This is a genomic window from uncultured Alteromonas sp. (genome assembly GCF_963976965.1).
GTDB lineage: Bacteria > Pseudomonadota > Gammaproteobacteria > Enterobacterales > Alteromonadaceae > Alteromonas > Alteromonas naphthalenivorans.
Window position 1 is genome coordinate 1 of sequence record NZ_CAXBMP010000011.1, and the last position, 57,671, is coordinate 57,671.

General features: G+C 44.4%; 51 protein-coding genes (1 of these 51 running past the window's edge). 26 read left to right on the forward strand and 25 right to left on the reverse strand.

The window, feature by feature from the left end; all coding sequences use genetic code 11:
* Positions 1 to 95: 95 nt before the first annotated feature.
* The 10 genes from AAC006_RS10230 to AAC006_RS10275 form a co-directional block, all read right to left on the reverse strand.
* Positions 96 to 407, reverse strand: coding sequence for a hypothetical protein (locus tag AAC006_RS10230; protein ID WP_339891254.1), 312 nt, complete (start codon positions 405 to 407; stop codon positions 96 to 98).
* Between the two features lie 72 nt (positions 408 to 479).
* Positions 480 to 977, reverse strand: a complete 498-nt coding sequence (locus AAC006_RS10235) for a hypothetical protein (protein ID WP_339891256.1) — start codon at positions 975 to 977, stop codon at positions 480 to 482.
* Positions 977 to 3,226: a hypothetical protein gene (locus AAC006_RS10240; protein ID WP_339891258.1), complete on the reverse strand. Its 2,250-nt coding sequence runs from the start codon at positions 3,224 to 3,226 to the stop codon at positions 977 to 979. Before AAC006_RS10240 ends, AAC006_RS10235 begins: the two co-directional genes overlap by 1 nt.
* Positions 3,219 to 4,826: a site-specific integrase gene (locus AAC006_RS10245; protein WP_339891260.1), complete on the reverse strand. Its 1,608-nt coding sequence runs from the start codon at positions 4,824 to 4,826 to the stop codon at positions 3,219 to 3,221. The genes AAC006_RS10240 and AAC006_RS10245 overlap by 8 nt, the downstream gene beginning before the upstream one ends.
* Positions 4,816 to 6,159, reverse strand: a complete 1,344-nt coding sequence (locus AAC006_RS10250) for a tyrosine-type recombinase/integrase (protein WP_339891262.1) — start codon at positions 6,157 to 6,159, stop codon at positions 4,816 to 4,818. The genes AAC006_RS10245 and AAC006_RS10250 overlap by 11 nt, the downstream gene beginning before the upstream one ends.
* 149 nt (positions 6,160 to 6,308) lie before the next feature.
* Entirely contained in the window at positions 6,309 to 6,896 is a 588-nt protein-coding gene (locus tag AAC006_RS10255) for a single-stranded DNA-binding protein (RefSeq protein ID WP_013785892.1), read from the reverse strand.
* A gap of 282 nt (positions 6,897 to 7,178) precedes the next feature.
* Entirely contained in the window at positions 7,179 to 8,741 is a 1,563-nt protein-coding gene (locus AAC006_RS10260) for a sodium/sugar symporter (RefSeq protein ID WP_126872640.1), read from the reverse strand.
* Positions 8,742 to 9,018: 277 nt separating this feature from the next.
* Positions 9,019 to 10,158: a galactokinase gene (gene galK, locus AAC006_RS10265; RefSeq protein WP_013785895.1), complete on the reverse strand. Its 1,140-nt coding sequence runs from the start codon at positions 10,156 to 10,158 to the stop codon at positions 9,019 to 9,021.
* Positions 10,151 to 11,206 carry a UDP-glucose--hexose-1-phosphate uridylyltransferase gene (locus AAC006_RS10270; protein ID WP_013785896.1) on the reverse strand — a complete coding sequence of 352 codons (1,056 nt, stop codon included), beginning with the start codon at positions 11,204 to 11,206 and terminating at the stop codon, positions 10,151 to 10,153. The genes galK and AAC006_RS10270 overlap by 8 nt, the downstream gene beginning before the upstream one ends.
* Positions 11,207 to 11,407: 201 nt before the next feature.
* The gene (locus AAC006_RS10275; RefSeq protein ID WP_013785897.1) at positions 11,408 to 12,424 is read right to left on the reverse strand and encodes an aldose epimerase family protein; all 1,017 of its coding nucleotides are present in this window, start codon (positions 12,422 to 12,424) and stop codon (positions 11,408 to 11,410) included.
* 284 nt (positions 12,425 to 12,708) lie between these two features.
* Here AAC006_RS10275 and AAC006_RS10280 point away from each other — a divergent pair, with 284 nt between their 5' ends.
* Entirely contained in the window at positions 12,709 to 13,710 is a 1,002-nt protein-coding gene (locus AAC006_RS10280; RefSeq protein WP_013785898.1) for a LacI family DNA-binding transcriptional regulator, read from the forward strand.
* Positions 13,711 to 14,081: 371 nt separating this feature from the next.
* On the opposite strand, the gene AAC006_RS10285 is transcribed toward AAC006_RS10280, so the two are convergent.
* Genes AAC006_RS10285 through AAC006_RS10295 form a run of 3 tightly spaced genes read right to left on the reverse strand, consistent with a single transcriptional unit; the run spans position 14,082 to position 16,960 of the window.
* Entirely contained in the window at positions 14,082 to 14,942 is an 861-nt protein-coding gene (locus tag AAC006_RS10285; protein ID WP_013785899.1) for an alpha/beta hydrolase, read from the reverse strand.
* A gap of 29 nt (positions 14,943 to 14,971) precedes the next feature.
* A complete protein-coding gene (locus AAC006_RS10290; RefSeq protein ID WP_013785900.1) occupies positions 14,972 to 15,565 on the reverse strand; it encodes a beta-phosphoglucomutase family hydrolase in 594 nt (197 codons plus the stop codon).
* Positions 15,566 to 15,619: 54 nt separating this feature from the next.
* On the reverse strand, positions 15,620 to 16,960 hold the full coding sequence (locus AAC006_RS10295) for an MFS transporter (RefSeq protein WP_338454657.1): 1,341 nt from the start codon (positions 16,958 to 16,960) through the stop codon (positions 15,620 to 15,622).
* Positions 16,961 to 17,171: 211 nt separating this feature from the next.
* Here AAC006_RS10295 and uvrA point away from each other — a divergent pair, with 211 nt between their 5' ends.
* Positions 17,172 to 20,006 (forward strand): excinuclease ABC subunit UvrA, encoded by a 2,835-nt coding sequence (gene uvrA / locus AAC006_RS10300; RefSeq protein ID WP_013785902.1) that lies wholly within the window; start codon positions 17,172 to 17,174, stop codon positions 20,004 to 20,006.
* A 115-nt stretch (positions 20,007 to 20,121) separates the two neighbouring features.
* Here uvrA and AAC006_RS10305 read toward each other — a convergent pair whose 3' ends face one another.
* Positions 20,122 to 21,621, reverse strand: a complete 1,500-nt coding sequence (locus tag AAC006_RS10305) for an Hsp70 family protein (protein WP_013785903.1) — start codon at positions 21,619 to 21,621, stop codon at positions 20,122 to 20,124.
* A gap of 169 nt (positions 21,622 to 21,790) precedes the next feature.
* Between AAC006_RS10305 and AAC006_RS10310 the strand changes: the two genes are divergently transcribed.
* Both AAC006_RS10310 and AAC006_RS10315 read left to right on the forward strand, forming a co-directional pair.
* The gene (locus tag AAC006_RS10310; protein ID WP_013785904.1) at positions 21,791 to 22,225 is read left to right on the forward strand and encodes a thioesterase family protein; all 435 of its coding nucleotides are present in this window, start codon (positions 21,791 to 21,793) and stop codon (positions 22,223 to 22,225) included.
* Positions 22,218 to 22,919: a 2OG-Fe(II) oxygenase gene (locus AAC006_RS10315; RefSeq protein WP_013785905.1), complete on the forward strand. Its 702-nt coding sequence runs from the start codon at positions 22,218 to 22,220 to the stop codon at positions 22,917 to 22,919. The genes AAC006_RS10310 and AAC006_RS10315 overlap by 8 nt, the downstream gene beginning before the upstream one ends.
* A gap of 93 nt (positions 22,920 to 23,012) precedes the next feature.
* Here the strand turns inward: AAC006_RS10315 and AAC006_RS10320 are convergent, their stop codons facing one another.
* The 3 genes from AAC006_RS10320 to AAC006_RS10330 all read right to left on the reverse strand — a co-directional run bounded on the left by AAC006_RS10320 (position 23,013) and on the right by AAC006_RS10330 (position 25,217).
* The gene (locus AAC006_RS10320) at positions 23,013 to 23,495 is read right to left on the reverse strand and encodes a DUF3299 domain-containing protein (protein ID WP_339891266.1); all 483 of its coding nucleotides are present in this window, start codon (positions 23,493 to 23,495) and stop codon (positions 23,013 to 23,015) included.
* Positions 23,496 to 23,590: 95 nt separating this feature from the next.
* Complete coding sequence (ppa, locus tag AAC006_RS10325) at positions 23,591 to 24,121, reverse strand: inorganic diphosphatase (protein ID WP_013785907.1); 531 nt, start codon at positions 24,119 to 24,121, stop codon at positions 23,591 to 23,593.
* Positions 24,122 to 24,239: 118 nt separating this feature from the next.
* A complete protein-coding gene (locus AAC006_RS10330) occupies positions 24,240 to 25,217 on the reverse strand; it encodes a class 1 fructose-bisphosphatase (protein WP_013785908.1) in 978 nt (325 codons plus the stop codon).
* Between the two features lie 274 nt (positions 25,218 to 25,491).
* Here AAC006_RS10330 and mpl point away from each other — a divergent pair, with 274 nt between their 5' ends.
* The 3 genes from mpl to AAC006_RS10345 all read left to right on the forward strand — a co-directional run bounded on the left by mpl (position 25,492) and on the right by AAC006_RS10345 (position 28,385).
* Positions 25,492 to 26,874, forward strand: a complete 1,383-nt coding sequence (gene mpl / locus AAC006_RS10335) for a UDP-N-acetylmuramate:L-alanyl-gamma-D-glutamyl-meso-diaminopimelate ligase (protein ID WP_013785909.1) — start codon at positions 25,492 to 25,494, stop codon at positions 26,872 to 26,874.
* On the forward strand, positions 26,871 to 27,506 hold the full coding sequence (locus tag AAC006_RS10340; protein WP_013785910.1) for a flavin prenyltransferase UbiX: 636 nt from the start codon (positions 26,871 to 26,873) through the stop codon (positions 27,504 to 27,506). The genes mpl and AAC006_RS10340 overlap by 4 nt, the downstream gene beginning before the upstream one ends.
* A gap of 78 nt (positions 27,507 to 27,584) precedes the next feature.
* Complete coding sequence (locus tag AAC006_RS10345; RefSeq protein ID WP_126872648.1) at positions 27,585 to 28,385, forward strand: S1/P1 nuclease; 801 nt, start codon at positions 27,585 to 27,587, stop codon at positions 28,383 to 28,385.
* A gap of 168 nt (positions 28,386 to 28,553) precedes the next feature.
* On the opposite strand, the gene rraA is transcribed toward AAC006_RS10345, so the two are convergent.
* Complete coding sequence (gene rraA / locus AAC006_RS10350) at positions 28,554 to 29,039, reverse strand: ribonuclease E activity regulator RraA (RefSeq protein ID WP_013785912.1); 486 nt, start codon at positions 29,037 to 29,039, stop codon at positions 28,554 to 28,556.
* A 358-nt stretch (positions 29,040 to 29,397) separates the two neighbouring features.
* Here rraA and AAC006_RS10355 point away from each other — a divergent pair, with 358 nt between their 5' ends.
* From AAC006_RS10355 to AAC006_RS10390, 8 genes are read left to right on the forward strand one after another with little or no spacing between them, the layout of a single operon-like run.
* Positions 29,398 to 29,916, forward strand: a complete 519-nt coding sequence (locus AAC006_RS10355) for a phosphatase PAP2 family protein (RefSeq protein WP_013785913.1) — start codon at positions 29,398 to 29,400, stop codon at positions 29,914 to 29,916.
* Position 29,917: 1 nt separating this feature from the next.
* Entirely contained in the window at positions 29,918 to 30,985 is a 1,068-nt protein-coding gene (locus AAC006_RS10360) for an MJ1255/VC2487 family glycosyltransferase (protein WP_013785914.1), read from the forward strand.
* Between the two features lie 51 nt (positions 30,986 to 31,036).
* Positions 31,037 to 31,219: a lipoprotein gene (locus AAC006_RS10365; RefSeq protein WP_256770312.1), complete on the forward strand. Its 183-nt coding sequence runs from the start codon at positions 31,037 to 31,039 to the stop codon at positions 31,217 to 31,219.
* Positions 31,219 to 32,469: a diaminopimelate decarboxylase gene (lysA, locus tag AAC006_RS10370; RefSeq protein WP_013785916.1), complete on the forward strand. Its 1,251-nt coding sequence runs from the start codon at positions 31,219 to 31,221 to the stop codon at positions 32,467 to 32,469. The genes AAC006_RS10365 and lysA overlap by 1 nt, the downstream gene beginning before the upstream one ends.
* A 35-nt stretch (positions 32,470 to 32,504) precedes the next feature.
* Positions 32,505 to 33,335, forward strand: coding sequence for a diaminopimelate epimerase (dapF, locus tag AAC006_RS10375; protein ID WP_013785917.1), 831 nt, complete (start codon positions 32,505 to 32,507; stop codon positions 33,333 to 33,335).
* Positions 33,332 to 34,027: a DUF484 family protein gene (locus AAC006_RS10380; protein ID WP_126872649.1), complete on the forward strand. Its 696-nt coding sequence runs from the start codon at positions 33,332 to 33,334 to the stop codon at positions 34,025 to 34,027. The genes dapF and AAC006_RS10380 overlap by 4 nt, the downstream gene beginning before the upstream one ends.
* Positions 34,028 to 34,032: 5 nt before the next feature.
* Complete coding sequence (locus AAC006_RS10385; protein ID WP_013785919.1) at positions 34,033 to 34,956, forward strand: tyrosine recombinase XerC; 924 nt, start codon at positions 34,033 to 34,035, stop codon at positions 34,954 to 34,956.
* A 30-nt stretch (positions 34,957 to 34,986) separates the two neighbouring features.
* Positions 34,987 to 35,709: an HAD-IA family hydrolase gene (locus tag AAC006_RS10390; protein WP_339891268.1), complete on the forward strand. Its 723-nt coding sequence runs from the start codon at positions 34,987 to 34,989 to the stop codon at positions 35,707 to 35,709.
* A 42-nt stretch (positions 35,710 to 35,751) separates the two neighbouring features.
* On the opposite strand, the gene cysE is transcribed toward AAC006_RS10390, so the two are convergent.
* Entirely contained in the window at positions 35,752 to 36,570 is an 819-nt protein-coding gene (cysE, locus tag AAC006_RS10395; RefSeq protein ID WP_013785921.1) for a serine O-acetyltransferase, read from the reverse strand.
* Positions 36,571 to 36,891: 321 nt separating this feature from the next.
* Here cysE and uvrD point away from each other — a divergent pair, with 321 nt between their 5' ends.
* Positions 36,892 to 39,063 carry a DNA helicase II gene (gene uvrD / locus AAC006_RS10400; RefSeq protein ID WP_339891269.1) on the forward strand — a complete coding sequence of 724 codons (2,172 nt, stop codon included), beginning with the start codon at positions 36,892 to 36,894 and terminating at the stop codon, positions 39,061 to 39,063.
* A gap of 36 nt (positions 39,064 to 39,099) precedes the next feature.
* Positions 39,100 to 40,356: a diguanylate cyclase gene (locus tag AAC006_RS10405; RefSeq protein ID WP_339891270.1), complete on the forward strand. Its 1,257-nt coding sequence runs from the start codon at positions 39,100 to 39,102 to the stop codon at positions 40,354 to 40,356.
* Here AAC006_RS10405 and rarD read toward each other — a convergent pair.
* From rarD to AAC006_RS10420, 3 genes are all read right to left on the reverse strand, one after another.
* The gene (gene rarD / locus AAC006_RS10410) at positions 40,344 to 41,294 is read right to left on the reverse strand and encodes an EamA family transporter RarD (protein ID WP_339891272.1); all 951 of its coding nucleotides are present in this window, start codon (positions 41,292 to 41,294) and stop codon (positions 40,344 to 40,346) included. The two genes, AAC006_RS10405 and rarD, sit on opposite strands and share 13 nt — an antisense overlap.
* A 139-nt stretch (positions 41,295 to 41,433) precedes the next feature.
* Positions 41,434 to 42,771 (reverse strand): magnesium transporter, encoded by a 1,338-nt coding sequence (locus AAC006_RS10415; protein ID WP_339891273.1) that lies wholly within the window; start codon positions 42,769 to 42,771, stop codon positions 41,434 to 41,436.
* 30 nt (positions 42,772 to 42,801) lie between these two features.
* Complete coding sequence (locus AAC006_RS10420) at positions 42,802 to 43,296, reverse strand: thioesterase family protein (RefSeq protein ID WP_339891275.1); 495 nt, start codon at positions 43,294 to 43,296, stop codon at positions 42,802 to 42,804.
* Between the two features lie 162 nt (positions 43,297 to 43,458).
* Between AAC006_RS10420 and recQ the strand changes: the two genes are divergently transcribed.
* Positions 43,459 to 45,297: a DNA helicase RecQ gene (recQ, locus tag AAC006_RS10425; protein ID WP_013785927.1), complete on the forward strand. Its 1,839-nt coding sequence runs from the start codon at positions 43,459 to 43,461 to the stop codon at positions 45,295 to 45,297.
* A 137-nt stretch (positions 45,298 to 45,434) separates the two neighbouring features.
* On the opposite strand, the gene AAC006_RS10430 is transcribed toward recQ, so the two are convergent.
* Complete coding sequence (locus tag AAC006_RS10430) at positions 45,435 to 46,103, reverse strand: glutathione S-transferase (protein WP_126872653.1); 669 nt, start codon at positions 46,101 to 46,103, stop codon at positions 45,435 to 45,437.
* A 206-nt stretch (positions 46,104 to 46,309) separates the two neighbouring features.
* Here AAC006_RS10430 and AAC006_RS10435 point away from each other — a divergent pair, with 206 nt between their 5' ends.
* The 8 genes from AAC006_RS10435 to AAC006_RS10470 all read left to right on the forward strand — a co-directional run bounded on the left by AAC006_RS10435 (position 46,310) and on the right by AAC006_RS10470 (position 56,641).
* Positions 46,310 to 47,773 (forward strand): YdiU family protein, encoded by a 1,464-nt coding sequence (locus tag AAC006_RS10435; protein WP_126872654.1) that lies wholly within the window; start codon positions 46,310 to 46,312, stop codon positions 47,771 to 47,773.
* Positions 47,761 to 48,069 (forward strand): DUF3630 family protein, encoded by a 309-nt coding sequence (locus tag AAC006_RS10440; protein ID WP_013786032.1) that lies wholly within the window; start codon positions 47,761 to 47,763, stop codon positions 48,067 to 48,069. Before AAC006_RS10435 ends, AAC006_RS10440 begins: the two co-directional genes overlap by 13 nt.
* Before the next feature lie 123 nt (positions 48,070 to 48,192).
* Positions 48,193 to 51,033: an EAL domain-containing protein gene (locus AAC006_RS10445; protein WP_126872655.1), complete on the forward strand. Its 2,841-nt coding sequence runs from the start codon at positions 48,193 to 48,195 to the stop codon at positions 51,031 to 51,033.
* 154 nt (positions 51,034 to 51,187) lie between these two features.
* Positions 51,188 to 51,802 carry a GTP cyclohydrolase II gene (gene ribA / locus AAC006_RS10450; RefSeq protein WP_013786034.1) on the forward strand — a complete coding sequence of 205 codons (615 nt, stop codon included), beginning with the start codon at positions 51,188 to 51,190 and terminating at the stop codon, positions 51,800 to 51,802.
* Between the two features lie 163 nt (positions 51,803 to 51,965).
* The gene (locus tag AAC006_RS10455; RefSeq protein ID WP_126872656.1) at positions 51,966 to 53,324 is read left to right on the forward strand and encodes a DUF3300 domain-containing protein; all 1,359 of its coding nucleotides are present in this window, start codon (positions 51,966 to 51,968) and stop codon (positions 53,322 to 53,324) included.
* A gap of 145 nt (positions 53,325 to 53,469) precedes the next feature.
* Positions 53,470 to 54,459 carry a zinc transporter ZntB gene (locus tag AAC006_RS10460; RefSeq protein ID WP_082605070.1) on the forward strand — a complete coding sequence of 330 codons (990 nt, stop codon included), beginning with the start codon at positions 53,470 to 53,472 and terminating at the stop codon, positions 54,457 to 54,459.
* A gap of 167 nt (positions 54,460 to 54,626) precedes the next feature.
* Positions 54,627 to 56,108 (forward strand): methyl-accepting chemotaxis protein, encoded by a 1,482-nt coding sequence (locus AAC006_RS10465; RefSeq protein ID WP_208805195.1) that lies wholly within the window; start codon positions 54,627 to 54,629, stop codon positions 56,106 to 56,108.
* Entirely contained in the window at positions 56,108 to 56,641 is a 534-nt protein-coding gene (locus AAC006_RS10470) for a DUF6436 domain-containing protein (RefSeq protein ID WP_208805194.1), read from the forward strand. The genes AAC006_RS10465 and AAC006_RS10470 overlap by 1 nt, the downstream gene beginning before the upstream one ends.
* Here AAC006_RS10470 and AAC006_RS10475 read toward each other — a convergent pair.
* Together AAC006_RS10475 and AAC006_RS10480 are read right to left on the reverse strand one after the other, a co-directional pair.
* Positions 56,638 to 57,606 (reverse strand): histone deacetylase family protein, encoded by a 969-nt coding sequence (locus AAC006_RS10475; RefSeq protein WP_208805193.1) that lies wholly within the window; start codon positions 57,604 to 57,606, stop codon positions 56,638 to 56,640. The genes AAC006_RS10470 and AAC006_RS10475 overlap by 4 nt on opposite strands.
* On the reverse strand, positions 57,603 to 57,671 hold the end of the coding sequence (locus AAC006_RS10480) for a bifunctional acetyl-CoA hydrolase/transferase family protein/GNAT family N-acetyltransferase (protein WP_013786040.1). Its footprint extends 1,773 nt past the window's final position; only the last 69 of its 1,842 coding nucleotides appear in the window; the start codon falls outside the window, past its right edge — the gene reads right to left on this strand; it ends in the stop codon at positions 57,603 to 57,605. The genes AAC006_RS10475 and AAC006_RS10480 overlap by 4 nt, the downstream gene beginning before the upstream one ends.

The window sequence follows — 57,671 nt, forward strand, 5'->3', positions numbered from 1 at the left end:
GTTTTATCTGTACTAGTTCAGACTTGATTTGACAGTTACCCGTTGTTTCAGGCGCCGCTGTCAGATTAGATTTAGATGCATATCGTGGTACATTTTTACCTGCAGCCCAACAAATCTAAAGCTTTCAATGGTGGCGTGCCCATTCTAATGTTGGTAATTGCAGTTGATGGTATGTCTATAAAATCGACACCGTCTACGAGGTAGGTACTGTTCAGTGTGGTAATTTTATATTTATCATCTATTTTTTCGATTGTCTCGATTAAACTCGTTGAAAACCAATCACCAGCAGCATATTGATTACTTGTGTGATGAACTACGTATCCAAAACAAAAAAGGTACGAATCGTCTTTATCCACTCGGCAAATCACTGTGTCTCTCAGCTCACCAGTTACATAAAAACCAACCATAGAATCTTTTACCTTTATTGACCTTTTGCTAACCTAATAGCTTAAGGCAAAACAGTCAATAACAGCTACCGATTAATCCCTATTTTTTGCTGGCAACCCACTATCAATAGTTACTGCAAGCTGATTCAAATCAACACCATCCATTTTCTGAAGGTTATGCTGCCATCTAGCAAACCTTTCAAGTATCAGGTCATTGTTCTTATTTAACCTATTATTCTCAGAAGCGAGCCTTTCATTCTCATTTTCAAGCTTTTCAACTCGCTTTATAAGCTCAGCTATGGTTGCATCATCATTTTCTAAATTTTCCAAAAGTTGGCTTAGTTTGCCTGAACTATCAAATAGCGATTTAGCTTCTTCTATAGCAGCAGACTTTTTAGATCTCAGCTCTTCTTTCTTTAGGTCAAAGGCATGTTTTATTTCATCATGCTTGGTGTAAGTATGGCGAGAGGGAGGACGTTTTAAGCCTAATTCTGTCTGTAGCTTTTCGGAAAGAAGCTCATATGTGAGTTTACCGCTCCAACCGTCAATAATCGATAAAATTGTTTCTTTGTTATCTGTTATAAAAGCCATTATGACTCCGTCATATCAGATATTGCTAAAGCAGTAAGATCGAAAATTGGTATGGCATTGTGCTCTTCAATATTCAGTGACCGTTTGACTGGTGAAGGGTCTAATTCATCAGGGATTTTGATAGGTATACCATCAGGTCTGTTTGGGTCTTCCATCATGGTAACAATAGTTTTGATCTTCGATAATCTGAAACCTAGAGCTGTCACCCAGCGATCTGCACCGAAAACTCTATCTCCAGCTTTAACGACTGCATCCTTTAGCTGCTCCTCATAGAGCTTTTCAAGGTTTTTAAGCTCTTCTAGGGTGTTAGGTTGACCTTTTAAGCATGTATGGTCACTACAGACCTCGCAATCGCCATTTTTAACGCATGGACTTTCCGCATAGTTGTGAACGCAATAGCCTAATCCTGTGAACTGCCCGACACCTGATCTTTTAATTCCAAGTGACTTAAGAGAAACTGGTAAACCTAAATCATGCAATACGATCGCAGGGGGAGGAGACTCTGATGTGTACGGCGATAGAAACTTATTGGCTTGAGTAGCCGTCATTACACCATCACTATTTGCAACATGGCCTATGCGCTTAGTTAATCGTGATTTTTGCTCTTGAGTTCTACCATCGTATGCTTTGTTTTGTTTTACATCCGCTCTACCCGACCATTTGGCAATTAGCCAGTCTTCTTCACCAGCCAGTTTTAACTTAGTATTCAGCCAATGTCGGGGTTGGTGGGTATTCAATTTTAATCGAGTGTCATCTTCATCTGTGATTGACAATTCATCAAAGATTGATTCGATTTCCTCCTTTCCCGAAGGGCGTTCTGAACCTATAGCATCACTTAACGCGCCGTGCCCAGTCACTACCCACGAAAATGGTTTAACATTAAAGTCTTTATGAAACTCATTTTCTCGAACTAAGGTAATGCAGTCCCAAAGTTTCACATCACCATAGACGGGAAAGTCTTTTGTCGTATATTTCTGTTCAACTACAATTCGTAAGTCACTGTAACTCGGAAATTTAATAGAGTGCCCTATTGGCTCTTTTGTATGCTTATCCACAACATCATTGTCGGGTAAAATTGTAGCTCCACTACATAACTCTTTCTTCCAATCTGATACGCCATTTAATTTACTAATTAGATCACTGAGCCACTTAATGTTACTTCCATATGTAGACCAATTAATCTCCGCACCTCTTGCAGACTTACCAGTTTTGAACCCCATTGCGTTTGCAAATTGATCATATGTTAATGGTTTATCTTGCGAGAAATCAGAAGGTGTAATGCACTTTTCATGCATCATAAAGATATTGGGATTTTCAAAAGCAAATTTCGCGGCAACTCTAGCGGGAGCTGAAATATCAATGAGTCTGTCAAATGCCTGTTGTACGACATCCTCTAGTAGTTTGGGTACCCACTTTTTAACGGGATCGCCTCCTTTTGCAGGATGCCACATTAGATATAAACGCCCCTTTTCACTTCTTTGCAATGAGTTTATTGTTAAACCATTAAGTTCCGTATTTCTACTCGGCTGGCACATCAACATTACACATAGGCTGGAGAAGTATCTTTGACGCGATGTTTTAGCTTTGTGAAAGGCATCCGCCACTTGAAGCATTTGATAGTCAGAAGGACATTTGTCCGCATCTTCTTTACGGCTGTCTTTATCAAGTTTAATACTAGGATCGGATTTACGAGGGAAAGGATTTGACCACTCTTGTAGATCCAACTTGAATCGCTTGTCCTTGATGAACTGCAATACTTGTTCAAATGACAGGCTAATATTGCGTTTTGTTCCAACACCTTGTTCGCCGTTCCTAATCTGCTCCTCCACACGATTAATATCTGTGTTATTGAGGTCCATAATATCAACATCCACTCGATCATTCTGAGTCGCTCTTTCTTCTAGAGCATTGTGGATCCAAACTAGAGATGAAGCCCAAGCTGTCGAATCTTTATGATCGATTGACTGTTGATAACGCACATATGCTTTGGCAAAATCAGCAAATGGCTGTTTGAATGGTATATATTCAGAATGGTTTACACTGTTTCCAAATACGATGGTTAATTTCCTTTCTCTTGCTGTGATCCAAGACCATTTATCGCACCCCCATCCTTTCTGAGTGCCTTTCTGAGTTTTAAACTCATGATCAGCAAAAAGCGTTAAATTGTTTTTCGCGAATGCTATGAAGTCAGCATAGTTTTTCTGGAAATCTAGTTTATGCTTTGGTGTAAATATCAGTACATCAGACATTTAACGCTCCGTCTTTTTCCAGCTCTTGCTTTCTAACATGACATTTTTGTATGACAACTTCGATAGCATCAATACTGCGATTATGGCCTTGTAACACAAACTCACTTGCTCCCATCTTACGCTTACGATCACGTTCTGAAACGATACTATTCAGAACTTCTGTATGGCGTGCATTTAACCAAGGTTGAAATTTATTGCAGGTGTAACAATGAATTGTACCGTTGGCACAAAAACCAAACTTGCCGCAATTTCCGATAGGGTTCCCATCATTGCTGTTAATTCGACTACGAGGATCATTTGCTCGCATTGCGTCTTTTTCACTATCAATCAAAGTGCCGGAAAATGCCTGTGCCAATGGAGTTAAGTCTGACGCAAGCGCTTCATCAATGCTGTCAGCCATTTCTTCGTTGAACTCTGTATATACTTTCACTTGTTGGGTATCTGAATGGCCTAATTCTTCAGCTATTACATAATCGCTCGCACCTAGCATTGCCATATTGGTTGCATGAGTGTAGCGGAATCGTCTAGGGTTGATATGCAAATCACCAAACCCATCATCTAACTTAATCCGTGTTGTTTTCAGCGGACAAAGGCGAGCCAAGCGCCTTATCATTTCAGCAACTGATGGGGTTGCTCCCCTTGTCCGTAAACATAGTAAGTCAGGCGTTCTCTGTTGTAGCTCTTCAAATTCCTCAAAGCTAGCAATTTTAGCCATTTCTCGTGTATTGAGGAAGATAGGAATTTGCTTCTTCTGGCTGGATGCCAATTTAATATCAAATTGCGTTTCAACAGCCTTAATGGATTGATTTGCCTGTGTTGTTAGCACCAGCATTAAATCTTCACCAGTGTCCCTCTTAAGTTGAAAAGAGTCTCTAAAAAGTTCATCACGTTGTTTTGCGTTTGGGAGATGCAAATCAAAATGCTCGACACCTTCTTCAACCCTTGTTATTAAATCACCATAATAGAGATAGGTAATCTGAACAGGGCGGGTGCCGGTTTGTTGTAGCGCCATGATAAAGGCGTAATCGGTCAACGAGATCAGTTTTTCAGTAAAGGCATCCACGTACCAGTTTATAAAGGCTGTTTGTTCTTCAAATGAATACGCTCCGCTAAAAGGGCAGCCTAAGGCAACAGCTTTTCCTTTTTCATTACCAGAAAGTTTAAGTGACTTAAGTAACTCTACTGTCTTTTTATCGACTCCTTTGATTTCTTTGTCGTGCCAGTCCATTAAAAATGCGCGGATGTAACCTAGCTTATACTCTGTGCTTTTGGTTAGTTTTGCCTTGTAATTTATTACATGCTCTTCATTTATTTTCCCAGTAACACCAACAGCGAAAAACCAGCGACAATATCGAAACAGATTATCTGTATAAGAAGATGAAAATTCACATGCATAATCAGCTAATGCTAACCTAAAGTTTCTTTCAAGCTTGGCCTCTAAATTTAGCGAAGTGAGTAACTCAAAATTCAGCGACTTATTTGCATCTAATTCCCAAAGATCGCCATACACATCAAATTCATAGTTGGCTTTGCTGTATCGCTTATCCGACTTTGTCCTAGCTCTTACTGAGCCTTGTAATTTGTTTGCCTTAGCCGCCATGATTATGTCCTTCTACTTTGTGCTTCATCTTCGCTTGCATTTTTTGGCGTATCTTTTGCGCCTGTTTTCTTGCTGTCCGTTTGAGATAAATCTCACCTGATTTAAGAGATGAATGTCCATTTAATTCTGCTCTTATCTCCAGCTCGCGTTGCTTCGTAATCTTATTTTCATCTGCGTATTGCTTTGCAGCTTGATGCAAACCCGCCTGCTCCAATCGTATTACTTCTTGCCTGACGGCCCTTTTTACCTCATCAATCTGATCCGACAGTTGATCATTGAAATAGTGTCGATAAGAGTGAGGTGTAATAGCCCAAAAACGCTCTGGGTTCACACCTTTGATGCTATTAAATATATCATTAATTGTTTGTTGAATTAGTGGTTGTCCAGATTGATAATGCCCCTCTTTATCTTTGTGAGAAACAAAGATGAACGGGTGTGTTTTTGCGACTTTTGTTTCAGCACGCTGAACCTTGATATAGGCGTTTAGCAAGTTTCTCAGCTCTTTTGTGATAGACACAGGTCTGCCAAGGGTCTTTGCCGTGGGTTCTTTTAAGCGGGGATCATCTTTACTGTCATGTCTTCTAACAACTGACAATGTTGGATTTTCAGTATCCGTTCCGATATCGCTGATCCGAAGCGCTAATAACTCTGCACATCTAAATCCTGTCTCATACAAAACTTGAACAATTAGGTAGTTTCTAAACTTAATAACTGGATTTTTAAACGGGTTGTAATGTGAATCAGGCTTCGCCACCTCAACAAAGTCTTCAAATACATCATCTGGAATACCTGATTTATCTAACGAAACTTTCTTCGATCTTCCTTTTGGCCTACCACTCTTAAGTCGAGTTTTCATTTTATCCAGCGACTCAAAAAGTTCCGCGGCAGCTGGCTTGTGCTTGACTCTCTCTTGCCCGATAAAATGAAGGAACTCTGCAATGTGGGCTATGCGGGATATATATTGAGATTTACCAATAGTCGGTTTGTCTTGTGATTTTGATAAATGAAACTTTCCCATATCGACTACATTACTTGCTGACTTATCCCTAACCACTTTGGCCTGATATGAGCAATGCTCTTTGAGTTTATTAATATCATCAAGGTTAGGTACTTTACCGTTGTATATTTCGTCAATCAGATCCCTACCGTTAATATCCTCCCAACGTTTCAAATGTTTGATGTCTTTTAGGTATTGCTCAATTGATTTTGCCGCTTTAGTCATTCGCAGTTTTTGCGTTACAAAGTGAGTTACCCAAAAATCGGGAACCCCATCTTCTCCTAACAAAAAAACGTAGCGCTCTCCACTTTTGAACTTTTTTACAGCAATTTTCATGGACACCCAACAATAAACATTTATATTTGTTATAAAGTAATATAGCGGTGATTATTAAATTTTCAACATTAATTTTCTAAAAAATAAAAAAAAGCCGCTTGGTAGCGGCTTTCAATGTTATTTTTCAACATTTCTATTTTTGTCTTTGTCTAGAACGGAATGTCGTCATCAAAATCAAAGTCTGGCTCAGCCATTGGAGGCTGCTTAGGCTGTGACTGACCGCCACCTTGGTTAGGTGCTGGCTGTTGATAGCCGCCCTGGTTTTGACCACCTTGATTTTGGCCGCCTTGTTGCTGATAACCGCCTTGGCTTTGACCACCTTGTTGCTGGTATCCACCTTGCTGGTTATTCTGAGGGCGTTGATAACCGCCACCCGCATTACCACCGCCACCTTCACCACCGCGACCACCAAGCATTTGCATTTGGTCTACAATGATTTCTGTAGTGTAACGGTCTTGGCCTGACTGATCTTGCCACTTACGCGTTTGCAATTTACCTTCAACGTAAATTTGAGAACCCTTTTTCAGGTATTCTCCGGCAATTTCTGCTAAGCGACGGTACATAGTAAGGCGGTGCCACTCAGTGCGTTCCTGCATTTGGCCTTGCGGATCTTTCCAGCTTTCGCTGGTAGCCAAGCTTAGGTTCGCAACGGCGTTACCGTTAGGCATGTATCGTACTTCAGGATCATTACCTAGATTTCCCACAAGTATGACCTTGTTAACGCCTTTCGTTGCCATTGGTGTCTCCTGTAACGTATTTAGTGCCTTGCTGCTCTATCACTTTGTGACAACAACAAGTGCGAAAGTTTCATCGATATTAGCCGGTTAGTATATCTTATTTTGAACGGGAGAAATTAAGTTTTTTCTCTCCCGTGTGCTTTCAAATTTGAACGCTATCAAAATATTCATCGCTTGTCGGCTGAACTTTCGCATGGTTTTATCGGGCGCTTGATAGCTTAAGCGCCCAAACCATTACCATTTACTTTCTAACTCCACCGGCTCTTTATTGTCAGCAGCGCTTTACCACCAAGCGCCGTAGAAGGCGATAAGCAAACACACTACGGCGAACGCGGCAATATTAAACCCTTTCGTTGTAGCGAATTCGACCTCATCTAAATCTACCGCATTTTCATGTACACCTTTTTTCTCTGCAAGCGACACGATAATAGCCACAGAAACACAAAGTAAGAACACAATTCCAACGCGGTCGATAAACGGCAGTTCAGGCCAGAATTGACGGAATACAATACTAAGTACAAAGGAACCTAGTGCCGCACACAGTCCACCGGTTGCAGTGGTCTTCTTCCAGAACATGCCCAATACAAACAAGGCGCAAATACCTGGCGTAAAGAAGCCTGTAAACTCTTGGATATATTGAAAGGCTTGGTCGAAATTACCCAACAATGGTTTGGCCGTGATCATGGCAATAATCAGTGAGACAAAGCTCACTATACGCCCTACTTTCACATAGTGATGTTGGCTTTCATTTGGGCGTTTGTCTTTGTATAAATCCATAGTGAAAATGGTCGATACACTGTTGGTCATCGAGGCTAACGACGACACAATAGCTGCTACTAACGCGGCAAAAATAACCCCTTTCAACCCTACTGGCATCATGCTCATAAGTGATGGGTAGGCTTGATCAGGCTTTGAAAGCTCCGGCACTAATAGCACTGCCGCAATGCCTGGTAACACTACAATCAGTGGCATTAACAGTTTAAGGAATGCCGCAAACGCTATCCCTTTTTGGGCTTCTTGTAGGCTTTTCGCCGCCAATGTGCGCTGAATAATGTATTGGTTAAAGCCCCAATATGAGAGGTTCATTATCCACATACCGCCAATGAGTACGGAAATGCCCGGCAAGTCCATATAATGCGGATTATCTTTCGATAAAATCATATCGAATTTTTCAGGTAACTGGTTGCTAAGGTCGATAAAACCTTGAATGGGGCCATTACCGCCACTGATTAAATTAAGCGCGGTGTAAGACAAAAACAGGCCGCCGAATATTAACAATACCACTTGAATAATGTCGGTAAGTGCCACAGCTTTTAGCCCGCCGTATAATGAATAAGCCAGCGAGAAAGCACCTAGGAATATCATGCCGTAAACCATATCCACACCAGCAATGGTGTTAATGGCTAAAGCGCCTAACCACAATACCGCGGTTAAGTTTACAAATACGTAAACACCCAACCAAAATACTGCCATGACTTTACGCACTCGATGGTCGTAACGCTGCTCTAAGAACTGCGGCATGGTATATATTTTGTGCTTTAAAAAAATAGGTAAAAAGTATTTCCCCACAATGATAAGTGTAATAGCTGCCATCCACTCATAAGAAGCGATAGCTAAACCTAGTTGATAGCCAGAGCCTGACATACCAATAATTTGTTCTGCCGATATATTTGCTGCAATCAGCGAGGCCCCTATTGCCCACCACGGCAAGCTAGAGCCTGCTAAGAAGTAGTCGTTCGTATCTTTTTCGTGTCCCTGCTTTTCCCTTGATACCCACCATGCGATGCCGATAAGCGCCACCACATAGATCACAAACACTGTGATATCTAACGATGCTAATTTCATAGTTTTTCCCAACGATTATTTTAGTTTTGCGGTGCGAATTTTCTCGATGCAGGGTCGATGAAGGCTATTGGTTTTATTATTATTGTAAAAGTTAAAGTCCACACCATGACTTTCTTTATGACTTTGCCCAAAAGCGCATCATTAATATCACATTTCATTAACTTAGATGAACAAGAATTGTAAATTTAAGGCAAAAAAAAGCGTTGTTTTGAAATTCAAAACAACGCAAGGGGCACAATTAATTGTTAACGGGAATCTTGTGTATTACATATAATGTTTAAGCAAATGCACCTTGAGTGGCAGTGCATACATATATATCAGCTTTGTAGCCAGTCTCGTCAAAGTACTTATCAGCAACCACTTGCTTAACCGCATCGACAGAATCAGTTGGAACTAACGCCACGACGCAGCCACCAAAACCACCGCCCGTCATGCGAACGCCACCGGTTTCACCTAATACTTCACCAATAATTTCAACAAGGTAGTCAATGGGCGGTACGGTAATTTCAAAGTCGTCGCGCATAGAAACATGCGACTCTGCCATCGCCTCACTCACCGTAGTGATATCACCTACCTTCAACGCTTCACTTGCACTTAATGTACGCGCATTTTCAGTAATAATATGACGGGCCCGGCGATAAACCACTTCAGGCATATGGGGCTTAGCGGTTTCCAGCATTTCTATCGTTGCTTCACGTAACGACGGAACGCTTAATAACGACGCGCCTTGCTCACACTGTTCACGACGCAAATTGTATTCGCTGTCTACCAAACCGCGTTTTACATTTGAGTTAATGATCACAATCTGATGTGATGATGGCAGTGGAGAATGTTCAATCGCCAGTGATTGGCAATCAAGCAACATTGCACTTCCTTCGTGCCCCATTGCCGATACCAATTGATCCATAATGCCGCACGAACAACCCACAAAGGTGTTTTCAGCTTTCTGACCAAGTAAGGCCGCTTGAACACCGTCTAGCGGTAATTCATATAGTGCGCTAAGGGCTTTCAAAATAGCGATTTCAAAAGAAGCAGATGAGCTTAAACCCGCGCCTTGTGGCACGTTGCCTGTAACAACAAGATTAGCACCAGAAAAATCAGGTAAGGCATCCTTAAGCACTTTAACTACGCCACGCACATAATTCGCCCAGCCTTGATTGTCGTCATACTGAATATCGTTAAGTGAAAACTGATTTTGCTGATTTTCATAATCAAGCGCTGTCACTACAATATCGTTGTCATCACGTTTGGATGCAGCAACCCACGTACCAAAGTTAATGGCGGCTGGAAACACAAATCCTTCGTTGTAGTCGGTATGCTCACCGATTAGGTTCACTCGACCTGGCGCGTGGGCAATAAGCGTAGGCTCTGTGCCGAAACAACGTGTAAATTCTGATGAAAGTAACTGGTTATCCATTGGTGTTCTCGCGTTTCTTATAGTGCACTACAGGCAGTGCTTTTAATCGGTCTGCAGCTTGCTCGGGCGTAAGATCGCGCTGAGCTTCAGCCATCATTTCGTAGCCAACCATAAATTTACGTACACTTGCTGAGCGTAAAAGTGGCGGGAAGAAATGGGCGTGTACAGTCCATTCTGGGTGCGTTTCGTTATCGAACGGCGCACTATGCCAGCCCATTGAATAAGGGAATGATGTTTCAAATAAATTGTCGTAGCGACTGGTAATATCACCAATAATTTGCGCCAACGAGTAAGATTGCGCATCGGTTATTTTATCTAATGACTGTACGTTAAAGCGCGGAAGCAATAAGGTTTCAAAAGGCCAAGCTGCCCAGTATGGTACTACTACAACCCAGTCATCGTTTTGACAAACTACTCGCTCTTGCTTTTCCACTTCTTGTTCGGCGTAATCGAGCAACATAGGGCGTTGGTTTTCTGCATAGTATTGACCTAGTTGAACCAGCTTTTTAGCTGGGTCTGAAGGTAAATGCTGCTGCGCCCAAACTTGCCCGTGAGGATGCGGGTTTGAACACCCCATTGCAGAGCCCTTATTTTCAAAAACCTGAACCCAGGTAAACTCTTCGCCCAGTTCTTTGGTTTGTGCTTTCCAACAATTCACCACATCGGCACGTTCATCGTCGGTAAGCTCCGGCAACGTTTTGCTGTGATCGGGAGAGAAGCAGATAACACGGCTGCAACCTTGCTCGGTTTCAAACTGGAACAACCCACTTTTTTCACTGGCTTGTTCTGTATCTTTTTTCAATGCGGCAAAGTCATTTTCAAAAACGAATGTGCCCGTGTAGCTTGGGTTCACTTCACCGTTTACCCGCGTATTTCCTGGGCATAAGTAGCAAGTGGGATCGTATGAGGGCTTTTGCTCGTTCGAAGGCTCTTCAGATTGTCCTTGCCAAGGGCGCTTAGCGCGATGTGGCGACACTAAAACCCATTCACCTAGTAGTGGGTTATAACGGCGATGTGGGTCGTCAGTTGGGTCGAAGGGCTTTCCCATAATTTCTCTCACTATTTATTTGGCTTTCGTTGAAATTTTGCCACACCGTCACCAAACAAATTTTGTGTGAATGGGTGTAATCAAACCAAAAGGTTAAACGTTTACCCTCAATGATATATTAAGGGCTCGCGATTATCAATTATCGAATAAAGATAATACATTGTTAAATAAATTAACAATTAAAGTGTACTCTCTATTCGTTTAAATCAGCTTAAATTGATACCGAATTTCAGCGGTAAAAGGTTTATCGGGATAAATAATGCAATCAGGAAACTGTGGCTTATTCGGTGCATCGGGGAAGTGCTGAGGCTCTAAACATAATGCGCCAAGCTGACTGTCAGTTTGTAGACTTCCAGTGTAAAACTGAATACCCGGTAAGTCGGTATATAAATCCATTTGTAGGTGTGTATCTTCAGCAAAAACTTGGGCCTGAGGTTTTCCAGCAACCGATTCATTTAATACGAAGTTATGATCGTACCCACCCACTAGATTATACAAATCATGTGATTTCACACTGTTTTCGTTCACCCGCGTTAGTTCACTAAAGTCGAACGGCGTGTCTGTAACCTCTACAAGGCTGCCTGTTGGCAACAAGGTATTGTCTGCATCGGTAACTTTCTTTGCGTCAATTTGCACGAAGGTGCTTCCCACTGTCTTATCTTTACTTAACGTAAAATAAGCATGTTGGGTGAGACTGAAAGGGGTCGCTTTGTCTGTGGTAGCATTTAATGACAACGATAACGTATTAGCATCATCTAAGGTATAAATAGCCTCAACGTTTACGTTGCCAGGAAAACCTCCCTCGCCATCGGGGCTACTTAAGCTTAAAGACAACGAAACACTGTCAGCATGCGTTTCTGCTTTAGCCTTCCACATCTTTTTATGGAAACCAGGAATGCCGCCGTGCAAGTTATGTTCACCGCCATTTTTATCTAGATGATACTCCGTACCTTCTAACGTGAACGTTCCATGCCCAATACGGTTGGCAAAACGCCCGACTATTGCATTTCTATAACTGGGGTCGTCCACATAGCCATCAATGGTTGAATAAGACTGCACGCAAGCATGAAGCTTACCTTGGTCATCTGGCACATTTAATTCGTGAATTATGCCGCCATAATTCAAAATTTTTGCCTGCATACCCTGTGAATTACTTAACGTGTAAAGGGTGACATTCTCACCATCAACGACACCAAAATCAGACGCTTCAACTTTCATAACAATGCATTAACCTTTTTTGCAAGAAATGAAGATTACCATTTTTTAATTAACAGGCTGGCACGACCTCAACAGCAAGGAGGGTATACGTTTTCTTACTCCGTTTATAGTGCTAATTCGCACAACATTTTTATGTTTTTTTGTAAATATACTGTACGCTGTACGCCATAACAGAGGATAGTTGCAGCCAATATGGCTAAATTGAGTCGCAAAAGTGCTTACCGGCCAATCTAAACTGCGTGTCTTCACTTCTATAACCTAATAATAATTGCTAATTTTTTTGTATGGCTACGATTAAAGACATTGCTCAGGCTGCAGGTGTATCGCTTGCAACCGTTTCACGCGTTATAAATAACGGCCCTAAAGTTGGCAAAGATACTCGTCAACGGGTTAAGCTCATCATGGAAGAAATGGGTTATAGACCCAATGCTAATGCCAGAGCTTTGGTGACTAAGCGCAGTGCGTCGCTAGGCGTAGTATTAGCTGAACTTCACGACCCTTTTTTCGCTATGCTTGCCCATGGTGTTGAAACCGTTACTCGCAAGAATAACGTTCAAATCCTGTTAAGTGCGGGCTCGATAGAAAAAGAAACCGAACTGCGTGCCATCGAAATTTTGTTGGAACACCGCGTTGAAGCCATGGTGGTTCACAGTAAAGCGTTAGACGATAAAACCCTTATCGACTTTGCTAAGCAAGTACCTGGATTTGTATTAATCAACCGCTATATTCCTGAAATTGCTAATCGCTGCGTTTGGTTAGATAACGTAACCGGTGGACGCCTGATGGCTGAACACGCTATCAATCAAGGACACAAGAATTTGGCGGTCATTAGCAGCCAATACCGCATTGATGATCCTAACCACAGACTAGAAGGCATCGTAAACGCTGTCGAAGCAGCCAAGCTTTCCTTACCTGAAAGCATGATTGAGTATGCGACCCCAGATCAAGAAGGTGGTGAATTAGCCATGCAGAACTTACTCGCTACTGGCGCTGAATTTACTGCGGTGCTTGCCTATAACGATGCAATGGCCTCTGGGGCAATGACCATGTTACAAGACCATGGCATTGCCGTACCCGAGCAAGTGTCGGTGATGGGCTATGATGATGTGTTGTTAGCTAAATATTGTCGCCCTAAATTGACAACCTTACGTTACCCCATAGAAATGATGGCAGCAAAAGCGGCAGAACTTGCACTGAAATACGCTGCTGGGGCTAAACCTGAAGAAGGCCTCACCTTTAAATACACGCCCACTATCGTTAAACGTGACTCGGTTGTACGGGTCTAGCACGCTGTTTTCTTGACTTGGTATGTGGTTAGGTTCTTACCTTTATAAATAGGTAAAAATTATGAAGGTAAGACACTATCTGTTAGAAAATTTCATGGATGATAGATCTTGACAACTTACTGAGCTTGATCTGTTAGCGAAAATATTTATCCCCAATCCCCTGCTACTAGCGATCCTTACACCGCTAAAGATCTACTTATCAACCGATCTAAAATAAACTTGCTACAGCCCTTGATTTAATTGAGCTAACGTGATCTGACCAGTTAGTCTAGGAAGATCACGATCTTATAGTAGATTTATAAACTTAGGGAGTTACCAACAACTTGATCCACACTTTATCCACAGGTCTGAAAGTGTGATAAACCTTGATTCTACGGGCTTATATGGCTGATGAACCTTTGATATTCTTCTATCGCAAAGTCGTGTTTCAGCGTGGCGTTATGGGTAGCACCGGGTACCACGCTAATGTACTTTGCATCACTCGCGGCAGTCGCTAATAACTGCTTGCTGATTTCAAATGGGGTGATGACGTCTTTCTCGCCTACCAATAACCACAATGGGCCTTCGTAATGTCGCAAAATAGGCGCTATTTGCATTAAATGTACTTCAGGGTGAAGTTTCATGCTGGTTAGTGAATTAGAAAACCCAGGCACCATATTGGCAATAAGATCGGATATGTCGTTAAACGCCCCATCGAGCACTAGCCCGCCAATAGGTTTGTTTGCCGCCACATAGCTTGCGAAATAGCTGCCCACGCCTCTGCCATGCACAATAGTGGGCAGTGACTTATCGAATATACCTTCGGCGTAATCAAAAACAGTTAATGCATCGGCTTTAATCGCATTAATGCTGAGCTTTTCAGATTTCTCACTGGCACCCACACCTTGGTAATCCATCCAAAGAATATTCGCTGGAATCTTACCTAAGCGATGCAACACGCTGTTGTTTTCACTCACCGGCATACGGTTATCGGCGTAAAAAACAATATTCACCACAGGTTCAGCATACGACACCGCTACACCTCTTAAGGTGAGGCCTTGCTCATTATCAATTTCTACGCGAGTAATCCCAGCTGAAGTTTTGTCTTGCTCGATGGCGGCATGTAGCTTTGTGGTAGTCAGTGGTTTTATTTGGTTGTCTTGATGAAAAAAAGCGCTTGGGGTTACATTAATCGCGCAGGCGGCCAAGCCCAATGACATAACAGCCACAGTGAATATTTTTGAAAATGTCATATCACAATCCTTGTTGACTACGTGTTTGCTTACACCAATGAATTTACTATCTTACCGTCTTTTACCATAACACATGTCATTCCTGCATCTAACGCTGCCCGTTGACCCATTTCAGTATCTTCAAATACTACACAATCTTCTGGCGCAACATGCATTGCTTCTGCAGCCATTAGGAAGGTTTCTGGGTGGGGTTTGCCGTTTTTGACATCATCGGCGGTGACCAATACTTTCAATTGATCGATAATATTATGATGACTTAATAACCACTCAGCATGTTGTCTGTCAGAGCCGGTGCCCACAGAAATTGGATGACTTTTAATGTAATGGTTAAATACGGCGAGGGTATCTGGAATTAACATAGGGATATCGGGTAACTTTTCTGAGGCACGCTTTTTAAAACCTGCCACTTCTTCGACATCGTTTTGTATATTGTATTTAGCATTCAACATCTCGACGGTCTCGAGTGTTGGTACGCCGCCTAAACTGTGGATGTAATTGGCATCAAAAGGGTAGCCGAATACTTCACAAGTCACTTGCCACGCATTGATATGTCTGCCCATTGAATCGACTAGGGTGCCATCCATATCAAAAATAATGCCTTTAAAAGACGATAAATCTATCACGGTCGCACTCCTTACGTTCGTTATTCTAGGCAATGAAAGCCAATATGTTTTCTACTAAGCGCTATCAATTACCGCTCTAGCTTGGGTAGCATCGAAATCTCGATTTACTTTTAAATATACCGTGCCATTTTGACTATTTAAAGTCACCTCTAAAACACCTGGAACCAAAGAAATATTTTTCTCTAACGCGTTTTGCTGCTGTTCAGTAAAGCTACCGTTCATCATGACACGCTTAACGCGGCTTACTTCCTTAAGCCCCCAAATAATATACAGCCAAATCAACGTGCTTACCGCCCCAATCATATAGGCAATATCAGGTGTCCAAATATCGGTCACAAAGCCAGATAACATGCCACCTAAAAAAGCGCCGAAGAACTGGAAGCTAGCATAAATCCCCATGGCAGTGCCTTTTTGACCCGCTGGCGCGATACTGGAAACAAGAGAAGGAAAGTTCGCTTCTAAATAGTTAAACCCAGTGAAAAACAGTACAACAGCTGCTGTAGTTACCCACCAGCTATGGTCTTTCATGGCAAGGGCTGCAAACGCACTGCCCATCAGCACCACGGCGAAAAATAGAAAGGATTTCGGCGTGCGACCTCGGGCCATTCCCATCATTATGACTAGCCCCACCACAGAAATACCTAATACCGGTAAATACACGGTCCAATGGGTATCAAGGGCCATGTCGAAATGCAGTAACGTTAAGGGAAGTTGTACAAATAGCAAAGTGATAAGCATGTGCAAAATAAGCACACTGACGTTTAAACGCCAAAGCTGTGAAGAGAACACCAAGCGTTTAAGTTGACCCTTTTGGGGTAACGTATCGCCGCTACTGAGTATTTCACCGTTTGGCACAACCCATTGCACTAGAGGCATACAAACAATAGCTAACATACCGGTAATAGCGAAAATACCAGCTAAACCCCAATTGTTAGCAATTAATGGCCCTAGCAACACAGCCATATAAAAAGAAAAACCAATAGCAATACCGATGATAGCCAATACCTTTGCCCGCTGGCTTTCACGGCTAACGTCGGTGGCTAATGCCATAATCGCACCAGCGATAGCGCCTGCTCCTTGCAATATACGCCCAACGATAAGCCAGGCTATGGTATCAGCGTTAGCCGCCACGAAGCTACCGAACGCAAATACAGCCAATCCGAACAAAATAACGGGCTTGCGACCCCATTTATCAGACATCATACCCATTGGAATTTGCAAAGCAGCCTGTGTTAAACCGTATCCACCCACCGCTAACCCCACCATTAGAGGCGAGTAATCTGAATAATCCATAGCAGCGACGGCTAATACCGGCATCACCATAAATAATCCCAGCATGCGAAGTACATAAACAGATGCAAGCGCTAGCGAGGCGCGCAATTCCAAAGCGTTCAAAGCTGTACCGTTCCTCTAAATCAGTCTGACAGATAGTGTGGGCGCGAAGTGTAGCATATATTGATAAGCTGCCCACGTTCGCAATAATCGATTAATGTAATCTTAAGGTGATCTCATTGATAGCCAATCAGTATAACTTGATCATGCAATGCAATATCAATTTGCTTGACGACTATGGCATACTGATTCTTTTTTTCGCACTTAGGCTTCAATGGATAAAATCGAGATACGCGGTGCTCGCACCCACAATTTGAAAAATATCGATTTAACACTGCCCCGAGACAAGCTGGTAGTGATAACTGGGCTTTCAGGCTCAGGTAAATCGTCTTTAGCATTCGATACCCTATACGCAGAAGGCCAACGTCGTTACGTTGAGTCGTTGTCTGCGTATGCTCGTCAGTTTTTGTCTATGATGGAAAAACCTGATGTTGATCATATAGAAGGTTTGTCGCCAGCTATATCCATTGAGCAAAAATCAACGTCGCATAACCCGCGTTCTACTGTGGGTACTATTACCGAAATTTACGATTACCTTCGTTTGATGTTTGCCCGTGTTGGCACGCCACGATGCCCTGACCACGATGTGCCGCTAGACGCACAAACCGTGAGCCAGATGGTAGATAAGGTGCTGGCAATGCCAGAAGGCAGCAAGTTAATGCTGCTGGCGCCTATCGTGAAAGAACGTAAAGGTGAACATTTAAAAACCCTGCAGAATTTGTCTGCCCAAGGTTTTATTCGAGCGCGAATAGATGGCGATGTATGTGACCTGTCCGATCCACCGCCGTTAGATTTACATAAAAAGCATACTATCGAAGTGGTAGTAGACCGCTTTAAAGTGCGTGACGACCTTGCATTGCGTTTATCTGAATCATTTGAAACCGCATTAGCGTTGGCTGGTGGGAATGCGCTTGTAGCCGACATGGACAATAGCGATGCTGAAGAAATTGTATTTTCAGCTAACTTCGCCTGCCCACACTGTGGTTACAGTATTAGTGAATTAGAGCCTAGATTGTTCTCGTTCAACAACCCTGCCGGGGCGTGCCCAACCTGTGATGGTTTAGGCACAAGACAGTTTTTCGACCCAACACGTGTGGTGGGTAACGACGAGTTAAGTCTTGCAGGCGGTGCGGTTCGTGGTTGGGACAAACGTAGCTATTACTATTTCCAGATGCTGCAATCGGTTGCCGACCATTACGAATTCGACCTTACAGGCCCCTTTGGCGAGTTAGACGATAAGCACAAAGACATCGTGTTGTATGGCTCTAAAGGTAAGTCGTTAGCGTTTAAATACATTAACGAACGCGGCGATGTGATGGAGCGTAAGCACCCGTTTGAAGGCATTATTCCGAATATGGAGCGCCGCTATCGGGAAACTGAGTCTAACGCGGTGCGTGAAGAGCTTGCTAAATATCTAAGCCAGCAGCATTGCAGCAGCTGTAACGGCACACGCCTGCGTGTAGAAGCCCGTAATGTGTTTATTGAAGGCACGACTCTGCCCACCATTGCAGAAAAATCGATTGCTGATGCCTATGATTTTTTCGAAAATTTATCGCTAACAGGCCAGAAAGCGCAAATTGCAGAGAAAATTCTAAAAGAAATTCTCGACCGTTTACGCTTTTTGGTTAACGTTGGTTTGAACTACTTATCCCTTTCGCGCAGCGCCGATACTTTGTCAGGCGGTGAAGCACAGCGTATTCGCCTTGCTAGCCAAATTGGTGCTGGGCTAGTTGGCGTAATGTATGTTCTTGATGAACCCTCTATTGGGCTTCACCAAAGAGACAACGAACGCTTATTGAAAACCCTAAGACACTTGCGTGATTTAGGTAACACGGTATTGGTGGTTGAGCATGATGAAGACGCCATTCGTGAAGCCGATTATATCGTGGATATTGGCCCTGGAGCCGGTGTACATGGCGGAGAGATTATTGCCGAAGGTCAGCTTGAAGACATTCTAGCAAGTGAAGACTCACTTACTGGAAAGTACTTATCTGGCCGTGAAAAAATAGTTATACCTGAAGTTCGCACCCCCATTAAAGATGATAAATGGTTGGAATTAAAAGGCGCCACAGGTAACAACTTGAAGTCGGTAGACTTGCGAGTGCCTATGGGCGTGATGACCTGCGTAACCGGGGTTTCTGGTTCAGGTAAATCGACCCTTATTAACGATACGTTCTATAAAATCGCCCACTGCGAATTAAACAAAGCCACTACTTCTGAGCCTGCCCCTTATACCTCAATGACAGGGTTAGATCAGCTCGATAAAGTGGTCGATATTGACCAAAGCCCTATTGGCAGAACGCCCCGTTCTAACCCTGCAACTTACGCTGGAATTTTCACGCCTATTCGTGAAATATTCGCCGGAACGCAGGAAGCGCGCTCTCGCGGTTACAAGCCAGGACGCTTTAGTTTCAACGTGAAAGGCGGTCGTTGTGAAGCGTGTCAGGGCGACGGTGTGATTAAAGTAGAAATGCACTTCTTGCCTGATGTGTACGTGCCCTGCGACGTTTGTATGGGTAAACGCTACAACCGTGAAACCTTAGAAGTAAAATACAAAGACAAAAACATTCATGAAGTGCTAGAAATGACGGTAGAAGATGCTCGAGATTTCTTCGACCCCATTCCGGCCATTGCCCGCAAACTGCAAACCTTAAAAGAAGTAGGTTTGGCTTATATTCGTTTAGGGCAAGCAGCCACGACGTTATCAGGCGGTGAAGCACAGCGGGTTAAGTTAGCCAAGGAATTGTCGAAACGCGATACCGGCCAAACGCTGTATATTTTGGATGAACCCACCACTGGGCTTCACTTCCACGATATCAAACAGTTACTCGCCGTACTGCACCGACTCCGTGACCATGGCAACACAGTGGTAGTTATTGAGCACAATCTTGATGTGATTAAAACTGCCGACTGGATCATCGATTTGGGCCCAGAAGGTGGTTCAGGTGGTGGTCAAATTATTGCTGAAGGTACGCCTGAGTTGGTGGCTGAATCTACAGTGTCTCATACCGGCCGCTTCTTAAAGCCGATGCTTGAAGCACAAGCCTAAGCTTACGAGCATAAAGGCTTAGTATCAAAACAAAAAAACGCGCCATTTCGGCGCGTTTTTTATGTAGTTTCTTATGTAGTTCGGTTAAATACTTAGGTACTTAACTGACCACGCTTTAAAACTTAAATGCCTGAATAGCCAAGCCTTCGCACACCGAGTTAAACGCATCGTTCTCTAACCGAGGCAATCCGGTCAGTAGCTCTTCATACAGTGCGTCGATAATAATAGGCGATAAGCTCATACCACCGGTAACCATTACTACCTCGGGTGCCGCGCTGCTTTTCTCTAAACACTCCACCACTAACGCTTTTACCTTACTTAACCACGGCTTTAATGCGCTTTTTAGGTCTTCGGTACTAATGTTTACATCAAAATCATCTTCAATGTAATGTAGCGGTAAGGTGATCTTGTCTTTGCTAGAAAGCAGTTCTTTTGCCATTCTCACCGAGTTAACCACCCGCGCCGACAATTTGTTTTCTTGTACTAGCAGTAAACGCTCTAATTGTTCTGGGTGCTTGGTTACTGACATGGTTTGAGAAATCTCTAGGCCGTAATCATCAGAGAAGAACCGAGTAAGTGCAGGGATATTATCAACCGCACACATATCTGAATAATAAGTAGGGGGAATAGGCAGGCCATTAATCATTTTAAGCCCCATTCCCATTTCAGGCGCAACCACTTTCAGCAACAAACTCTTATCACAATCCATGCCGCCTAAGCGTCTTCCCGTTACCGATAGCACATCTTGCTTTCTATCCAGTTGGTTATTGCGTTCAGGCGAAAGATTAATACAACAGATGTCTGTGGTACCACCGCCAATATCCACAATAAGCGCGGTGGTATCGCGGGGTAATGTCTGCTCAATTTTATACGCCGCCGCAATGGGCTCATCCAAAAAGTTAATTTTACTAAAGCCGGCGTTAGATGCAGCTTCAGTCATAATCTGAATGGCTTGGGTATTGCCTACTTCACCACGGGTACCGTGAAACTTAACCGGGCGACCTATAACTACCGATGAAACAGGCTTTTCTAATTGGGTTTCGGCACACTGTTTAAAGTAGGCTAGCTGTTTGGCAATAATGCCAATAAATGCCTTTTTCTGGTCACCATCTAAAGATGCACCTAAGAAGTTTTTAGGTGAGTAAATTAGGCGGCCTTTATCAGGCATTTTTAAAAAGCGCTTAAACCCTTCTTCACCGAAGGCAAACTTACCGTGTTCTACTAGTCGCAATAATGGAATTTCTTCCAGCGACATAGCATGCATAAGTTGCTGAATGGCCTTTCGTTGCAACGCTGGTCGGTTATGGTATTCACCACGAAGCGATTCAATGCGGTTGCTATAGCGCGACTGCTCTTTAGGGTCTTTAGCGTCGTAATAGCCCTGCTTGGCTTTGTCTATTTGCTCGTTGATTAAACGCTGCAACTGCGACACTTTAGCTTCCACCATGGCATCGGGCGGAGGCGGCAGTTCATCCTCAAAGTATATAAATACAGACGAGCGAATTTTATTACCCTGTTCAAGTGACGGGTCGAGCTTTATATGTCTATGGGTAGCGCCATCAAAGTACACCACCTCAGAATTTGAGGTACCGTAATCAATCCCAATTGCAGTCATAATTATTGTTTAATCAGAAATTTGGCGCAGATTGTAATTTAAAACCACGCTGGAATCACTTTTCATCTTAATTTCGTTTCCAATGGCCGCTCAGGTTGAGCCAGATTACTGAAAAACCCAATATAGCGTGATAAAGTGAGGACACATCACGATAAAAATAAGAGGCAATATGTCAGTAGCCACTCCATCAGAAATCATTCCTATGGAAATGTCATTCGAAGTTAGGTTTTGTGAGACCGATGCCCTGCAACACGTAAGTAATACCGCATTAGTCAGCTGGTTTGAAGCGGCGCGGGATCCTATCTTCAGAATATTTACGCCGACGATGGATTTACAGAACTGGCCGCTTATTTTAGCAAGCTACAAAGTCGATTTTCTTGCGCAAATTTTTTACGGAAAAACCGTTACCGTAAAAACGTTTATCAGTCGTTTAGGGAACAGTGCGTTCGATGTGTATCAAGAGCTTTGGCAAGACGGGAATCTGTGCTCAACGGGCATTACCACTATGGTACATTTCGATTATCAGCAGCAGCGCTCGGCGCCTATCCCTGACGATATAAAAGCGACATTACAGGCACACTTTAAGGCACTACCTAATGGCTGATTTAATTGACGTTATTGATGATGTTTTATCTCCCGAATTGTGTACCCAACTCATCGCGCGCTTTGAAAAAAGCCCCAACCTCACTCAAGGTAAAACCGGCGGCGGTGTGGATTTAGATAAGAAGCGTAGTGTTGATGTATCTATTTCTCAACAGCCTGAGTTTGCTGACTTGTTTAAGCAGGTCATGCAGTTAACAGGCGAGCAATTGGTGAAGTATATAGAGAAATATTATTACGCGTTGGTAGGCCCAATAGGGTTGACCGTTCGCCATCCAAAAACCGGCGAGCCTGTTAAACTAACCGGTGAAAACTTTGAAGAAGTAGGTAAACCTAACCTTCATAACTTGGTTAATTATCTTTTTCGTATTGGCGACATTAACGCACAACGCTACAGTGCAGGTAATGGCGGTTATCCTTACTGGCATTCAGAGGTTTATCCGCAAGCACCTCATAATGAAGCTTTGCATCGCGTATTACTGTTTATGTTTTATTTGAATGATGTGGAAGATGGTGGGGAAACCGAATTTTATTATCAAGATAAAGCCGTAAAGCCTAAAGCGGGCAGAATGGTGATTGCCCCTGCTTATTTTACCCATACTCACCGTGGGCAAATACCTAAAAGCAACGACAAGTACATTCTAACCTCGTGGCTGCTGTTCAATCGCGCAGAACAGATCTATACACCACAAGGCTAGACCATATTTTTTGCCTATAAGGAGCTTCTTAGTCTATGAGGAGCTTCCCTGCCTATAAAAAGTGCTTGGGCCCGCCTAAACGCTTACGCTGGCCTAAAAAGCACTTACCGCGATACCTTTAAGTCGATACCCTACCGACGCGATATCACCTTTCCACCCTTCAGTGGTAAGTTCGCCAGTTACCCATATCGCGTCGTAAATATTATCAAGAGGAATACCCTCTTCAAACGTCACGTACACAATTTGATTCGACGCAGGCGGCGGTACATGAATACAAGCGCCAAAGTAAGGCACGAGTAAAAATTCAGTTGTGAGTTCAGGCGTGCCTTCAAGGGGCACCACAAAGCCAGGAATTTTTATCCGCTTACCATCAAATTTATCAACTACTGGGGCATCTGGCTGCAACTGTGACATTTCACCATTGTGCTGAACGGCGGGAGGCGCAAGTTCATTAAACCCTTCTGGTACCAAATCTTCCCAATACACTTCAATAGGCTCTTCGTCGCTAAACGCTGAGAACGCCGGAAGTAATATGACTAAGGCTAAACCCAATGCCTTTCCCATGACTTTCAACATAACACTCACTTAAATAAAAAGGTCGCTCTTAAAATAAAAAGGGCCGGTACTTACCAGCACCGACCCTTTTTAGCATGTCTTGTAAGCAGCGTGAATTATTCTGCTTCGAAACGCTTAACGCTTGCGACAATTTCTTCTTTCGCTGCTGCTGAGCCAGCCCAGCCGTCAATCTTAACCCACTTACCAGGTTCAAGATCTTTGTAATGAGAGAAGAAGTGCTCGATTTGCTGTAATAGCAACTCAGGTGCGTCTTCAGTTTCTTGCACTTTACGGTAAATAGTAGAAAGCTTGTCGATTGGCACTGCCAATACTTTAGCGTCTTTACCTGACTCATCAGTCATGTTCAAAACACCAATTGGACGACAACGAATTACTGAACCCGCTAATAGTGGGAACGGCGTCATTACCAATACGTCAACTGGGTCACCGTCTTCAGACAAGGTGTTAGGCACATAACCGTAGTTAGTTGGGTAGTGCATGCAAGTTGCCATGAAACGGTCAACAAACATAGCGCCTGAGTCTTTGTCTACTTCGTATTTTACCGGGTCAGCGTGTGCTGGAATTTCGATAACTACATTCACTTCTTCAGGCAAGTTCTTGCCCGCAGGAATATCATTCAAGCTCATTCTAAGGTCCTTTCAATGATGTTTTAAAAAATGTGGCGCTAAGTATACGGTGACGGCGGCAAAATAAAAACGGTTTAGCGCTAATCACACGCAAAACCGCCTTTATTTAGCAATATTTCTATTCACTTTTACCGTAATAGCTTAAACAGGTTTCAACTTCTTCTTTAGAACCAATAATACATGGTACGCGCTGATGTATTTCTTCCGGCATGACTTCAAGAATTCGCCCTGCACCGGTTTCCGCTTTACCACCGGCTTGTTCCATCAAAAAGGCCATGGGGTTTGCTTCATACAGTAAGCGCAATTTACCTGGCTTAGATGGGTCACGTTTATCGTAGGGGTACATGAAAATACCGCCGCGACATAATAAACGATGAATATCACCGACCATGGCTGCTACCCAACGCATGTTGAAATTTTTCTCACGAGGGCCATCTTTACCTGCAATTAGGTCAGCAATATAGGCTTGCATAGCCGGTTCCCAGTGACGCTGATTTGACGCGTTAATCGAGTATTCAGTGGTTTGCTCTGGCACCTGAATATTAGGGTGAGTAAGTAAGAAACCACCGTGGGTCTTATCTAATGTATAAATATGAGTGCCGCGGCCAGTGGTTAATGCAAGCATGGTAGACGGACCATAAAGTACGTAACCTGCTGCCACAATTTGTGTACCTGGCTGAAGAAATGCTGATGGATCATCAGGCTCCATCCACTGAGGGGCGTGGGTAATTGAGAAGATAGTACCAATTAAGCTGTTAATTTCGGTGTTCGATGAGCCGTCTAGTGGATCGAAGCTCACCAAATAATTACCATCTGGGTTGCACGGTACAACATCGTCTTCTTCTTCTGAAGAAATGGCTTTTACATAGCCCGACTCACGAAGCGTATCTTTAATGATGTGATTAGAAATTACATCTAACTTCTTTTGCGTTTCACCTTGTACGTTTTCTGACAAGGTAGAACCCAATACGCCAGCAAGGGCACCTTGACTCACTCGGAATGAAATTTCTTTACAGCTCGCTAACAAGGTTCTTATGAGCAGGATCAGCTCTAACGGGGCACCATCTTCTTGCAACTGGGAATTTAAACGTCTCATCTTAGTTAAGCCTTTTTTTAGTGTGTAGGGTATGACAATGGGAGGCGCACAGCTTTCCTTACCGGCTTTCTCTCACATTACCAACAAGCACTGCTTTATATGCTCGTTAATTTGATTGTAACCGTGAATGCACCGAAGTGGAATAAGCCAAGCGCAGGCAATCTACACAACATACCAGTGAAAGCAGGCATTATGCGTAAAAATGCATTATTTAACCTGCTGCTGTTCTGATAAAGTAGCCAGTATTCAATGCAGTAAAAAATGAGAATTCGCTATGCATTTACATATTCTAGGTATTTGCGGTAGCTTTATGGGTGGCATCGCAGCCATTGCGAAAGCCTTGGGCCATAAGGTCACAGGCTCAGATACCAACGTGTATCCGCCCATGAGTACCCAACTTGAAGCTCTTGGTATAGAACTTACCGAAGGCTTTAATACTGACCAATTCGATCCAACTCCAGATATGGTCATTATTGGAAATGCGATGTCTCGTGGCAACTCGGCGGTTGAGTACGTGCTAAACAGAAACTTGCCATATACCAGTGGCCCGCAATGGTTGCTTGATAACTTATTAAAAGATAGATGGGTCATTGGTGTATCAGGAACCCACGGCAAAACCACGACCAGCAGCATGGTGGCGTGGATTTTAGAGTACAGCGAATTAAACCCCGGCTACCTTATTGGTGGTGTGCCTGAAAACTTTGGTGTGTCTGCCCGTATTGGAGAAAGCCCGTTTTTTGTCATTGAAGCAGACGAATACGACAGCGCCTTTTTCGATAAGCGCTCTAAGTTTGTGCATTACCGACCTAAAACGCTGGTGATTAATAACTTAGAGTTTGATCATGCTGACATCTTCGCCGACTTAGCCGCCATTCAAACCCAGTTTCACCACCTTGTGCGCATGGTGCCAGAAAATGGCCTGATTCTTACGCCCAACCACACGCCCGCTATTGAGGAAACCCTTAAAAAAGGTTGTTGGACGCCACGCCAATGTCTAGGCAAAGAATGGTCCGCAGAACTTATCAATAAAGATGGTAGCCAGTTTAACGTGCTATTTAACAATGAGATTGTTGGCGCAGTACAGTGGGAACTGCTTGGCCAGCACAATGTGGATAACGCACTCATGGCCATTGCTGCGGCTCATCATGCCGGTGTTACCCTCCACGATGCCATTGCCGCGCTATCAAGTTTTAAAAATGTTAAGCGCCGCATGGAAATAAAAGGCGTAGTGACACTCGCAGCTGAAGGTAAACCCGTGACGGTTTATGATGATTTTGCTCATCACCCCACCGCCATTGCCACCACTATTGATGGACTTCGCAAGAAAGTAGGTAATGCCCGCATACTGGCTGTGCTGGAGCCTCGTTCGAACACCATGAAAATGGGGGTGCATAAGAATACCCTTGCTCACTCTTGGCAGGCCGCCGATGCAGTTTATGTGTATGAACCTCAAGGGCTAGACTGGTCGCTAAAGGAAGCAGCAGCTGCTAGCCCAGCGCCCACCACCGTATTCAATGATGTTGAAAACATTGTAAAAGTATTGCAAAGCGAAGTGCGCCCTGGCGATCATATTCTTATTATGAGTAATGGTGGTTTTGAAGGCATCCACAACCGTGTTTTACGCGTACTTACCCCGTCAATCGAGGTAGAAAAATGAAACATGATAAGCAAATTACCCTAGCTATTACGGGTGCTTCCGGCACACCATACGCACTATCACTATTAACGTCGTTAGTTAAAGCTGACTACCAAGTGTATGTGCTTATTTCTTCTGCCGCTAAAGTGGTGATGGCTACAGAAGAAAATATAAAAATTCCCGCGAGGCCTGAAGACGCCAGTGCTTTTTTCATTGAGCACTGCGGCGGCAAGCCTGGTCAAGTGCAAGTATTTGGAAAAGAAGAGTGGTTTTCACCTGTTGCATCAGGTTCAGCAGCACCGGCCAAAATGGTAGTATGCCCTTGCTCTACGGGCACCCTTTCGTCTATCGCCGTTGGTGCTAGCGACAATTTGATAGAACGGGCAGCCGATGTAGTATTAAAAGAAAGAGGACAGCTTATTCTGGTACCACGAGAAATGCCCCTTTCCTCAATCCATTTGGAAAATATGCTTAAATTGTCACAAATGGGTGCGACAATAATGCCAGCGGCACCTGGTTTTTACCATAATCCTAAGACCATCGAAGATTTGGTCGACTTTGTTGTGGCGCGTATTCTTGATCATCTCGGCGTTGAACAATCTTTAGTGGCACGCTGGGGTTATGAAACCGCTAAACATAGTGGTAACGCTTAGCTAATAGTACATTGCTAATAGAAACAGCCGCTAGAAATAGCGATTTGCAAAATTTAAAAATAGAACAAAGGAAAATTAATGACAGCGTTGAGAAATAGGACTTTCGCCGTTGCGCTAAGCTCACTTATTACGTTATTTGTTTCGTCGCCAGCGTTTGGCTGGGGCCAAACAGGCCATCGGGTTACTGGCGCTATTGCGCAGCAGTATTTAAGCCCCTTGTCTCAAGCTGCTGTAGCAGAACTATTACCAAACAGTTCGCTAGCAGAAGCATCAACTTATGCAGATGAAATGCGCTCAAACCCAAGTGAGTTTTGGCAAAAGATGTCTACCCATTGGCACTATGTAACAGTGCCTCAAGGGAAAAACTATGCTGAAGTTGGTGCGCCTAGACAAGGTGATGCCGTTACCGCACTTGAAGCCTATACAAAAACCTTAAAAAGCGATTCGGCCACTATTGAAGAAAAACGCTTAGCGCTACGTTTTATAGTGCACATTATTGGTGATTTGCACCAACCGCTGCATGCGGGTGATGGCAGCGATCGCGGCGGTAACGATGTAAAAGTAAATTTCTTTTGGCAGAACTCTAATTTACATCGGGTGTGGGACTCTCAAATGCTAGAGCAACGTAAGCTGTCTTATACAGAATGGACAACATGGCTTACAGAACACATTACACCGGATGACATTCGTAGCTGGGCAACCACAGATCCGTTAGTGTGGATTGAAGAAAGCACTAAACTCCGTGATGAAGTCTACCCTGAAGATGCCAACAACATGAGTTATGACTACTTATATCAGCATCTTCCAACGGCTAATCAGCGTTTACAAATGGCTGGTATTCGACTTGCCATGTACTTAAACGAAACGTTTGATAAGTAATTACCAATACATACCGCAGAGGGTTCTGCTAGCGGCTATTGGTAGTTGCTGAATCCTGAGCACAAAAAAGCGGAGGCACTTTATTCAGCTGTCTCCGCTTTTTGTTGTCTTAAACCTGCGTATTTAAGCAATAATTCTCAAACGTCGCTAAGAAGCTAGTATCAAAGCTTAGTCGATATCGAGAGGTTCAGGTGAAAGAATAACACCCGTGCTATCAGCATAAAGGTGATCTTCTGGCAGAAAGGTAACGCCACCAAAATTAACCGGTACGTCAACATCGCCAATGCTTTCACATTCAGCGTTAACAGGTATTGCCGCCACCGCTAATACGCCAATATCCATTTCGGCCAAGTTATCCACTTCACGTACACTGCCGTAGCACACAATGCCTTCCCAGTCGTTATCTATTGCTACTTGAGCAAGGGCTGCATCGAATAAGGCACGACGTGTAGAACCACCACCATCAATTAGCAGTACTTTACCTGCACCAGGTTGAGCCAATACACGGTCAATAAGACCACGGTCTTCGAAACACTTAATCGTGGTGATTTCGCCACCAAAAGAATAACGGCCGCCAAAGCTTGCAAAGATAGGGTCAACTACGTCGACGCTGTCTGCAAATAAATCGCACAATTCAGAAGTGTTGTAATCCATTGCTCTACCTTACTTTAATTGAGAGTAGTAGGTTATTTACCTTGTTCTAGCATAGCATTAATTTAGTCGTTGAAAACGCCTGATTTATGAAGTTTCAGGGAAACAGCAACAACCTTTCCACTAAATAGACTGCCACTCTTATTAGCAAAGACATTTTCACCTACTTAGCACGTAACTTGCTTACCTTTTTATAAAAGACTAACTCGCTAGCACACCGCACCTAATAGAAGTTAATACGTGCAGAACAGCCTGACCAACGAACCTTTTCATCTGTCATAAAGGTTTCTTTTTTCTGTCACTGGTTGGTCACAGAATGCTTTTAAATTGTTCAATAATCAATCGAAAGGGGGCAAGGCTAATGCTTCTTAAATCCTTGACCAAATACGATACAAATTTGTTCTATCGCTTATACAGTCTTACCGTAAAACGAGATTGTCGCAGTATCATCTGGTTATCAAAAACCGGAGATGGATACCTTTACTTGTTCATTGGCGCCTTATTATGGGCTTTTGAACCCGAGCATGGCGAACTTTTCCTCTACACAGCGCTGATGGCATATGCGCTGGAATTACCTATCTATGTGCTGCTTAAGAAAATGTTCAAGCGCCCGCGCCCTTGTGATTTTCTATTGGATTTAACAGCACATGTTACGCCATCCGATAAATTCTCTCTGCCCTCTGGGCATACTGCTGCGGCTTGCTTAATGGCAAGTATTGTAGCGCATTACTATCCACCATTCGCGGTACTGGCATACAGTTGGGCAGCCCTTATTGGCCTGTCTCGCGTCTTGCTAGGCGTGCACTACCCATCAGATGTAGTCGCAGGTATGTTACTTGGTATCACTATCGCATCGTTGAGTATTTCCATCCTGGGGTAACATGAAATTATTGTATGGCGTGCAAGGCACCGGAAACGGGCACATTGCTCGTGCACGAATTATGGCGGCAGCACTAGCCAAGCGTTCAGATGTTGAAGTAGATTTTGTTTTCACAGGTCGTGAACCCGATAAATATTTTGATATGGATGTATTTGGCGACTATCGCACCTTCACTGGCTTAAGCTTTATCACTAAAAGTGGCCGCGTAGACCGGTGGCAAACCATTAAAGAAGCTAATATCAGTCAATTTCTAAAAGACGTGAAACGTTTTGATGCAAGCGGATACGATCTTCTCGTTAACGACTTTGAGCCTGTCACAGCGTGGGCGGCAAAGCGTCAGCATATTCCGTCAATTTCAATTAGCCACCAAGCCGCATTTTCTTATGATGTGCCAAAATCTGGCGACACCATTATTGATCGGCTGCTAATGAAAAAATTCGCCCCTACCGACCTTCAATTAGGTGTCCATTGGTTTCACTTTAATCAACCGATCATTCCGCCTTTTGTGGCAGAGAAACCGCTATCAGTACCGGGTAAGGGTCATGTGTTGGTTTACTTACCATTTGAAGATGTTAGCGACGTTCAACAAATGCTGGAGCCTTTAAGCGACCAAAAATTTCAGTGCTTCCACCCCGATATTAGCGAAATTAAAGACGCGGGACACATTCAGTGGAACCCTACGTCAAAACAGCATTTCCAGCGTGCGCTACAGCATTGTAATGGCGTTATTGCGAACGGAGGTTTTGAACTTTCAAGCGAAGCCTTACAGCTAGGCAAGAAGCTACTTATCAAGCCTCTTCATGGCCAATTTGAGCAGCTATCAAATGTACTCACCCTTAATAAGCTTGACCTTTGCCACACCCTATTTCAACTGGATACGGATATTGTTGAAGAGTGGCTAGAAACAGCAGACATAGAAGCTATTCAATTCCCCGACGACCCTAATACATTAATTGATTGGCTGAAAAAAGGTGACTTGCAAGACACGCAAAGCCTATGTAATTCGCTGTGGAAAGAGGTTCGCTACGGCGATAAAACACAAGAACGCTTATTGTCTCTTGCATTTTAATCACGCAATGCGATGATAACGGCATTTATTGTCGTATTCGCGGGATTTTTCGTGCTTAAGAAGTGGGTTTTAGTTACATTCACAGCCATTCTACTTAGTGGTTGTGGTTATAAAGGGGCGCTGTATATTCCACAAGCGCCAGAACAAACGACGCCTACTGAAAAGCCAGACGAAACAGCGTCTTCACCAAACACGCAAAGCCAACCCGCCTCCACACCAGGAGAATCTCACTAGTGGATTTTTTCGCTTATAAAAACGGCCAGCTTTTCGCTGAAGATGTAGCCGTTGCAGATATTGCTGCACAGTACCAAACCCCTGTTTATGTATATTCACGGGCAACTTTAGAACGTCATTGGCATGCCTTTAATGATGCTATTGGTGAGCACCCTCACCTTATCTGTTATGCAGTAAAGGCCAATTCAAATCTAGGTGTACTCAGTACACTAGCCAAAATTGGCTCTGGTTTTGACATTGTTTCTGGTGGTGAATTAGCACGTGTTATTGAAGCCGGTGGCGATGCCAGCAAAGTGGTATTTTCAGGTGTAGGTAAAAAAGCAGACGAAATACGTTATGCGTTAGAGCAAGGCATTATGTGCTTTAACGTAGAGTCTGAGCCTGAATTGCATCGCATTAACGCGGTAGCAGAATCCCTTGGCAAAAAGGCGCCTATTTCGCTTCGCATCAACCCTGACGTAGATGCAAAAACGCACCCCTATATTTCAACAGGATTGAAGGCAAACAAATTTGGTATCGCCCGTGAACGCGCGTTGCAAACCTACGAGCTAGCCGCATCACTTCCTTACTTGAACGTAGTGGGTATGGACTGCCACATTGGTTCGCAATTGACTGAAATTGGCCCCTTTGTCGATGCACTAGAGCGTTTGTTGCTGCTTATTGATGAATTAGCCGAGCGCGGTATAACCATTGATCACTTAGATGTTGGTGGTGGCTTAGGTGTGACTTATAACGACGAAGAACCGCCGCATCCAAAAGCTTACGCTGCAGCGATGGCAGAAAAAATGGTGGGTCGAGAGAACCTTAAACTCATTTTAGAGCCAGGCCGCGCTATTGCCGCAAACGCGGGTATTTTAGTCACTGAGGTTGAGTTTATCAAAGAAGGTGAAGAGAAAAGCTTCGCTATTGTTGATGCCGCTATGAATGACCTGCTTCGACCTGCACTTTACTCTGCATGGCAGAATATCATCCCAGTAAAACAAGAAAGTACTGCTACAGCACGCAATTACGATGTGGTAGGCCCGGTATGTGAAACCGGTGATTTCATCGGTAAAGACCGTGAACTTGCTATCGAACCAACTGACCTACTAGCAGTGCGAAGCGCCGGTGCGTATGGCTTTGCAATGGCATCAAACTACAATAGCCGCTGCCGTCCAGCAGAGATTATGGTAGATGGTGATGCAACAATTGTGGTGCGTGAAAGAGAAATTCTAAAAGATCTCTGGAAAGGTGAGCACAAACTTACGTAAACTAGGGTTAAACTCAAAATAAAGATGCGCGGTTAATGCAGGTTCAGTTTTCAAAAATGCACGGTCTGGGAAATGACTTCATGGTGATTGATAATGTCACCCAGAACGTCTTTTTCTCGAAGGACAAAATACAGCAGTTAGCAAATCGAAACTTCGGTATAGGGTTCGATCAATTGCTTATGGTTGAACCGCCTTACGATCCTGAACAAGATTTTCACTATCGCATATTTAACGCTGACGGCTCTGAAGTTGAACAATGTGGTAATGGTGCTCGTTGCTTTGCGCGCTTCGTAAAGCAAAAAGGGCTAATTAACCGCAATAAAATTGTGGTGAGTACTAAAGCTGGGAAAATGGTGTTGTACTTGGAGAAAGATGGCCAAGTTACCGTGAATATGGGCAAGCCCGAATTCGAGCCAGCTAAAATTCCACTGAAAGCGAACAAACAAGAAAATACCTATATATTGCGCGTAAACGATAAAACCTTGTTTTACGGTGCCGTATCTATGGGTAACCCGCATTGCGTCATGGAAGTGGAAGATGTAGATACCGCGCCTGTTAAAGAAATAGGGCCCCTCGTTGAACGCAACGAACGGTTCCCAGAAGGCGTGAATGTGGGCTTTATGCAGATTATTAATGAATCGCACATTCGATTGCGTGTATTTGAACGTGGCTCGGGTGAAACCTTGGCATGCGGCAGCGGTGCATGCGCAGCAGTTGCAATTGGTCAGATTCAAGGTAAATTAAGCAAAGATGTTCGGGTAGATTTGCCCGGCGGCAGTTTACGGATCCGTTGGCCAGGCCCAGATAATGTATTAAAAATGACAGGGCCCGCCGACCATGTGTACGACGGACATATAAATTTATGAGTGAATTATCAGGACAAGCTAGCGCATCAGCGGTAGTAGACGTGTTTTCAGGCGACAGCGATGTTTCCTCAGAACAGGTTCGCACTTTTTTGTTAGAAAACCCTGATTTTTTTGCTCAATACCCAGAACTACTCGAAAAACTTAAAATTCCCCATTCGCATAAAGGCAGCGTCTCGCTGGTTGAAATTCAAAGTGAGCAATTGCGCAAAAAAGTTCGCCAGTTGAATTATAAACTTACGCAACTGGTGAGTATTGCCAAGCAAAACGAAAAAATTTACCGCGTATACACCGACCTAAACGTACAATTACTGCGTTGCGAAAGTGTGGCAGAAGTTCAGTTTACCCTTGAAGATGTGTTGCAAGAGCGTTTGCAGTTGTCTTCTGCGGTGATAAAAAGCTTCAAGGGCCCTCATGCTATTCCCGAGTTACAACGCAGGTTATTTACCGAAAAGCGCTTTAAAACGTCGAACTTTTTTTTCGGACGATTATCGCAGCACGAACGCCAGTTATTGTTTGCTGATAGTAGCGCAGAATCTGTTGCCCTAATGCTATTAGACGACAACCAAGAAATTGGTATTTTAGGTATTAGCAGCAGTGATCCAAGCCATTTCACCCCTGATATGGACACCTTGTTGCTACAACAGCTACAACAAGTGCTTAATATTATTTTGCCTGAGATGATGGGGTATTAGTTTTCGTGACAACGGAAACTGTACTGAGCGAACCTTGCCACCTTTGGCTTGAAAAGTTTCTTCTCCACCTACAAGTTGAACGCGGTTTATCGCCGCTTACTATCAGTAACTACCGCAGACAACTTACCAGCATAGCCATTACTTTGGGGCTTTACGAGTGGTCAGGTATGACGCCCTCTGATGTAAAGCGCGTGATGGCGGCAGCAAAAATGGACGGGCATAAACCCCGTAGCATAGCATTGCGGTTGTCAGCTCTTCGTACCTTCTGCCAATACCTTATTGATAACGAACAGCTGTTCAGCAACCCCGTGGAGGGTATTCAAGCGCCCAAACAAGGCAAACCATTACCTAAACAGCTTAGCGTTGATGAAATGCAGCAGTTGTTGGCAAATGAACAAGCCGCCAGCGGCGATACCGACGAAGGCATTATTTGCCGCGACGTAGCCATGTTTGAATTACTCTATGGCTGCGGACTTCGATTAAGCGAACTAACGGGCTTAAACTTAAGTGACTACCCGAAAGACGGTACCATTAAAGTGACCGGTAAGGGCAGTAAGCAGCGTATATTGCCCTTAGGCCGACAAGCGCAAAAGGCGCTACATGCTTGGCTTAAAGTGCGCCCTGCTTATGCTTCACCCTATGAACCCGCTATTTTTGTTAGCAAGCGTAAAACCCGCATTTCAAATCGCCAAGTGGCTAACCGGCTTAACCAAATGGCAGAGTTGCAAAGCCTTAGTCAGAAAGTAAGCCCACATAAACTGCGCCATTCTTTTGCCACGCACGTATTAGAGTCGAGCGGCGATTTACGGGCGGTGCAAGAATTATTAGGCCATGCCAATCTATCTACCACGCAAGTGTATACTCATTTAGATTTTCAGCATTTAGCCAAGGTTTATGATGCCGCGCACCCTAGAGCACATAAAAAATAATCCTCTTTTGAAAATAGGCCTTTAACTATTATGCAGTTCTTCAGAGCCATAAATTCCGTGAAGGCTATGACCTTCGACCTTGATGACACCTTATATAATAACGAACCTATTATTCGCCAAGCCGAAGCAGCATTGAATACGCATTTAAAGCAGTATCACCCCAAAGCAGCAGCATTAACTCCTACACACTGGCAACAGCTAAAGCGGGATGCTATTACGGCCAATCCTACTTATTCATCTGATATGGGAAAACTTCGCTTAGCGGTGTTAAATGCGGCTTTGATACATGATATTCCACCCCAAGACACCCACACGTTAGATGCTGCCGTGCAAGCCTGTTTCGACTGTTTTTATCATGCCAGAAGCGAGTTTGATTTGGCTGATGATGTGCATAAAACCTTATCAATTTTAAGTGAAAATATGACACTGGTAGGTATTACTAACGGCAATGTAAACGCTGACCAAATAGGTATTACGCCTTATTTCGATACCATTTTACATGCCAGCACTAGCCGACCTATGAAACCTTCACGAGCTATGTTCGATGAAGCAGCAAGCTTTATAGGAGATGCGCCGGAAAATATATTGCACGTGGGCGATAACATTATTAAAGATGTGTATGGGGCGATAAATGCGGGGTTTCAGTCTGCTTGGTTTGCATGCAACCGAGAAATGCATTTACCCCGTGAGAGAGCATCTGTACTCCCTCACGTGGCATTAGATTCGTTTAACGAGTTAGCTTACTTCTTGTAAGTAAATCAGTAAGTAGCGCTTTCTCTTAAGGTACTGGCGCGTTTAAGGCTTTTGCGAATAAGGCTGGTTGTCTTCTAACACGTTTTGGCGCATAGAATCGCAAGGGCGCTGGCATACCGGGCGTCCAACCACTTTAGCCGGCACACCGACTACTGTAACGTGCGGCGGTACATTGTCTAACACAACACTACCCGCTCCCACTTTAGAGCCTTCGCCAATTTCGATATTGCCAAGAATTTTAGCACCCGCGCCTACTAACACGCCTTGGCGAATTTTAGGGTGACGGTCACCCGACTCGTTCCCAGTTCCGCCAAGCGTTACGCTTTGCAAAATAGACACGTTGTCTTCTATAACTGCGGTTTCGCCCACCACTATACCGGTGGCGTGATCGAACATCACGCCTTTACCTATTTTAGCGGCAGGGTGAATATCTACGCCGAAGGTAGCCGAATTACGGCTTTGTAAGAACAAAGCAAGTTGATGTCTACCATGCAACCACAAGTAATGCGCCATGCGGTGAACTTGCACTGCGTGGAACCCTTTGAAGTGCAGCAATGGCACTAAGAAATCATCTACTGCGGCGTCTCGGGCACGAATAGCATTAATATCTGCCATTGCCGACTCACTAATTGACGGCTCTAACAAATAGGCTTCATCGAACACTTCACGAATGGCAATAGCCGGCATCACTTCATCAGCCATTTTGCTTGATAATATAAAGCTTAACGACGATTCAAAATTGTGATGTGCTGAAATACAGGCGTGAACATAGCTTGCTAGTAGCGGCTCGCTTTCTGCCACAGTTTGCGCTTCTTTTTTTAACGATAACCAAAAGTCAGTCGATGGAGAGAGTGCGTGCATGAGGCAGTTCCTGTAAAAATAAAGTTCAGAGCCCACTTAAATGCGGGTAAAAGGCCTACATTGTAGTAGGCAACATAATGGCTCGAAGTGTACATGAGCCACAGTTAAAACAACACCTACAGACTACGCTTCAAGCGTGAAAATTGTTCAACTTATCGATAACCTGCCCGTGAATACCGCTGGTATCGTCTAAACAAGGCTAAGTTCATCGCTAAAAATTCCCCTTAGCCGCTAAGCTTCATCAAACAGGCCTGTATAAATTCACAGTCAGCTGGCATAATGTTGCAGCATTGAAACTAGACAAATTAGGTTGACCATATTATGGATGTATCCCGACTGCTTGACGAGCTTAACGATAAACAACGTGAAGCGGTAGCAGCCCCTCTTTCTAACGCCCTCATATTAGCTGGCGCGGGAAGCGGTAAAACTCGGGTGTTGGTGCATCGCATAGCATGGTTAATGGAAGTGGAAAATATTGCCCCGTTTTCCATTCTGGCCGTAACCTTTACTAACAAAGCCGCGAAAGAAATGCGTGGCCGAATAGAGTCGTTGATGGGTCGTGGTCTGAATAATATGTGGATTGGTACTTTCCACGGATTAGCCCACAGGCTGCTTCGTGCCCACCATGCAGAAGCTAATTTACCAGAAAATTTCCAAATTCTTGACTCAGACGACCAATACCGTTTGATTAAACGTATTTTAAAAGCCATGAATTTAGACGAAAAGCACTGGGTGCCTCGCCAAATTCAATGGTACATCAACGGTAATAAAGACGAAGGCCTGCGCCCTCAACATATTGAAACCCACAATGACCAAACCCAACAAAAGATGCGTGAAATTTATGCCGCGTATCAAGACGCGTGTGACCGCTCAGGGCTTGTGGATTTTGCCGAGTTGTTGTTACGTGCTCACGAACTTTGGGCTAAAAACCCAGAAGTACTCGCCAATTACCAACGACGTTTCCGCGCCGTATTAGTTGACGAATTCCAAGATACCAACAACATTCAATACGCATGGCTACGCATGCTGTGTAGCGGCAATCAAAACAACATCATGATTGTGGGCGATGACGACCAATCTATTTACGGCTGGCGTGGCGCGAATGTTGATAATATTCAGCACTTCTTGAAAGATTTCAATAATCCCACAACCATTCGATTAGAACAAAACTACCGTTCTACCGGCACCATCTTGAAAGCCGCCAATACGGTTATTGATAACAACACAGGGCGGTTAGGTAAAGAGCTTTGGACCGACGGCAACGATGGCGAGCTCATTTCTGTTTATGCGGGGTTTAATGAGTTAGATGAAGCCCGCTTTATTGTGTCGAAAATTAAAGATTGGTTGAACCAAGGCAATGCGTTAAAAGACACTGCCATTTTATATCGCAATAACGCCCAGTCGCGGGTATTAGAAGAAGCCTTACTGCACCAAGGTACACCGTATCGCATTTATGGCGGCCTTCGATTCTTCGAACGCCAAGAAATTAAAGATGCACTTGGCTACCTTCGCATGATGAATCATCCTCATGACGATGCCGCCTTTGAACGTGTAGTGAACACGCCTACTCGCGGTATGGGTGAAAAAACCCTCTCACAGGTACGAGAAGCCGCCAGAACACATAACTGCTCAATGTGGCAGGCTAGCCAACTACTCATTAACGAAAACGCGCTCAAAGGCCGTGCACTTAATGCCCTTCAAAGTTTTGTGCTGTTAGTTACCGAGCTTGAACAAGCTACTGTAGACGAGCCATTAGAGAAACACGCCGACGTGGCCATTAGGCAGTCAGGCTTATACGCCATGTATCAAGCCGAACGCGGCGAAAAAGCCCAAGCGCGATTAGAAAACTTAGAAGAATTGGTTACCGCGTGTAAGCAATTTACCGTACCTGATGAAGCAGAAGAAATGACGCCGCTTTCTGCCTTTCTTGCTCACGCCTCGTTAGAAGCGGGCGAAACCCAGGCGGGTACAGACCAAGATGCCGTGCAGATGATGACAATTCACACCGCAAAGGGGCTCGAATTCCCTATGGTATTTATGGCCGGTGTCGAAGAAGGCATGTTTCCAAGCCAGATGACCAATGATGAACCAGGCAGAATGGAAGAAGAACGACGCCTGTGTTACGTGGGCATGACTCGCGCCATGGAAAAACTATATATTACTTATGCGGAAAGCCGTCGTTTATACGGGCAAGACAAATATCACACTGCATCTCGCTTTATTCGTGAAATTCCAGCTAACTGTGTTGAAGAAGTAAGACTCAAGTCTACAATTTCTCGACCGATACATAACCGATTCAGCCAAGCGACTTCACACGCCTCATTTGAAGAAACTGGCTTTCAGTTGGGCCAAAAAGTTGTTCACCGTAAATTCGGTGAAGGGATAGTACTAAACTACGAGGGCAGTGGTGAACACGCTAGGGTACAAGTTAATTTTGACGAATTTGGTACAAAATGGCTCGTTCTCGCCTATGCTAAATTGGAAAAAGCATAGCAATCTGGCAAGAAGCCTGAACCCAAGTAGAGAAATATGCCGCAAAATGTGCTGGTGATAGAAAACAGCGATAAAAATTTAGACGTTGTATCAAAACTTGTCAGAAAAGCAGGGCTAACCCCTGTTGGCGCTCACTCGTTAACGGAAGCGGGCGCACGTTTTGCGCTTATGATGCCTGAAAGTTTCTTGTGCGCCATTGTTGCTCATAACTTACCTGATGCGCCGAATGGCGAAGCCATCGACTTCGCTATTGATGCCTTTATTCCAGCCATAGTCACTACCGATACGCTAGAAGCAAAAACCCGAGACAAGGTCTTAGAAAAAGACGTCGTTGATTACATTCCCAAAGAAAACGCGCAAAATTACGATTATTTAAGCCGTTTACTGTTTAGGTTAGAGAAGAACAAATCTACCGGTGTTGTGGTTGTTAGTACACACCGCTCATCTAGACGAAAAATGCTGTCACTGCTTTATCGACACAACTTTGTGGTTTATGACTGCCCTACTGCCAGCGATGCTATGAGCATATTGGCTGAGCATGCGCATATCAGGTTGGTTATCACCGACAACGCGCTTCCAGATATGACGGGCACGCAATTTATTTCAGGCCTGCGTAAAGCCTTTTCAAAAGAGCAGTTAGCCATTATTGGGCTAGCAAGCGACCAACGCCCGCTTATGTCTGCGCATTTCATAAAAAGCGGCGCGAACGACTTTTTGCATTTACCTTACTGTCATGAAGAGTTTTTATGCCGCGTGATGCAGAATATTGAATATATCGAAAGCGTAGAAGCCATTCGACGTGCGGCCAATACCGATTACTTAACTGGGTTGCCTAACCGCCGTCATTTCTTTTATACCGTTACCGTGCAGTACAAAAAGCTTCCTGAGCAGCATGCTTTAGCGCTTATCGACCTGGATCATTTTAAACGTATTAACGATACCTACGGGCATGATGCGGGCGATCATGTGCTCAAAGCAGTAGCTAACCTATTGCAAGTGCATTTTAACGATACGCTGGTTGCACGTTTTGGTGGGGAAGAATTTTGCGTTTACTTGCCTAAAATCGACCTTAATAACGCACAAGAGCGGCTAAATAGATTCAGAATAGCGTTAGAGAAAATGCCAATTCAATTAGGCGAAGAAAGCGTGAAAGTAACCTGCAGTATTGGGCTTTGTAATACACCTACGCAAAATATTGAAACCTTGCTAAGTAGCGCAGATAAGCTTTTATACAAAGCAAAACATGCTGGGCGTAACCAAGTTTACCTAAACAGTGAAACTCAAGAAGTTTGAGTTTCACTGGTTACCTTAGCCGACTGCACCGATGCCTTTAGGGCTTTTCGCTTTTTTTTGTAGGCAATAAGAGAGTCGACACTAAATACTGCAAGTGCTAGCCACACAAAACCAAAGGTGATTAGCCTAGCCTCATCTAACGGCTCATCGTACAAGTAAACCGCCAGCACGAACATGAGTGTTGGCCCTATGTATTGCAAAAAACCTAAGGTTGAATACATGATACGCCGTGCTGCTGCGGTAAAGCATAACAAGGGCGCAGTGGTCACAATACCGGCGGCTAAAATAAGCATGTTTAAGCTAGCGTCGTTATTAAAAAGGTTGCTGTATTCTGAACCAAATAGCAGCCAATACCCTAAAGCTAAGGGTGATAACATTAACGTTTCGATAAAAAGGCCCGGCAAAGAATCTACCGCTACCTGCTTGCGTAAAATACCATAAATACTAAAACTGCCCGCCAATACAAGTGCAATCCAAGGCACATGACCGTAAGAGAAAATCAAAATAGCCACGCCCACGATGGCTAATACCACCGCCACTCGCTGAAACGTTCTTAGCCTTTCGCCTAGAAAAAGCCGCCCAAGAAAAACGTTAATAAGCGGGTTGATGTAGTAACCTAAGCTAGCATCCAATATGTGATCGTTATTTACTGCCCAGATGAACAGTAGCCAGTTGGCGCCTAGCAAAATGCCAGCGACCAATAACACCTGCATCACCTTTTTGTTGCGAAAGGCAGCCATGACCTTGGTCCACTGATTTAACGCCACAATTAACCCTACAAGCACCAATACCGACCAAATTATACGGTGCATTAGAATTTCTGCTGCCGGCAGTACAGTAAGTTGTTTAAAGTAGATTGGCGCTATGCCCCACATGGTGTAAGCCGCAATGGCACACATTATTCCGACTTGGGCAGCACTGGCTTGCTGAACGCGCATAGTTAGCTATCACTTTTTTAGGGCTAGAAAAAGGCGCCTAGTGTTCATTACCTTACTTAAGAAAGCAAGCCTATCACGCCCAGAATGGGGTATTTACAGACAAAGTTAGTCTAGTGGAGATGACAACTTATAGTTCCAGCTATACCAGAAATAACGTTCCCAAACCTAAAAAGGCAACAAAGCCAACAATGTCAGTCACGGTGGTAAGAATAACTGATCCAGACAACGCGGGATCTATCTTAAGTCTGTCCAAAATAAACGGCACAAACACACCGGCAAGAGCAGCCGCCACAATATTAAAGAGAATGGCTAGGCAAATCACCATGCCAAGTAGCGCATCGGCAAACCAGAAATAGGCCACTATGCCTATCACCAACGCCCATATCACGCCATTTAGCCCCCCAACTTTGAGTTCTTTCATCATAAGTGCACGTAAGTTGGCTGGCGTTACTTGCCCAAGTGCCAACCCGCGCACAATCAGTGTAAGCGTTTGGCTACCTGCTATACCGCCCATACTGGCGACCACTGGCATGAGTACCGCAAGGGCAACCACCTGCTGCAAGGTAGCTTCAAACAGCCCGATAAACCAAGACGCTAAAAACGCGGTAAGCAAGTTGATACCTAGCCACAATGCACGGTTTCGCGCACTTTTTGCCACAGGTGAGAATAAATCTTCGTCTTCATCCATACCTGCAGAGGCCATGACTTGCCGCTCGTAAAACTCGTTCATTAACTCACTGGCCGAAGCGATATCTAAACGACCAATAAGTTTGTTCGATTCATCTACCACGGGTAACGACGATAGCCCCGAGCGCTGCACCTGTAATGACGCGGCGGTAGACTCATCAGTGCCCACTAGCATAGTGACATTTTCTTCGGCCATGCTAATCAGTGAACTGTGTTCTTGCGCCGCAAAAAGACGATGAATTTTCACCAGTGCGGTAAATTGACCAGAACGGTTCACCAAATAAATACTATCGCAGTGCTGAGGTATGTCTCGTCGTAATAGGCGTAAGCCTTCTTTCACTTTTGCATTGGCCGGTAGTACTAGCAACTCATGACTGACCCAGTGACCCACTTGTTCGTCGGGAAACTGCGTCGCTTCGCGGAAATACTTACGTTCTTGGCTATCAAGGGCTTCGTATGCGACATCAACTAACCGCGTGGGTAATGAGTCGAGGAGTTCAAGTAAGTCTTCTGCGTCAATATCAGCAAAGATAGACGCCCACTCGTTATGCGGCGTGGCGTCGATAAGAATTTCACGGGGATCGCTTCGCATTTCCACCAGCACGCTAAGCTTGCGATCACGTGGAATGCCATCCCAAACGACGAGACGTCGCTCTAGGGGTAACGATTCTAATAAGGAGGCAATGTAGACAGTATCCTGCCCACTTAATGCGGTAAGAATAGACGCTGGGTCATCACCCATACCATCTGTTACAAACTCTTCGATAAGATCGGGTAATGGCTCCGCCACTCGACACCTCCAAAATGCATTATATACCGGCTACCCCAACATATAGGTACCCGTACCAAAGGCAATATGATCGCCTTTTTCGTTGTGAAGCTCCATCCTACAAACCGCCAACTTAGCGCCGCCGCGAATAACTTTTGCCGTAGCAATAAACCGCTCTCCACGACCCGGTCGCAAATAGTCAACGCGCATATCTACGGTACCCATTCTCGGTAGACGGGTTTGCAAGCTTGCTAGGTCAGCATCGTTAGTTCGTTTAATCGCTTCGATAATAGCGACCAAGCCGCCTATGGTATCTAGCATAGTGGCTGTCACGCCGCCATGAAGAATTTTTTGCAGTGGATTTCCGGTTAAGGCTTCACGCCAAGAAACATGAAGTTCTATGCTGTCACTTTCTACCCCTTCATTCGGGCGAACAAACTCTAACCCTAATAACTGGTTAAACGGCATAGTATCACGAAATAAACTAATAACATGTGCAATCATATCGTTGCGGCTAGGCATATTTTTATTGTCTGAAGTGCGCATATTGCATCCTTTCTTATGAGTAGCATTACATCGACGTTAGCCTACTTTTAAGGGATGCACTGTTTTAATTTATTATACCTTTTCATATGACTTCTGAATTTTAGTCCAGTTTTTGCGTTTGTTTCGTGAAGAACGATAGAAAAACGCGTAAAATCCCCCGCCATGACTACTGTAATTGCCGACACCACTATTAGTTCTCCCGTTCCCGATGCGCTAACCCCTGAAAACGTTTTAAAAAATGTGTTTGGGTACGATGAATTTCGCGAGGGACAAGGAGACGTCATCCACCATGTATGCCACGGTGGAGATGCACTTGTATTGCTACCTACCGGTGGTGGAAAATCTATGTGCTATCAAATTCCAGCGCTTATCCGCGCAGGTACTGGCATTGTAGTGTCGCCACTTATCTCGTTAATGCAAGATCAAGTAGAACAGTTAAAAGCCTTGGGTGTGAAAGCCGCTTACCTAAATTCAACACTTAGTCAGGAAGACCAAGCCAGTATTTCAGAGCAAATGGTGTCTAACCAGTTAGACTTATTGTATGTCTCTCCTGAACGATTGCTTCAATTTGGCTTTCAGCAAACGCTTCGTACTACAGAGGTAGCCTTATTTGCTATCGATGAAGCCCACTGCGTCTCCCATTGGGGGCACGATTTCAGGCACGACTACCGGGCCCTCGGCCAGATTAAAGCCCGCTTTCCTGATATCCCTGTTATTGGGTTAACGGCTACCGCAGACATCGCTACCCAAAGCGATATTCTCACCCAACTGCAACTTAATGACCCCCTAGTTTATAAAGGCAGTTTCGATAGACCGAATATTCGTTATCGGGTGATGTCGAAGTACAAAGCCTTCGAACAGGTTGTTACTTACGTTAAGCAACAAGAAGGCAGCGGGATTATTTATTGTAATAGTCGCGCCAAAGTAGACGACTTACATGCCAAGCTATTCAAGCAAGGTTTTCGCTGCGCGGCGTATCATGCGGGTATGGATGCCGACGAACGAGAATTAGTTCAGCGCCAGTTTTTGAACGATAAAATTGATATTGTTGTAGCCACGGTCGCCTTCGGTATGGGGATTAATAAATCGAACGTGCGTTACGTGGTGCATCACGATGTACCTCGCAGTGTTGAAAGTTACTACCAGGAAACAGGCCGCGCAGGACGAGACGGCCTTGAATCTGAAGCCATGCTGCTGTTCGATGAAAAAGATGCGGCTCGGGTACGTCAGTGGATTGAGCAAGGTGAGCAGGCCGATAGAAATGCCATCGAACTTCAAAAGTTTGCGGCCATGGAGGCCTTTTCTGAAGCGCAAACCTGCCGCCGACAGGTGCTGCTTAACTACTTTTCTCAATTTAGTGACAGTGCCTGCGGCAACTGTGATATTTGTCTAGATCCACCCACCATGATTGACGGCTTGGTCATTAGCCAAAAAGTACTGTCTTGTATTCTTCGGCTTTCACAGCAAGCCTCTACCCAATACCTTATTGATGTACTGCGCGGCAAACAGCTAAAGCGCTTGCAAGAAGCTGGGCACCACCAGCTTTCAACCTATGGTATTGGCAAAGACAAATCTGACAGCTATTGGCACAACATGATTAATCAGCTTATCCATAAGGGGTTAATACGGGTTGATATTACCGCCAACGCTGCGCTTCGCTTAACCGAAGCTGCCCGCCCTGTATTAAAAGGCGAAGTGGCCGTACAGCTAGCGGTACCTAGGTTAGAATTCAAGCCAGATAAAAAGGCGAAACAAGCGCCGGCTAACTACGACCGCACCTTATTTATGCGCTTAAAGCACTTACGCAAAGTGCTGGCAGAAGAAAACGAAGTGCCGCCTTATGTGGTATTCAGTGATGCTACGCTGGTAGACATGGCCGCTAAGCTCCCGACCACCCGCGATACTATGTTAGATGTAAGCGGCGTAGGGCAAACCAAGCTATCGCGCTACGGCGACGCCTTTATGCAGTTGATAAACGATTACATTCATCGTGAACAATAGCGGCAGTATTTAGTTAGCATATGGGTTTAGCTAAATCCTATTCCTCGCCAGAGCCTATACCCACAAAGGCCTGCATCTAAACAGGCCTATATTTAAATAAACCTACATCTAAACAAAGAAGGGCTCAACATTGGGTATTAGGCGTATGCGTACTCACCGCCTTTTTCTAGCGCTTGCTTATACGCAGGCCTTGCATGTACCCGTTTCACGTATTCCCGAATGGCAGGAAAATCTTTGGCATTCCCACTTGCCACTAATGACTCTAATGGAAATATCATTTGTACATCAGCTCCGGTGGGTTGTTCACCGGCAAACCACGTGTGATGGGCAAGGTAAGACTCTACATAACGCAAGCTTTGGGCTAAATTGGGCCCATAATAGGCATTTAAAATTCCATCGATTAACTTATTCGTAATAGGTTTGATAAAGAAAGGTTTAGACCCTTTTTGACGGGCCTTTTCAAGCACCAACCTAGCTACCAAGGGTGGCATTAGCGAGCCTTCGGCAAAGTGTAACCAAAATAAATACTGCTGCAGATTTTCACCGCTCTCAGGAGAGGTAAAATTTGTTTGTCCATGCTGGCGAACTAAGTACTCGACAATGGCGCCCGACTCAGCAATTGCCCCTTCAGGGGTAGTCAGTACAGGCGAACGACCCAGTGGATGTACTGCACGTAACGATTCCGGCGCAAGATTAGTGATGCTATCTCGCTGATAGTGTTCAATATTATAATCAACGCCTAGCTCTTCCAATAGCCATAAAATACGTTGAGATCGAGAATTATTTAAGTGATGTAACGTGAGCATAATGCTTCCTTTAGGCCCTAATAAGGCCGTTTTTTATTATTGCTAGCTTATGTCTTTTATACACGTTTTATAGAGGGGAAGTTTAATTTTAATCTGTGATAAGTTGCACTGTGTCTCACTGATGTAAATGGCGCTTTTATTAGCCTTCACATTTTGCTACTTTCCGCCCTATAGATTGTGACACGCCATCGGGAAACGACTAACTAATGGGTTTATTAAATCGCTATGCAGAAACCCTATCGGAACTGGGTAGCTTTGTACTTCCAGCACCGCTTAAAGACATGCGAGTAGGCTTGTTTAACACCACCCTAGCCAACGAGCTTGCACTTCCTGAACACTTGCTGCAGCCTCAAACTATGCTTGATTGGCTACACTCTCCTGTTACGCCCCTTACACAACAGGCATTTGCACAAAAATACGGTGGCCACCAGTTTGGTCAATGGAACCCTGAATTAGGCGATGGCCGTGGACTGCTTTTAGCAGAAGTTATCGATTCAAACGCGCAGCCCCACGATCTCCATTTAAAAGGCGCCGGCCCTACCCCCTACTCTAGGCACGCTGATGGGCGTGCCGTACTACGTTCTACATTAAGGGAGTATATTGGCGCTGAGGCACAGCATTATTTAGGTATTCCCTCTAGCCGTTCGCTGTGTCTTTTTACTAGTGAAGATACCGTGTACCGAGAGCGCCCTGAAACCGGTGCCATGATGATAAGAACCGCCCCTAGCCATATCCGCTTCGGTCACTTTGAATATTATTTTTATGCCAGTCAAAAAGATAAATTACAGCGGTTACTCGACTTCACCATTGAGCATCATTTTGCCGAATGCAAAGCGGCAACAAATCCTTATGCTGCTTTACTAGGCGCAGTAGTAACGCGTACTGCTAGATTAGTCGCGTTGTGGCAAACCCACGGTTTTGTGCATGGCGTAATGAACACAGACAATATGTCTATTCATGGCATTACCTTTGATTATGGGCCGTTTGCCTTTTTGGATAATTACGAGCCTGGCGCGGTCTTTAATCACTCTGACCATCAAGGCCGCTATGCCTTTAATCAACAGCCGGGTATTGCCCTTTGGAACTTAAATGCCCTTGCCCATGCCTTTTCAGGACATTGCTCTGTTGATGAAATAAAAGCCGCTTTATCTACCTTCGAGCCAACTTTCATTTCCCAATATCAACACTTGATGCTATCTCGTATGGGCATTGAGACTAATGAGAAAGAGCAAAGCCTTGCTGTCATGCAGTCTTGGCTACAAATACTTGAGACCAAGAATCTAGATTACACGTATTGCTTCCGTCAGTTGGCGTTGGCAGATATAAACAAGGCTCAGTGTCCTTTTCACGATATCTTCGTTAGTCAGGAAAACAGGTTCAAACAAGTAACACTTGTTGATCAAGAAAAAGCAGATGCATGGTGGGAAAGCTACCGTAAGCTGCGTTTAGCAAGAGAAGAAGAAACTGAGCTCTTGTCGCTAAACCCTGCGGTCATTCCTCGTACACATTTACTTCAACAGGCGATTGAATTAGCCGAAAAGGGTGACTTCTCACTCTCTGATTCTTTGTTAGAAGCTACTAGCACACCATATGATGCTAGATGGGATACGCATCCCTTTTCAAAGCCACCTTCATCATCAACGAACACGAGTTTGTCATGCAGCAGTTAACCATTCAAAACCTCAAAGCCTTGTCGAAAATAAACGGCCACGCTTTGTTTATCGATACCCCACTTCCCAGTACACCGTTAAAAACTCAGCAATGGGAGCAAACCTTCTGTACGCTTTTTAATTTAACCGCGACAAATCAAGAGTGGGGAGCCGACCGCTATCAAGTTACGTTAAGTAACGGCAGCTTCAGCTGTATGTTGTTTATCGAATGGCTTTGCGAAGCCATTTGGCTTGAGCCAATAGGAAGTAATGAAAATGCGCAGGACCTGTATGACTATCTATTTGATGAAACGTGAATGACTTTTCATCATTCTTTTCATTATTTCTTTCCCCAAAAACAGGATCTTCCGTTACTATTAGTTTACTGATCTTTGAGAATTTACGTTAATAAGGTAGCTATGCCATTCAAAAGAAAAGGAATGTTGGCATTCTTCATTGCTTGTATCACCTTATCTACTTGGGCGTTAAGCGACGCCATCCAAAATTCGGCTGTTGCATCAGAGCTTACCATTGACCAATCTTTTCGTGTCGCCACCATTAACGAAAGCAGTTCGTTTTTTGTCGCGCATAAATCCATGACGTACTTAGATGTCCTTCATCCTTCTAGCCCCTTAACCAGCAGTATTCCGCTTGATAGAAATAATAGTCGACTCTGGATTTCTAATGAATTAAGGAACGAGGGATTTAGCACTATTCCCCTAGTGCTAAATATAGACAGGCTTAATATTAACGACCTTCAAATTTATTTGCTTGATGGCAATGCTCGAATCATTAAGTCTTATCGTTACCAAGCGGGTAAAGGGGATTTTTCACTAAAGAAACCTTTCTCTGCCATCCGCTTAAGCTTTTCACTAACGCCACAAGAAAATGTTCGGCTGGTTATTGGCGTATATGATGATGGTCTTCGCTATTTCCCAATTTCGCTATGGGAAAAACAGGCGATTGAACAATACGATGAAACCTTGCTTATTCTACTTGGCATCGTACTGGGTATGCTCACGGTATTAACTGGCTATTTCCTGCTGTCTTACTTATATCAGCGCACCCCAGCCCGTTTCTGGTTGGCGGTAACCAACTTTGTATTGTTTGCGCTGTTTTTTATGGCGCAAGGCGGGCTTGCGACATGGCCTTCTTTAACTAATGCGAGCGAAATAACCTTTGCGGTACTCATTAGCCTTAGCTTTGTGACACTCGCAAAAGTGACCCACAGTTTGTTTTCCCCTATTCCATTAGTGCTAAGAATACTTACCTTTGCACTCCCTATTGGTATGGCTATCGCGGCAGTATCAACGAGCGCGTACGATGCAACCCGCATCCTTTTTGCCGCCAGCCCGTTTATTGCTGCTTATCATATTGGCTTAGCATTTATTTTTAAGGATAAACAAAATCTTGCATCAAGCCGATTGTTCGCCTTCGCCTGGGTGTTCGTATTCATGCTTTATGCGGTATTCGTAAAAATCGCCTTCGACAATGCCTTTTACACCGCCCCCATTGTCATGATTATTCTAACCCTGCTGACCTTGTCCCTTCTTTGCATCGGGTTTGCCGTTGAATTAAAAGAGCAGAACGTGAGCCGGTTACGATTGTCTGAAAGTGAAGCTACGATCAGCAGCCTTCATCACTTTTACGATTTGTTTAGAAATTCCAGTGAAGGCCTTTACACCTCTACCCTAGACGGGGAATTAAAGACAGTTAACCCTGCCATGTGCGCCCTGTTTGGCTATACCGATGAAGCGAAAATGTTAGCAGAAGTAAAAAACACCAAGCAGTTTTACGCTAATGCGGAAGACCGCGACGTACTGGTAGGAGAACTACTTCATAGCGGGCAGGTAGCGGCGCGGGAAATTAAAGGAATGCGCGCCAACGGTAGTGCATTTTGGTTTTCCATATCTTGTCAGGTACGAGAAAATGAAAGTGGTAGTTTTTTATATGGCTCTATTATCGATGTTACGGAGAAAAAGCAGTCAGACTCTAGTCTACAATTTATGGCGACACACGACTCGCTAACTGGAGTTTATAATAGGCGTCAGTTTGAAACTACTCTGACCGCTAGACTAAGCGAGAAGTCACCCATTCCACCGTGCGTGCTGTATCTCGATTTAGATCGCTTTAAAATTGTTAACGACACCTCTGGTCATAAGGCAGGCGATGCCCTTATTAAAGATATTGCTCACTTGCTAGAAAAATCACTTCCTAATGAGGCAATGCTAGCGCGGATAAGCGGCGATGAATTTGGTGTTATTTTTGAAAACCAGCCTGAAGAACAAGCTTACTTACAGGCAACCGCATTATTAAATGCCGTTCAGGATTACCGCTTTTCATGGGAAAACCGCATATTTAGCTTGGGGGTTAGCATTGGCATGGTAGTGTGCACCGACCCCGACGCCAGTGCAGAGCAATATATCTGCATGGCAGATGCCGCGTGTTATTATGCCAAAGAGCAGGGGCGTAATCAAATTCATAAGTACAGCAAAGACGATGAAAGCATGCTGCGCTACCAAAATGAGCTGGATTGGGTAAACAGCATTCAATCGGCATTATCAGAAGACAGATTCTTACTTTACTACCAGCCGCTTAGACCATTAAGTCGACCCAATGACGGCCATTATTATGAAGTGCTTCTGCGCATGAAAGAAACTGATGGTCGCATTGTAGAGCCCGCCGCATTTCTGCCTACCGCTGAACGCTTCGAGATGAACGTGAAAATAGATAAGTGGGTTATTGTTAATACCTTTAATTGGCTAAGTGAGCATCCCGAGCATTTGGCTGAACTCAAGCGCTGTAGTATTAATTTAAACTGCCATTCCTTAGCCGACAGAGACTTCAAACTTTTCGTGTTAAACGCGTTTGAGCGTTATAAAATACCTTACGATAAAATTTGCTTCGAGATGATTGAGTCTGTCGCCATTATCAAGATGGAATACACTATCGACTTCATGCGTACTTTCCATCGTTTAGGCTGTTCATTTGCGTTAGATGATTTTGGCAGAGGGTTTGCGTCATATGGTTATCTAAAACACCTGCCTGTCGATATTGTCAAAATTGACGGTACCTTCATTAAAGACATGCGAGCAGATCCTGTTGATGTCGCTATGGTGTCTTCCATTAAAGATGTCGCCAAAGCCCTAGGAATGCAGACTGTAGGTGAGTTTGTAGAGTCTGATGCCACTATGACACAGCTAGGTAATATGGGCATCGATTTCGCCCAAGGTTACGGTGTAGCTGAGCCCGCGTTGCTTGACGACTTCAAACCGTTATAACCTAAAACCGATTAGGCTATGGTATTGCTACACTTTAAAAGGGGTATATTGTAACATTCGCGAATTAATGAATGGGGAGCTGTACCTGTCTCAAGCCCTTGTAAAAGGCAAGAACACCCCCACATAACGCTTATGATCCAGGTGTAGAAGTAACATGAGCAGCAAACAACCTAAATACGAATATGTCAGTTCCGCAAAATTACCCACTCGTCATGGTAATTTTAAAATCCATGGTTTCGTTGAAACCAGTGGACAGGAGCACGTGGCGCTTTCCTATGGTGAATGGAAAGAAAACGATGTAGTGCCGATCCGCATTCATTCTGAGTGTCTAACGGGAGATGCACTTTTCAGCACCCGTTGCGACTGTGGTTTTCAGTTAGAAAAAGCCATGCAAAACATTGCCGAAAATGGTTTTGGTGTGTTGCTTTACCTTCGTCAGGAAGGTCGTGGTATTGGGTTGCTGAATAAAATTCGCGCTTATAATTTACAAGATAGCGGCATGGATACGGTTGAAGCCAACGAACATTTAGGTTTTGATGCCGACTTACGTAGCTATGATATTTGTAAGCTAATGCTTGATACCTTGGGTGTACAGCGCGTTGAGTTGATGACCAATAATCCCAAGAAGCTAGCGGCGTTAAAATCGTTAGGCATTGATGTAGTGGCACGTAAACCTATCGATCATGGTATTACAAAAGACAATAAGAACTACATCAAAACCAAGACTGAAAAACTTGGACATGCATTCGACCCCCACTCTTTTAAGTAAGTCACTTTTCCATTCAATCTATTCCAACCTGAATAACATTAATTCAGGTTGGTTCAGGTTACGTTAATACCAGAAGCGTTATAACACATACAGACTTTGTGACATTGCCTGTAAAAAGTGCTTAGTTTAAGCATTTCCATGCAGAGTAATGTAAGGAGAACGTATGAAAAAACTGACTTTAGCTTTACTCGTAGCCATGGGAACCCTATCTACTTCATTCCCCATGCTGGCTTCAGCATCAGTTGAGCCAGAAACTAAGGTAGATAACTACCAGTATTCAGACGCTGAGCTAGATAGCTTACTTGCGCCTATTGCACTTTACCCTGACACCTTGCTTACTCATATTATGATTGCGGCCACCTACCCTCTTGATGTAGTGGCAGCAGACAGGTGGCGTCAAAGCAATTTGCACCTTACCCCTGAACAAGTAGAGCAAGCGCTAGACCCGGTTACTTGGGATCCGAGTGTAAAAGCCTTGGCTGCATTTACCGATATTCTGCACACCATGGCCGAAGATCTTAATTGGTTACAGCAACTTGGTGATAACGTGCTAATTAGTGAAGCCCGTGTACTGGATAGAGTGCAGTTGCTTCGCCAACACGCCCTTAACACCGGTAACTTACAATCGAATGATTATCTTGAAGTCGAACGTGAGATAGAACAAGAGCGCAGCGTGATTGTTATCGCACCTCGCCATAGAGATGTGGTTTACGTGCCTTACTACGACCCGCTTATTGTGTTTGGGCTTTGGTCTCATGCCATAGCGCCTGTGCACTGGCATCATAGGGTTAGCTACCGTCATCGCGGGAATTTTTTCTGGGCACCGCAAGTTAGGCTTTCAAGCTTCTTCTATTTTGGTGGTATTCGTTGGAGCAATCGCCATGTAGTGATCCACAGAGAACCAGTGCGCCATTATTACAGAGGCACCCCCAATAAACGCGTTTATAGCAAAGGTTATCAGCGCTGGCAGCATAATGCTGACCACCGCAGAGCCCGCTACTCTAACCGCGTAGTACATAGTGCGCCTAAACGATATAGCGCCAATCGTTCAGTGAAAGTAAGAAGCAACGAGCGTGGTAACACTAGGGTTATCAACGCTAAGTCTTCAAGGCACACGCAGACAAGCATTTCTCAAAATAATCATCGAAACATACAACACAATAACCAACTTAAAGGGCAAACTTCGCGCAATGTAAATGTGGCAAACAAGCAGTTAAAAACACCACGAACAGTCACGACTACTAAGACCATGAAGCGTGAGAGTAATAAGGCTTCAGGGCAGAAGTACCAGCAAGGCGCTTCTACTCATGTAAAGCGGGCGCAAACTAGCGCTAGAAATACGCAAACTAGGGATACTCGTACAGCGTCTAACCGTTCGTCAATGTCGCAACAACGTGCTACACGAAATGTTGATCGCAGCACTAGTCGTGACAGAAGCGTAAGTCGAGAGAGAAGCGTAAGCAGGCAAAGCAACGTTAACCGTAACAGAAGCGGGCAAAGCAAATCTCATTCACAGAAGTAGGTTGAGACTAAACCGGTTGAGGCAAACACGCCACCAACGTAAAAACCAAACGCGCCTTGTTCATACAGGCGCGTTTGTTTTTAGATGGCAAGCGGCTTTATCTCTGCGTAGTATGAGGTAACTTTTTCTGATGGTAATGGTTCATATGCACGCAGCCTCAACTCCTCAAGCCTTATTATGGGCTTATTTACTATCTCCCAATGGTGAAACTAAAACCATTGAAGCGAAAGCCATTCCCGACGCCTTAGCACAATGTTCGTTCAGCGATGAATACCTTTGGTTGCATGTCCAATCAGATGCTGAAGACGCTGGCACCTTATTGCAATCTAGTGGCTTACACCAAACGGTTATAGACAGCTTACTTGCTTTAGAGACAAGGCCAAGAGCCATGACCCTACATCAGGGAACCTTGGTGTATTTGCGAGGCATCAATAAAAACCCTGATGCCGACCCAGAAGATATGGTGTCGCTACGTACGTGGTACAACAAAAATATTATTGTAAGTGCTCGGCGTAAAAACAGGCGATTAGCCTCCATTCAAAACCTTCGAGATGAAATAGCTTCGGCACAGGTACCTATAAGCCCATCAGCACTATTGCTGAACATGATCACAAAAGTCGCTGACACCATTTTGGACACGGTAGATGAAATGGACGAGAGCCTAGTAGGGTTTGAAACCCGTGAACAACTTCGAAAGGAAGATAGGCAAAATTTATCTATTGTAAGACGCCAAGCCGCATCTATCAGGCGCTACCTTGCGCCACAACGTGATGCGTTAGATGCCCTACTTCGTTTACCCGATGCGTTATCGCAAAATCAGAGTTTTGAACTGCGTGAGCAAACCGACCGCATGAGCCGGTATGTAGAAGATATGGACTTATTGCGAGAAAGAGCAATTGTACTTCAAGACGAATTGCGAAACCGAATAGCGGAACAACAAGGCGTGCGCATGTACGTATTGTCGATGGTAACGGCGATTTTCTTGCCCTTGTCGTTTTTAACGGGTGTGTTCGGCATGAACGTAGGCGGATTACCGGGTACCGAATCTGCCAATGCTTTTTTATATTTAATGCTTGGAATGGGAGCGCTAAGCATCTGCATGTTGGTAGCGATGCTGTGGAAGCGCTGGCTGTAGCTAGCGTTTAACCAACCATTAAAATTCATTAAAAATAATTAACATTCAACGCATTAGTACAAAGGCTAATAGATTTTAATTTTTTTAATCGTATGATTGGTCAAAATAGCGCGCTTTGCATTTCTTGCCTACACTTAGGCAAACTGCTTTAGTGGAGAGAAAACAATATGCAGTACCCTTGGATACTAGAAGGACACAAGATCTTTCGAGTGGTAATACTGATCCAACTAGTCATTTCTTTTGTTATTGGCTTCGTGACAGGCGATATCTTCACTGCCGTGGTGCTTGGCATTCCTATCGCTGCTCTACCTCTTTACTTCAGCTTTCAACAGCCCCAGTCGGTTATTAGCCGTCGTGCGGTTGCCATTGGCATACAATTACTCACAGCGCTGCATATTCATCAAACCTTCGGGCTTATTGAAATGCACTTTGAAATATTCGTGACACTGGCGTTTCTTTCTTATTTCAGAGACTGGAAGGTTATTGCAACCGCCACTGCCGTGGTTGCGGTACATCACATCAGCTTTTATATTCTTGCTACGCAAGGTGCTCCTGTATTTATCTTTCAAGAGGGAGACCTAACGTTCCCTATATTATTAATGCACGCGGCTTTTGCAGTAGCGGAAGGTGGCCTTTTGATGTACATGACCAAACAAGCCCATCAAGAAGGTGCTGGCGCCGCAGAGTTACGTATCGCTATAGAGAATATGCAGAAATCTGAAGGGCAAATAGATTTATCTGTATCCTTTGAGAGAGAAAACGAAATACTTCGTCCATTTGGCGAACTTATTGACCAAGTTAAAGACTTGGTTGCTTTAGCGTCTTCATTAATGAATGAAGTCGTTAAAGGTTGTGAGAAAATGGAAACGGCGGCTAGCAATATGTTTGAGATTAGCCGCAATACCGACCAAGAAATTGCCATGGTGTCTGCTTCGTCTGAAGAAATTGCGCAAACCATGCAAATGTCTGCCGAACAGACAACCCGCGCTAGTGACAAAGCGTCTGCGGCAGAGGCCTCTTCAGGTTCAACTCGCGACTCTATCGTGTCCACCAGTCGAACCATAGATTCGCTGCGTAGTACGCTAAATGATGCCGCAAAAACTAACACTGCACTTAACGAACAATGTTCACACATTTCAGAAGCCATGCGTGCCATAACGTCAGTAGCAGAGCAGACTAACCTACTGGCGCTAAACGCGGCCATCGAGTCGGCGCGTGCTGGTGAGCACGGTAGAGGGTTTGCAGTGGTTGCTGATGAAGTGCGTACCTTGGCCATTCGTTCAAAAGAAAGTGCTGATCAAATCACCTCGGTAACCGAGCAATTAGTAAGTCAAACGGCAAGTTCGGTAGACCAGATGCAAACCTGTATTCAGCTTGTTGATGAAGCTGTACTGTCGGCTGATACTGCTACCCAAGCAATGTCTGAAATCACCACGCAAATTCAGTTTGCCAGTGAAAGCATGACTGAAATTGCGACCTCTGCCGTTGAGCAAGAAACCGCATCGGCTTCCATCGCACAAAGTACAGCTCGGTTAAGTGAACTGACTTCTGAAGAGCTCGCTACGGCGGAATCGTTGTCAGCAGAAGTGGAAATTTTGTCTCAAATTTCACAACAAATGCGCGGTGCTATAGGTCGCTTTAAGCTGTAATGTCGAAAAAGGGAAGTTGGACGCTGTTGCTGGTATGGGCAATTAGTTTACTAAGTGCTGTTTTGTTTTATAGCCAGCGTCAAATTTCTGAGTTCGACCCTAAAGGCACCTTGCTGCATCAATCAACAAGCGTCACCTTTGACGCTTCGTTGATATCTCTGCTTAAAGACTATGATGTGCCTGCTGGCAGTATTGTTCATGTGGGTACGCAGGAAAAGTGTTATTGCGACACCCTTACCGATTCTCATCAAACTCAGCTGATCAACAACCTAGGTCAATTAGGCTACAGCGGCTTGACGCTAGACATTGAAGATGTGCCAGAACTCGCCTCTATATTGCCTTCGGTACCTACCCTTATTGTTGTAGACACCCAGTATAACCTTCGCTATTTAGGGCCTTACGCTACGGGGTACGGTTGTTTTACCGGTAAAAATTTAGTGGATGAAATTAGCGGGTATGCAACAAGTTCGTCTTACATCAATGCCGTGGTGAAAACCGAAGCTGATGGGTGTTTTTGCAGCCCGCACGGTTAGGGGTGAGATAGCCCTTTCAAATGTGCCACCACACTGCGCCCAAGCGCACTTAAGTCATACCCCCCCTCAAGCGTACTCACAACACGGCCATTACAGCATATATCAGCAACTCGCCTGATGCGCTGGCTCACCCAAAAATAGTCATCTTCGGTAAGGCGAAGATGCGCCATAGGGTCTTCAGCATGGCCATCAAATCCTGCCGATATAAAGATAAGCTCGGGATGAAAATTCTCTAGCGCATTAAACCAATGGGATACTTTTTCTCGAAATACTTCGCCGGTAGAACCCGCTTCTATAGGCACAGATAAAATATTGCTTGCTGACACAGGCGCACCGCTATGAGGATAAAACGGGTGCTGAAAACTAGAACACATCATGATGCGTTGATCCCCTGCGATAATATTTTCAGTGCCATTACCGTGATGAACATCGAAATCGATAATTGCCACACGAGAAAGCTGATAGTTTTGTAGAGCATAGCGTGCAGCTATGGCTACATTATTAAATAGGCAAAAGCCCATTGAGCCATCGTAGGTAGCATGATGCCCAGGCGGACGCGCTAAACAAAAGGCCTGCCTATCATCGCCCTGCATGGCCCAATCTACGGCATTACAACCTGCCCCTGCCGATTCTAATGCGGCGGGCAAAGTATATTCCATCATGCCGGTATCATCATCTAACCAAGTGACTGGGTTGTTGTCTTTATGATTTGCATCAGGGTGTGCTTTTGCTGATGCAGACAGATGCTGCGCCCGGGCAAATACACTTTGCACGTACTCTGGGCTATGCGCCAAGGTAAGGTAAGCCTCAGCGATAGGCTTTGCATCCGCGTGTTCACACACCATTTCTAAACCCGATGCTAATAGCTGGTCGTCTATTGCATATAACCTATCTGGCGACTCAGGATGCTCTGAGCCTAAGTCATGTTTAACGCCATGTTTAGTGCGATAAATTCGAATGGTCATGGTAACTCACTCACGTTTAATACCAATTCAACGTCACTGGGGTCACCGGTAAAAAGCCGTTTAAA

Excerpts from the sequence above, each read along its gene's own strand:
- recQ (WP_013785927.1), top strand. The coding sequence starts at position 43,459 with ATGACTACTGTAATTGCCGACACCACTATTAGTTCTCCCGTTCCCGAT.
- AAC006_RS10270 (WP_013785896.1), bottom strand. The coding sequence starts at position 11,206 with ATGGGAAAGCCCTTCGACCCAACTGACGACCCACATCGCCGTTATAAC.
- AAC006_RS10345 (WP_126872648.1), top strand. The coding sequence starts at position 27,585 with ATGACAGCGTTGAGAAATAGGACTTTCGCCGTTGCGCTAAGCTCACTT.
- AAC006_RS10390 (WP_339891268.1), top strand. The coding sequence starts at position 34,987 with ATGCAGTTCTTCAGAGCCATAAATTCCGTGAAGGCTATGACCTTCGAC.
- uvrA (WP_013785902.1), top strand. The coding sequence starts at position 17,172 with ATGGATAAAATCGAGATACGCGGTGCTCGCACCCACAATTTGAAAAAT.
- AAC006_RS10465 (WP_208805195.1), top strand. The coding sequence starts at position 54,627 with ATGCAGTACCCTTGGATACTAGAAGGACACAAGATCTTTCGAGTGGTA.
- AAC006_RS10380 (WP_126872649.1), top strand. The coding sequence starts at position 33,332 with ATGAGTGAATTATCAGGACAAGCTAGCGCATCAGCGGTAGTAGACGTG.
- AAC006_RS10470 (WP_208805194.1), top strand. The coding sequence starts at position 56,108 with ATGTCGAAAAAGGGAAGTTGGACGCTGTTGCTGGTATGGGCAATTAGT.
- AAC006_RS10405 (WP_339891270.1), top strand. The coding sequence starts at position 39,100 with ATGCCGCAAAATGTGCTGGTGATAGAAAACAGCGATAAAAATTTAGAC.
- AAC006_RS10430 (WP_126872653.1), bottom strand. The coding sequence starts at position 46,103 with ATGCTCACGTTACATCACTTAAATAATTCTCGATCTCAACGTATTTTA.
- rarD (WP_339891272.1), bottom strand. The coding sequence starts at position 41,294 with ATGCGCGTTCAGCAAGCCAGTGCTGCCCAAGTCGGAATAATGTGTGCC.
- dapF (WP_013785917.1), top strand. The coding sequence starts at position 32,505 with ATGCAGGTTCAGTTTTCAAAAATGCACGGTCTGGGAAATGACTTCATG.
- AAC006_RS10475 (WP_208805193.1), bottom strand. The coding sequence starts at position 57,606 with ATGACCATTCGAATTTATCGCACTAAACATGGCGTTAAACATGACTTA.
- AAC006_RS10245 (WP_339891260.1), bottom strand. The coding sequence starts at position 4,826 with ATGGCGGCTAAGGCAAACAAATTACAAGGCTCAGTAAGAGCTAGGACA.
- AAC006_RS10330 (WP_013785908.1), bottom strand. The coding sequence starts at position 25,217 with ATGAGACGTTTAAATTCCCAGTTGCAAGAAGATGGTGCCCCGTTAGAG.
- AAC006_RS10305 (WP_013785903.1), bottom strand. The coding sequence starts at position 21,621 with ATGACTGCAATTGGGATTGATTACGGTACCTCAAATTCTGAGGTGGTG.
- AAC006_RS10355 (WP_013785913.1), top strand. The coding sequence starts at position 29,398 with ATGCTTCTTAAATCCTTGACCAAATACGATACAAATTTGTTCTATCGC.
- AAC006_RS10250 (WP_339891262.1), bottom strand. The coding sequence starts at position 6,159 with ATGAAAATTGCTGTAAAAAAGTTCAAAAGTGGAGAGCGCTACGTTTTT.
- ppa (WP_013785907.1), bottom strand. The coding sequence starts at position 24,121 with ATGAGCTTGAATGATATTCCTGCGGGCAAGAACTTGCCTGAAGAAGTG.
- AAC006_RS10440 (WP_013786032.1), top strand. The coding sequence starts at position 47,761 with ATGCAGCAGTTAACCATTCAAAACCTCAAAGCCTTGTCGAAAATAAAC.
- AAC006_RS10230 (WP_339891254.1), bottom strand. The coding sequence starts at position 407 with ATGGTTGGTTTTTATGTAACTGGTGAGCTGAGAGACACAGTGATTTGC.
- galK (WP_013785895.1), bottom strand. The coding sequence starts at position 10,158 with ATGGATAACCAGTTACTTTCATCAGAATTTACACGTTGTTTCGGCACA.
- AAC006_RS10420 (WP_339891275.1), bottom strand. The coding sequence starts at position 43,296 with ATGCGCACTTCAGACAATAAAAATATGCCTAGCCGCAACGATATGATT.
- AAC006_RS10360 (WP_013785914.1), top strand. The coding sequence starts at position 29,918 with ATGAAATTATTGTATGGCGTGCAAGGCACCGGAAACGGGCACATTGCT.
- rraA (WP_013785912.1), bottom strand. The coding sequence starts at position 29,039 with ATGGATTACAACACTTCTGAATTGTGCGATTTATTTGCAGACAGCGTC.
- AAC006_RS10315 (WP_013785905.1), top strand. The coding sequence starts at position 22,218 with ATGGCTGATTTAATTGACGTTATTGATGATGTTTTATCTCCCGAATTG.
- AAC006_RS10435 (WP_126872654.1), top strand. The coding sequence starts at position 46,310 with ATGGGTTTATTAAATCGCTATGCAGAAACCCTATCGGAACTGGGTAGC.
- AAC006_RS10310 (WP_013785904.1), top strand. The coding sequence starts at position 21,791 with ATGTCAGTAGCCACTCCATCAGAAATCATTCCTATGGAAATGTCATTC.
- cysE (WP_013785921.1), bottom strand. The coding sequence starts at position 36,570 with ATGCACGCACTCTCTCCATCGACTGACTTTTGGTTATCGTTAAAAAAA.
- uvrD (WP_339891269.1), top strand. The coding sequence starts at position 36,892 with ATGGATGTATCCCGACTGCTTGACGAGCTTAACGATAAACAACGTGAA.
- AAC006_RS10260 (WP_126872640.1), bottom strand. The coding sequence starts at position 8,741 with ATGAAATTAGCATCGTTAGATATCACAGTGTTTGTGATCTATGTGGTG.
- AAC006_RS10455 (WP_126872656.1), top strand. The coding sequence starts at position 51,966 with ATGAAAAAACTGACTTTAGCTTTACTCGTAGCCATGGGAACCCTATCT.
- AAC006_RS10445 (WP_126872655.1), top strand. The coding sequence starts at position 48,193 with ATGTTGGCATTCTTCATTGCTTGTATCACCTTATCTACTTGGGCGTTA.
- AAC006_RS10275 (WP_013785897.1), bottom strand. The coding sequence starts at position 12,424 with ATGAAAGTTGAAGCGTCTGATTTTGGTGTCGTTGATGGTGAGAATGTC.
- AAC006_RS10460 (WP_082605070.1), top strand. The coding sequence starts at position 53,470 with ATGCACGCAGCCTCAACTCCTCAAGCCTTATTATGGGCTTATTTACTA.
- AAC006_RS10280 (WP_013785898.1), top strand. The coding sequence starts at position 12,709 with ATGGCTACGATTAAAGACATTGCTCAGGCTGCAGGTGTATCGCTTGCA.
- AAC006_RS10255 (WP_013785892.1), bottom strand. The coding sequence starts at position 6,896 with ATGGCAACGAAAGGCGTTAACAAGGTCATACTTGTGGGAAATCTAGGT.
- ribA (WP_013786034.1), top strand. The coding sequence starts at position 51,188 with ATGAGCAGCAAACAACCTAAATACGAATATGTCAGTTCCGCAAAATTA.
- AAC006_RS10340 (WP_013785910.1), top strand. The coding sequence starts at position 26,871 with ATGAAACATGATAAGCAAATTACCCTAGCTATTACGGGTGCTTCCGGC.
- AAC006_RS10320 (WP_339891266.1), bottom strand. The coding sequence starts at position 23,495 with ATGTTGAAAGTCATGGGAAAGGCATTGGGTTTAGCCTTAGTCATATTA.
- mpl (WP_013785909.1), top strand. The coding sequence starts at position 25,492 with ATGCATTTACATATTCTAGGTATTTGCGGTAGCTTTATGGGTGGCATC.
- AAC006_RS10240 (WP_339891258.1), bottom strand. The coding sequence starts at position 3,226 with ATGTCTGATGTACTGATATTTACACCAAAGCATAAACTAGATTTCCAG.
- AAC006_RS10285 (WP_013785899.1), bottom strand. The coding sequence starts at position 14,942 with ATGACATTTTCAAAAATATTCACTGTGGCTGTTATGTCATTGGGCTTG.
- AAC006_RS10235 (WP_339891256.1), bottom strand. The coding sequence starts at position 977 with ATGGCTTTTATAACAGATAACAAAGAAACAATTTTATCGATTATTGAC.